The sequence below is a fragment of the Streptomyces sp. NPDC031670 genome (assembly GCF_055580545.1).
This window is the reverse complement of sequence record NZ_JBVILC010000019.1, coordinates 53,384-111,054: the sequence shown is the minus strand read 5'-3', so window position 1 is coordinate 111,054 and position 57,671 is coordinate 53,384. Positions and strand designations below refer to the sequence as shown.

Genomic DNA, 57,671 nt, shown 5'->3' with positions numbered 1-57,671 from the left:
GGAAGTCGGAGGGGGTGCGTCCGCCCGCGCCCGGCTCGGCGCAGTGCTCCACCAGCGCTCGCAGCTCCTGCGCCAGCTCGCCGGCGAGCCGTTCGACGGTCTCACGGCGGTGCAGGGCCCGTGAGTACGACCACGTGAACTCCAGCCTGCCCTCGCTCACCCACCCCAGCACGTCCAGGAGGCCCGGGCGGCCGGCCGAGCGGTCCATGCCGCCCGTGAGCCCGCCGCGGGGGGCGCGGAGCAGTCCGCCGGACGGCATCCGCCCGTCCTGGCGGCCCAGGTAGTTGAAGGTGACGTCCGGCAGGTCCGGCAGGCCGCGGCCGGCCGTCGGGTGCAGGTGGCGCAGGGCACCGTAGCCGATCCCGCCCCTCGGCACGGCCCGCAGGCTCTCCTTGACGGCCTTGAGCGCGCTGCCGGTGTCGGCACCCTGGGGCACGTCCAGGACGACCGGGTACAGGCTGGTGAACCAGCCGACGGTACGGGAGAGGTCGGCGTCGGCGAAGAGGTCCTCGCGTCCGTGCCCCTCCACGGCCACGGCCACCCGGTCGCGCCCGCTCCAGCGGGCCAGCACCCGCCCCAGGGCGTACAGGAGCACGTCGTTGACGCGGGTGCGGTAGGCGTCCGGGACGTCCTGGAGCAACCGCCGAGTGTCCTCGGCGTCGAGGCCCGCGGTCACGGTCTCCTCCTGCTCGGCCGTGTTGGCGCCGCCGGGATGGTCCACCGGTAGCGGGTCTGCGACGTGCTGGGAGCGCCAGTACGCCGTCTCGTCGTCGAAGCCGCCCGCCGCCGTGTGCGCGCGCAGCCGCTGCGCCCAGGCGTGGAAGGACGTGCTCTTGGGCGTGGGGTGGGGGTCTTCTCCGGCGCGCAGCGCACCGTAGGCGACGTCGAGGTCCTCCAGGAGCAGGCGCCAGGACACCGCGTCCACGACCAGGTGGTGGGCCGCGAGCAGCAGCACCGGCCGCTCCCCTGCTCCGCCCCGGTACAGCGCGGCCCGCAGGAGCGGCCCGTTGGCCAGGTCGAAGCCGTGGGCCAGACGGTCGGCGGCGCCGGGGGCGTACGGCTGATCGTGGACCTCCAGGTACGGGGCCTCGCCGGGCATGGTGCCGTACTGCCGCCACGCCCCGTCGGGGCTTTGGTCGAAGCGCAGCCGCAGCGCGTCGTGCCGTTCCAGGACGGCGGCCAGGGCGGACCGCAGCAGTGATGTGTCGACGTCGTCCGCCAGTTCGTAGGCGACGGCCTGGCTGAAGTGGGACGGGTCGCCGGAAAGGGTGTCCAGCAGCCAGTGCTGCACCGGGGTGAGCGGGCTCTCCCCCACCACCGGCCCCTGTTCGGCGACGACCGCCGGGGCGGGCACCTCCTGGGCGGCGGCCGCGAGTTCGGCGAGAGTCTGGTGGGTGAACAGGTGACGCGGGGTCAGGGCGAGTCCGGCCCGGCGGGCGGCGGAGACGATCTGGATGCCGAGGACCGAGTCGCCGCCGAGCATGAAGTAGTTGTCGTCGGCGCCGACTTCGGGCAGGCCGAGCACCTCGCACCAGATGGCCGCGAGGGTCCGCTCGGCCGCGGTCGCGGGCGGTCGGCCGGGGCTCGCGCCGGTGGTCCACTCCGGGTCGGGCAGGGCCCCACGGTCGAGCTTGCCGGTGGCCCCGAGCGGGAGCCGGTCCAGGGGCACCACCAGGGCGGGCACCAAGTGGTCGGGGAGGGTGCCGGCGAGGAAGGCACGCAGCTCCGCCGGGTCCCACGCCCCGTCTGCGGCGGGGACCACGTAGCCGATCAGACGGCGGTGGCCGTCGTGCTCGACCACGCGGGCCGCGGCGGCGGCCACGGCCGGGTGGCGGGTCAGGGCTGCTTCGACCTCGCCGAGTTCGATACGGAAGCCGCGCACCTTGACCTGGTCGTCAGCCCGGCCCAGGTAGACGATGTCGCCGTCGGCGGTCCAGCGGGCCCGGTCGCCGGTGCGGTACATGCGGCCTCCGGGCGCCCCGAAGGGGTCGGCGAGGAAGCGGGAGGCGGTCAGTCCGGGACGGCGCAGGTAGCCGCGGGCCACACCTGTCCCGGAGAGGTAGAGCTCACCGGGCACGCCGACGGGCACCGGCCGCATCCGTTCGTCCAGCACGTAGGCGCGAGCGCCACCGAGCGGCCGCCCGATCGGCGGGTCCCGGTCGGGGTCCGCTGGGTCGCAGGTGAAGGCGGTGGCGTAGACGGTGGCCTCGGTGGGCCCGTAGATGTTGCGCACCTCGCAGCCGGGGACGGCGGCCCGTACCTGCCGTACGGTGCGGGCGGGCAACCCCTCCCCCGCGAGCACCACGGTGTCGGCTCCGACGTGCACAGTGTCCTCCGCCAGCAGACGGCCCAGGGCGGAGGGCACCGCGCTGAGCAGTCCGGCCCGCCACGGCTCCGGCCGCTCTGCCAGGGCCAGAAGGTCGCGGACGATCTCGACGCAGCCGCCGGACATCAGGGGCGAGAAGATCTCGAAGACCGACACGTCGAAGTTGAGCGAGGTGGACGCCACGACGTGCCCCAGGCCCCGGCCGGTGAACTCGGCCGCTGCCCAGTCGGTCAGGGCGAGCACCGAGGCGTGCGCGACGACGACGCCCTTGGGGCGGCCGGTCGAGCCGGAGGTGTGGATGACATAGGCGGGGTGCTCGGGCAGCAGGGGGGCACGCCGATCGCCGTCGCCGACCGGCAGGGCGGAGGCGGCGGCGAGCCGTTCGGCGCACCGCGGGTCGTCCAGGACGATCCGGGCGGCCGCCTCCCGTGGCAGGCGGTCCTGCGTCGTGGTGGCGGTGACGACCGCGAGGGGGGTGACGTCGTCGAAGAGGAACGCTATGCGCTCGGCCGGGTACCCGGGGTCCACCGGCAGATAGGCCGCCCCGCTCTTCAGGACGGCGAGGAGGGCCACGACGAGGTCGGCGGTGCGGGGCAGGGCGAGCGCGACGTACTGCTCGGGACCCGCGCCCGCGTCGATGAGCAGCCGGGCCAGCCGGTTGGAGCGCTCGTCGAGCTCGCGGTAGGTGAGCAGGTCCGCGCCGTGGCGGACGGCCGGCGCCCCGGGCGTGCGGGCCGCCTGGCGGGCGAACGCCCCGGGCAGGGTGTCCCGGGGGGCGGCGGTGCCGGCGCCGCCGAAGCGGTCGAGCAGTTCGCGGCCCCGCTCGGCCGCGGTGAGCGACAGGTCCGCCAGCGTGGCCCCTCCGGGTGCGGTGGCCATCGCGGTGAGCAGGGTACGCAGGCTCTCCCCCAGGCCCTCGACGGTGGAGGGGTCGAAGGCCGCCGGATCGTAGTCGAGGCTGACGTCAAGGGCGTCCCCGGGGGCGACGACCACACTGAGCGGGTAGTTGGTGGGCTCCAGGTCCCGTTCCGTCTCCATGGCCAGGCCGTGCCGGGCGAGGGCGGCCTCGTCGAACGGGTAGTTCTCGAACACGACGATGGACTCGAACAGCTGGGTGCCGCCCGGCACGTCGCTCCAGGTGCCCAACTGCGCCAAGGAGACGAAGTCGTGGCGCCGGGACTCGGACTGGGCGGACTGGAGCTCGCGCAGCCAGTCCAGCAGGGGGCGCTGCCCCTCGACGCGGGCACGGGTGGGCAGGGTGTTGATGAACAGGCCCACCATGGCGGTCACGCCCGGCAGTTCGGCCGGACGGCCCGAGACCGTGGTGCCGAACACCACGTCGTCGCCACCGCCGTAGCGGGACAGCAGCAGCGCCCACGCGCCCTGGAGCATCGTGTTGACCGTGAGCCCGGCTTGCTGGGCCGTCTCGCGCAGTTGCGCGGACACCTTGCCGTCGAGCGTCATCCGCACCGTGCCGGAGGAGCTGGCGCGGTGCGCCTCGGTGACGCGGCGGTCGCACGGCAGCTCGGTCGGGGCACGGAACCCGGCGAGGGCGGCCCGCCAGTACTGTTCCGCCCCGGAGGTGTCCTGCCCGGCGAGCCAGGCCAGGTAATCGGCGAAGGGCCGCCGCGCGGGCACCTGGGCGGAACGCCCGGCGGTGAGCGCCGCGTACCGCTCGCACACCTCGTCGAAGACCTGGGCGGCGCTCCAGCCGTCCAGCAGAATGTGGTGGAAGGTCCACACCAGCCGTACGCGGTCGGGAGCCAGCCGGATCAGGGTGATCCGCATCAGCGGCGCACCGGAGAGGTCGAGGCCGGCCTGGCGGTCCTCCTCGACCAGCCGGTCGAGGTCGGCCGCGCACTGGTCCGCGGGCCTGCCGGTCCAGTCGTGCTGGGCAACCGGCAGGCCCGCCCGGCACCGGATCACCTGGACGGGTTCGGCGCTGTCCTGCCAGGCCGGGTGCGAGCGCAGCACCGGGTTGGCGTCCACGGTCCGCTGCCATGCCTCGGCGAGGGCGTCGCTGTCGGTCACGCCGGTCAGCACCAGCTGCACCTGGTTGACGTAAGTGCGCCCGTCCGGCTCCAGCAAGCTGTGGAACAGCATCCCGGACTGCATCGGGCTCAGCGGCAGGATGTCCTCGACCGTGCGTCCGGCACCGGCCAGCCGGTCGACCGCGCTCTGGTCGAGGCGGACGAGCGGGAAGTCGGACGGCGTACGGCCGCCCGCGTCCGGCCGGGCGCAGTGGGCGATGACCTCCTCCAGGGCGCGCAGCATGGCGTCGGCGAGCGCGGTGACGGTGCTCTCGTGGTGCCGGGCGCGGCTGTAGTACCAGCTGATCCGCAGGTGCTCGTCCTCCACCCGGGCGATCACGTCCAGCAGGTGGGGGCGTTCGGCCCCGGGCGCGTCGGCGCCGCCGAGGCCGCCGGGAACGGCGCGCACCAGGGCGGCGTCGTCGGCCGACCAGTCGAACCGGCCCAGGTAGTTGAAGCTGATACCGGGCATCGGCGCGGCCGCCAGGCGCGGGTCACGGGCGAGATGGCGCAGGGCGCCGTAGCCGATGCCGCGTCCGGGCACGGCCCGAAGCTGCTCCTTGACCGCCTTCAGGGCATTGCCCCAGTCCCCCGTGGGAACGTCCAGGGCGACGGGGAAGAGCGTGGTGAACCAGCCGACGGTGCGGGACAGGTCGACGTCCTCGAACAGCTGGTCCTCGCGGCCGTGTCCCTCCAGCCCCACGGCGACGGTGTCGTGCCCGGTCCAGTCGGCCAGGACCCGGCCCAGCGCGGTGAGCAGGACGTCGTCGATGCGAGTGCGGTAGACGGCCGGAACGCGGCGCAGCAGTTCATCGGTGCGCCGCCGGTCCAGTCCTACGGTGACCTCGCGGACATCGGCCGTGGTGTTGCCGCCGTCGGCGTCCTGGGGCAGCGGTCGCGCGCAATGGCCGGCAGCGCGGGTCCAGTGGGCGAGCTGGTCCGCGAATCCGCCGCCGGCGGTGTGGTCGGCCAGGCGGCGCGCCCACTCCCGTACGGAGGTGGTGCGGCCGGGCAGCCGCACCGGCTCGCCGGCCAGGGCCTGCCGGTAGGCGGTCTCCAGGTCCTCCAGGAGTATCCGCCAGGAGACGCCGTCGATGACCAGGTGGTGGACGACGAGCAGCAGGCGGGCGGGTCCGGCGCCGTCGGTGAACAGGCGGGCGGTGAGCAGCGGACCCGTCCCGTCGCCGAGAGACGCGTGCGCCTCGGCGGCGGCGTCCGCCTCCGCCCGTCGTGCCGCCTCGGGGTCCAGGCCGTCCAGCGGGCACACCGTCAGCAGGCCGGGGGCGGGCACGTCGGCGGCGATGACCTCCTGATGCCAGGCGTCGCCGGTGCGGGTGAAACGGGAGCGCAGGGCGTCGTGGTGGGTCCACAGCCCGTCCAGCGCGCGGCGCACGGCATCCGGGTCGGCGCCCGGCGCGGTGTCCACCCAGACGGACTGGTCGAACACGCCGGGCCGGTCGCGCAACGGGTCGAGGAACCAGTGCTGGATCGGGGTCAGGGGGACCTCGCCCCGGACCGGTTCGGTGCCACGCACGGGTGCGGCGCTGCCGGTGGCCGCCGCGAGCCGGGCCACCGTGGGGTGCCGGAACAGGTCACGGGGGGTGAGGGCGAGGCCGGCGGCCCGGGCGCGGGAGACGACCTGGATGCTGAGGATGGAGTCGCCGCCGAGCATGAAGAAGTTGTCGTCGACGCCGACGCGTTCGCTGCCCAGCAGCTCGGCCCAGATCCCGGCGAGGACGCGCTCGGTGTCGGTGGCGGGGGCCCGGTAGGCGCTGTCGCCACTTGCCGACCAGTCGGGCTCCGGCAGCCGCCGGCGGTCCACTTTGCCGTTGGTGGTCAGCGGCAGCCGGGGTACTGCTACGAAGGCGGCGGGCAGCATGTAGTCGGGGAGGTCGGCGGCGAGATGGGCGCGCAGCTCCGCCGCGTCGGGCAGGGCGGCGCCGTCGGCCGGGACGAGGTGGGCGGCGAGCCGCTTGCGTCCGTCGGCGGGGCCCACGTACGGCGTGACGACCGCTTCGGCGACGGCGGGGTGCGCGGTGAGCAGCGCCTCGATCTCGGCGGGTTCGACGCGGAAGCCGCGGATCTTGATCTGATCGTCGGCGCGCCCCACGAAGTGCAGTTCGCCGTCCGCGCTCCAGCGCACGATGTCCCCGGTGCGGTACATCCGCGATCCGGCGGGGCCGAAGGGGTCGGCGAGGTAGCGGGCGGCGGTGGCTCCGGGCCGGCCGGCATAGCCGCGGGCCAGACCGGCACCCGCGAGGTACAGCTCGCCGGGGATGCCGGGCGGCTGCGGCTGGAGGGCGTCGTCCAGGACGTAGGCGCGGGTGTTGTCGAGGGGGCGGCCGATAGGCAGCACGGCGGGCAGCGGGTCCCCGGCGCGGAAGGGCCGCCGGGTGGCGAAGGTGGTGGTCTCGGTCGGGCCGTAGCCGTCGACGACGGTGAGACCGGGGCACACCTCCAGCACACGCCGGACGACGGCGCCGGGGACGGCCTCGCCGCCCGTCCACACCTCGCGGGCACCGCGCAGACAGGTGGGGTCCTCCTGGGCGAGCAGCCGGAACAGTCCGGCCGTCAGCCACAGGTGGGTGACGCCTCGTTCGGTGAGCGCGTGGCGGACCGCGGCGGCGTCCAGGTCGGTCGGTGGGGCAAGGACCGCGGTGCCGCCGCGCAGCAGCGGCACCCACACCTCGTAGGTGGCGGCGTCGAAGGCGTGCGGGGAGTGCACGAGGACCCGCTCATGTCCGGCGAAGGCCCGGTCGCGGACGAGGGAGACGACATCGCGCTGGCGGACCGCGACGCCCTTGGGGACGCCGGTGGAACCGGAGGTGAACATGAGGTACTGGACGTGGTCGGGGTGGAGGCGGGCGTCGGCGAACGTGCCGCTCCCCCACGTCGCCGCCCCGTCGTCCACACGGCGCACGCCATCGCCGGGCAGCAGCGCGCGGGCGGTCTCCTCCCACGCGGCGTCGGTGAGCAGCAGCCCGGCACCGGCTTCGGCGAGCATGCGGCGCAGCCGTTCGTGGGGCGCCCTGCCGTCCAGCGGTACGTACACCCCGCCGACGCGCACCAGCGCCAGCTGGGCGACGATCAGGGCCGCGGACCGGTCCATGAGCACGGCGACGGGCCGTTCGCCGCCCACCCCCAGGTCCGCGAGGTGCCCGGCCAGGTGGGCGGCCCGGGCGTCCAGTTCGCGATAGGTCAGTGCGGCGTCACCGGTGTCCAGGGCGATGGCGTCGGGGGTGCGCGCGACCTGCGCGGCGAAGAGGCCGGCGACGGTGGCCTCCGTAAGATCGGTGGCTGTGCCGTTCCAGGTGTGCAGTACTTGGGCGCGGCGGTCGGCCGTCAGCAGCGGTATCCGGACGGGAGCCCGATCCGGGTCGGCAGCCATCTCGGTGAGCAGGACGGTCAGATACTCGCCCAGCCGCCCTACGGTCCCCGCGTCGAACAGCGCGGGGTCGTAGCCGAGCCGCAGCGTCAGCTCGCTGCCCGGGTAGGCGACGAGTGCGAGCGGGTAGTTGGTGGTCTCGATGCCGTCCAGGTCGCTCAGGGCGAGGCCGTGGGCAGCGGCCAGAGTCTCGTCCACCGGGTAGTTCTCGAAGACGACGATACTGTCGAACAGGGAGGAGCGCTCGGGGAGTTCGGTGAACGTCTTCAGCCGGTTGAGCGGCAGGTGGTCGTGCCGGCGGTCCTCGCTCTGGTCGCGCTGGAGCGAGCGCAGCCACTCTCGCAGGGTGCCTTCGGCCGGGACGGTGACCCGGGTGGGCAGCGTCGTGATGAACAGCCCGGTCATCGACTCCGCGCCGGGCAGCTCGGCGGGACGGCCCGACACGGTGGTGCCGAACACAACCTCTGAGCGCCCGGACTGACGCGCCATCAGAATGGCCCAGGCGCCCTGCACGAGGGTGTTCAGGGTCAGTCCCGAGGCCCGCGCCAGCTCCTCCAGGGCCCGGGTGGCGGCCTCGGGCACGCAGACCCTTACGGCGGCTGTGGACTCGGCGCGATGGTTCTCGCGGGGCTCCCGGTCGTAGGGCAGCGGCGTCGTCTCGTCGAGTCCGGCGAGCCGTTCACGCCAGTACGTCTCGGCCTCCTCGCGGTCGCGGTCGCCCAGCCACGCCACGTAGTCCCGCCAGGGACGCCGGTCGGGCAGGGGCCGCGCACCGGGCCTCCCGGCGAGCGCGCCGTGCCGGGCGAAGACGTCCGAAAGGACCTGGAACAGGCTCCAGCCGTCGAGCAGCAGGTGGTGGAAGGACCACACGACGCGAACGGCGCTGTCGGAGACCCGTACGAGCAGCAGGCGCTGGAGCGGGCCGTCGGCCAGGTCGAACCCCCGCGCGCGGTCCTCGCGCAACAGCGCGTCCAGGCGCTCACGGACCTCCTCGTCGTCCGCACCGCGCCAGTCCAGCCCGGTCACCGGCACGAGCGTGCCCCGCCGGACGACCAGCAACGGCTCGGGCACGTCCTGCCAGACCACCCGGCCGCGCAGGACCGCAGTGGCATCAGTGACCTCCTGCCAGGCCGCAGCCAAAAGGTCCGGCCGGTCCACGCCTTCCAGGACGAACGTCAGCTGCTGGAAGTAGACCGCGCGGTCGTCCTGGGAGAGGCCGTGGAAGAGCATCCCGGCCTGGGTCGGCGTCAGCGGCAGGATGTCCTCGACCGCGCCCGGGGCATCGCCGACGATGCGGTCGACGGTCCTCTGGTCGAGGGGCACCAGCGGGAAGTCGCCGGGAGTGCGCCCGGCCGCGTCCGGCCGGGCGGCGTAGCGAGCGAGGTCGGCCAGCGCGTCGGCGTAGCCGCGGGCGAGGGCGGTGACCGTGGCCTCGTGGTGCACCTGGTCGGAGTAGAACCAGGTGAACTCCAGTGCCTCGCCGTCGAGTCGGCCCACGACCTCCAAGGCGTGGGGGCGCCGGGCCGCCGGGTCGGCATCCAGCTCCAGCGGCCGGAAGGAGCCCCGATACAGGCCCGTGCCGTCATCCTCGACCTGCATCCGGCCCAGGTAGTTGAAGCTCAGCTGGGCGGCCGGGGCGGCTTGGTCGCCGTCCCGGGGAGCCAGGTGGCGCAGGGCGTCGTGGCCGACGCCGTGCCGGGGAACGGCCCGCAGCTGCTCCTTGACCTGCTTGAGCACGGTGTCCCAGGGGGCCCTGTCCGGGGGGGTGAGGGCGACGGGGTGGCGGGTGGTGAACCAGCCGACGGTGCGGGAGAGATCGAGGTCGGCGAAGAGCTCCTCGCGTCCGTGGCCCTCGACATCGACCACGACCCGTTCCCGCCCGCTCCAGGCGCACAGGGTGCGGCCGAGCGCGCCGAGCAGGACGTCATTGGGGCGGGTGCGGTAGGTCTCGGGCAGCCTGCGCAGCAGGACGGCGGTGTCCTCGGTGCTCAGCCGTACCGTGACGGCACGAGTGGAGGCGTAGGTGTCGGGGCCGGGCAGGTCCACGGGCAGGGCGGTGGCGTCCGGCGGAATCGCCTGAGCCCAGTACTCGCGTTCGTCATCGAAGCCGCCGGCGGCGGTGTGCGCGGCCAGCCGCCGCGCCCACTGGCGCACCGGCGACGACTTCGGCGGCAGAGACGCCGCGCCGTCCGCGCCGCCCCGGCGGACGCGGTAGGCGCGGTCCAGGTCCTCCAGCAGCACCCGCCAGGACACGCCGTCCACGACCAGGTGGTGGACCGCCAGGTGCAGGACTGGGGCGCGGCCGGTACCCCGGTCGTGCAGGACGGCCCGCAGCAGCGGTCCCCGCGCGAGGTCGAAGGGACCGAAGTGCGGGCTGTCGGTGTCGGGGCCGGTGTGCCGGGTCAGCGTGATCCGCTGCCCCGCGTCGGGCACGTACCAGGAGGGCGTGACGCCGGGCCCGGTCTCGAACCGGGAGCGAAGGGCGTCGTGGTGGGCGACGAGGTCATTGAGCGCACGTTCGAGGGCGACCGGGTCGAGGTCGTCGGGCAGCAGCACCGACATGGCCTGCGCGAAGTGGCCGGCCCGGCCGGGATCCGCGGTGAACAGCCAGTGCTGGATCGGGGTCAGGGGCGCGGGTCCGGTGGGCTCCACCGGCGCGGCCCCTGCGCTCCGGGGGCCGGCCGCGCTGTCGGCGCAGCGGGCCAGAGCGGCGACGGTCTGGTGGCGGTAGACGTCCCGGGAGGTGACGGTCAGCCCCTCCTGCCGCGCCCGCGCCACCACTTGGATACTGAGGATCGAGTCGCCGCCGAGTTCGAAGAAGTTGTCGTCGACACCGACACGCTCGGCACGCAGAACCTCAGCCCAGACGTCGGCCAGCAACCGCTCGGTGGGGGTGCGCGGCGCGACGTGGCGTACGGCGCGGGCGGCCGGGCCGGGCTGGGGCAGCCGCGCACGGTCGAGTTTGCCGTTGGGGTTGAGCGGCAGCGCCTCCAGGAGCAGCACGGTGGCGGGGACCATGTAGTCGGGCAGCGTCCGCCCGAGCACACGGCGGGCGGACTCCGGGTCCACCCGCTGTCCGGGCAGAGGGACGACATAGCCGGTCAGGCGCCGGGAGCCGTCGGTGTCGGTGACGGCAACCGCGGCCTCGGCAACTCCGGGGCAGCGGCGCAACGCCTCCTCCACCTCGCCGAGTTCGATGCGGAAGCCGCGCACCTTGACCTGCTGGTCGGTGCGGCCGACGTACTCCAGTTCGCCGTCGGCGCTCCAGCGCACGAGGTCCCCGGTGCGGTACATGCGCGCGCCCGGCGCGCCGAACGGGTCGGCGACGAACCGCTGGGCGGTGAGCCCGGGGCGGCGCAGGTAGCCTCGGGCCAGTCCGCCGCCGCCGAGGTACAGCTCGCCCGTGACGCCCGGCGGCTGGGGGCGCAGTCTCTCGTCCAGGACGTAGGCGCGGGTGCGGGCCACCGGTCGTCCGATGGGCGGCGCCTGGTCGGGTAACCGGTCCCCGGCGAACCAGGCGGTGGCGTACACGGTGGCCTCGGTGGGGCCGTAGATGTTGGCGATCTCGCAGGAGGGCAAGGCAGCCCGCAGGTCGCGCACGGTCTGCGCGGACAGCGCCTCACCGGCCAGCACGACCGTGTCGGCCGCCACCGGCGCCGCACCCGCCGCGAACAGCCGGGACACCACGGACGGCACCCCGCTGATCAGTCCGGCGCGGCGCACCCCGGCGTCGGCGAGGGCGGTCGCGTCGGCCACCACCTCCACCCGCGCACCGGCCAGCAGGGGACACAGCAGCTCGAAGACGGAGACGTCGAAGTTGAGGGAGGTGGAAGCCATGACCGGAGCCGCGCCGCGGCCGGTGAACCGTCCGCACGCCCAGGCCGCCAGGGCGGCCACCGTCCGGTGAGTGACCACGACGCCCTTGGGGCGGCCCGTCGAGCCGGAGGTGTAGATGACGTACACCGGGTGGTCGGGCAGCAGCGGGCGGATCCGGTCGGCGTCGGTGACGGGCGCCGACGCGTCCGGCGCGGCGCCCTTGTCCCCGTCGGCGTCGCCGATGATGAGCGGCTCGCAGTCGACGGGCAGGGCCGCCGCGGTCTCGGCGGTGGCGAGCACGAGGGCGGGCCTGGCGTCGGACAGCATGAACCGGATGCGTTCGGCCGGGTAGTTCGGGTCGACGGGCAGGTACCCGGCACCGGACTTCAGCACCGCCCACAGCACGACCACCAGGTCGGCCGTGCGCGGCAGGCAGAGCGCCACCAGCGTCTCCGGGCCCGCGCCCCGCGCGATGAGCCGTCGTGCCAGACGATTCGCGCGGTGCTCGACCTCGGCATAGGTCAGCCGTTCGGCGCCGTGGGTGACGGCGACCCGGTCGGGGGTGCGCTCGACCTGGGCCCGGAACAGCTCGGGCAGGGCGGGGACGTCACGCTCGCGGTCCGCGTCCACCGGCGGATTCCAGGCGTCGACGAGGGTGCGCTGCTCGTCCGGGGAGAGCATGGGCAGTTCGGCCAGGTTCCGCCCCGGGCCGTCGGCCATCGCCTCCAGCAGCCGGTGCAGGTGGCGGGAGATGCGAGCCGCGGTCCGCGCCTCGAACAGGTCGGTGTTGTACTCGGCGGTCAGCACGCAGCCGCCGTCCGCGTCCGGGGTGAACTCCAGCACCAGGTCGAAGCGGGCGGCGGGCCTGGGCAGCGGGTGGTCGTCGAAGAGCACCCCGCCCGCCCGGGTGGCCGGGGCGGTCGCGGTCTGCTGGACGACGAGGACCTGCGCCAGCGGGTTGCGGCTCGGGTCACGAGGCGGCGCCAGTTCCTCGACCACCCGGTCGAAAGGCACCGCGTTGTGGGCGAACGCGTCCAGCAGGGTGGTACGCATGCCCTCCACGAAGCGGTCGACGCTGGCTCGTTCGTCCACCTCGGTGCGCAGCACCACGGTGTTGGCGAAGAAGCCGACCACGTCCTCAAGGTCGCGGCGTCCGCGCCCGTTCGTGATCGTCCCGAAGGCGACGTCGCGCTGTCCCGAGTAGCGCGAGAACAGCAGCGCGCACGCTCCGGCCAGCACGGTGAACACGGTGGTGCCCCGGCCGGTGGCGAGGGTGCGCAGCCGGGCCATCAGCGCGGGCGGCAGGTGGTGACGGTGGCCGGCACCGGCGGTGGTGCGCACGGCGGGGCGGGGCCGGTCGGTGGGCAGCTCCAACTGCTGGAGGCCGTCCAGGTGCCTGCGCCAGTAGCGCAGGTGCTCCGCGTCCTCATCACCCCCGCGCTGCTCCCAGACCGCGAAGTCCGGGTACTGCACGGCTGGTTGGCCGAGGGAGTCCGCCTCGCCGGTGGTCTCGGCGTGGTACAGCGCGGCAAGTTCCCGGCTGAGGATGCCCACCGACCAGCCGTCGGTCACGATGTGGTGCTGGGCGAGCAGCAGCAGGTGCTCAGCGTCGGCGAGCCGCACCAGCAGGGCGCGGGTGAGCGGCCCGGCGCCCAGGTCGTAAGGCCGGCCCAGCTCCTCGGTGACCAGGCGCTCGGCCGCCTCCTCGCGGCGAGCGGCGGGGACCTCGGTGAGGTCGGCGGTGCGCAGCGGGACGTCCGGCTCCGCCGCGACGAGCTGGGCACCCTGGCCATCGACGGTGCGGAAGGTGGTGCGCAGCGCGTCGTGCCGGGCGGCCAGGCGGTGCAGGGCACGGTGCAGAGCCCCGGAGTCCAGCGGGCCGCGCAGGCGCAGCGTGAAGCCGGTGTTGTACTCGCCGCCGCCGGCGGCGAGGTCATCGAGGAACCAGAGTCTGCGCTGGGCGCTGGACAGCGGCAGGGGGCCGGTGCGCGGGGCAGCCGGGATGGCGTCGGCGGGCGCGGCTGCGGAGGGGTCGCCCAGCAGCGGGGCGAGCGCCTCGACGGTACGGGCGGTGAAGACGTCCCGGACGGACAGCCGCACGCCCAGCTCTTCGCGGATGCGGGCAAGGGCGCGCGCGGCCAGGACGGAGTCACCGCCCAGGTCGAGGAAGTCGTCGGTGACGCCGATCGCGTCGGTGCCCAGGACGTCCGCCCAGATCGCCACGAGAGCCTCCTCCCGCGGGGTGCGCGGGGCCACCCGGCCCGCGCGGGGGGACTGTTCGGGCGCGGGCAGCGCGGCGTGGTCGGTCTTGTTCTGGGCGGTGAGCGGCATCCGGTCCAGGACGACCACGGCGGACGGCACCAGGTGAGCGGGGAGCACGGCGGCGAGGGCGGCGCGCAGGGACGTCGCGTCGGGACGCGCGCCGGGCCCCGCGGGGGTGGCGTAGCCGACCAGGCGGGGGCGGCCCGGCTCGTCCTCGCGGACCATGACGACGGCCTCGCCGACCAGGGGGTGCCGGGCGAGCGCCGCCTCGATCTCGCCCGGCTCGACGCGGAACCCGCGGATCTTGACCTGCCGGTCGAGGCGTCCAAGGTAGTCGAGTTCGCCGTCCGGACGCAGCCGTACCCGGTCGCCGGTCCGGTAGAGGCGGGCGCCGGGCGGCCCGGCGGGGTCGGCGACGAACCGGGCGGCCGTCAGGCCCGGGCGGCGCAGGTAGCCACGGGCCACCGCGTCGCCGCCGATGTACAGCTCGCCGTCCGCGCCGGGCGGGACGGGCCGCATCGCGGGGTCGAGCACCAGGGCGCGGGTGTGCGGCAGGGGTGTGCCGATCGTCGGGATACCCCGCCCGGCCGTGAGCGCTCCGGTCCAGGTGGCGACGATGGTGGCCTCGGTGGGGCCATAGGAGTTGATCATGCGGCGGCCTGGGGCCCAGCGGTCCACGAGGCCCGCCGGGCACGCCTCGGCGCCCACGATCAGGGTGCGCAGATGACGGCCGGTGCCCCGTTCGGGGGCCGGCAGCGTCGCCAGCGCGGCGGGCGGGATGAGGGTGTGGGTGATGCGGTGCTCGTCCAGGACCGCGGCGAGCTCGTCGCCGAGCCAGGGACCGTCCGGCGGGACGACGAGGGTGGCGCCGGTGAGGAGAGAGACGAACAGCTCCAGCACAGAGGCGTCGAAGCTGGGGGAAGAGAACTGGAGCACCCGGTCGCCGGGCCCTACGGCGTACCGTTCGACCGCAGCGGCGGTGAACCCGCCGATGCCGCGGTGGGTGACCGTCACACCCTTCGGGATGCCGGTCGATCCCGAGGTATAGATCACGTAGGCGGCGCGGTCGGGCCCGGCCCCGCGCGCGGCGTCGGGGCCCGCGGGAGCGCCGTCCCCGTGCTCCAGCAGAGCGGCGACCGCCCCAGGGTCGTCGAGTGTCACCACGGGGGCGGCGTCAGTGAGCATCAGTGCCCGCCGCTCGGCGGGATAGCCCGGGTCCACCGGCAGGAAGGCGGCGCCCGCACGGGCGACGGCCAGTTCGGCCGCGATCAGTTCCATGGAGCGGGGCAGGACGAGGGCGACCACCTGGTCCGGGCCCGCTCCCCGACGTAGCAGGTGTCCGGCCAACCGGTCGACCCGCTGGGCGAGTTCGCGGTAGGTCCAGGTGCGGCGGCCGTCGGTCAGAGCCGGGGCCTGGGCGCGGCGGGCCACCTGGTCCGCGAAGAGGTCTTCCAGCGCCGGGTGTGAGGGAGCCGGGGCCGCGGTGACCGCCGGCCGTGCCGCGTCGCTGCCCTGGGCTCGCGGGGCGGTCGAGGGCGTGTCGTGCGGGTCCGTCATGGGTCCAGTCCTTTGGCGGTCAAGGTACGGAGCGGGTGTCCAGCGGAGAGCGGGGCACAGGCGCCCCTCCTGCGAGGGGCGCGACAGGACGGGCGGCGGGGCGGGGGCGCCGGCGACCGCACCGCAGCACGACGGGCCGACGCCGCCGCACGGCGACCGGGGTGGACCCTGCGTACCGGGCCACCACGCGTGCGGACCAGGGGCAGTCCCGGCGACCGGGTGGTGGCCGGGTCCCGGGGCCGTCAGCAGTCGTCGATGCGGCGCGCCATACGGCCGGACACCTGCAGGCGTTCGATGCGGCCGCGGTCCGGGTCCCGGTGGAAGCGGCCGCCGGGCTCCGGGCGGCCGGTGGCGGGATCGAGCAGGTCGAACGTCAGGTCGGAGTAGCAGACCAGCGGCAGGGACAGATCGCCGTCGACAGACAGCACCGGTGAGCCGTCGGGCCCGGCGGTGACGCGGTAGACGGCCCCACCGTTGCGGTAGGTTCCCAGGCCCTCGGTCAGGGCAACCGGACGGCCCCGGTCGGCGGCGGGGCCGACCGTGGCTGGCACGCGGATACCGGCCACGCGCTCCAGCTCCCGGGTGAGGTCGCGCCAGAGGCCGGTGGCTCCGCCCGCGTTGCCCGTGAACGCCACCACCATGCCGCTCTCGGCGTCGGCCCGCAGATGGCAAGAGGTCCCCTGGGCGTTGCCGTCGTGGCCGCACCAGAGGCGCTCGCCCTGCCGGAACAGGGCGAGGCCCGGTCCCCAGCCGTCGGCAAGCGCGCCGGGCCGGGCCCCGCTCTCCCCGCGCCGCATCTCCTTGGCGACGGCAGGCGGCAGCGCTGGGGAACGGCCCACCAGGGCGGAGCCCAGTGCGGCCAAGTCGGCGGCGCCGCCCAGCAACGCACCGGCGGGAGCCTCCAGCGGTGCCAGGTTCTGCCGTACCGGGCGCACTTGCCCGGTGGCCGTGTTGACGGCGTGCCCGGCGGCCGTGGGGCGGGCAGCGGCGGTGTCGCCGATGAACGCGGGGCGGGTCCCCAGCGAGTCGAGCAGGAGCGCGCGGACGGCCTCGTGCCAGGACATACCGGTGATCGTCTCGACGAGCCGCCCCGCGGCGACGTATCCGGCGTTGGAGTAGGAGAAGTCGGTGCCGGGCGGGAACAGCGCCTGCTCGGGAGTGCACAGCGCGGCCAGGTACCGCGAGCTGTTGGTCGCGGACGCCGTATCGGAGTCGGGCCCGGTGGGCAGTCCGCCAGTGTGGCTCAGCAGGTGGCGGACGGTGACACCGGGCAGACCGGACAGCTCCGGGAGGTGGGCGGCGACGGGCTCGTCGAGGTCGAGGTCACCGTCGTCGGCGAGCAGCAACACGAGCGCCGCGGTATAGGGCTTGGTGAGCGAGCCGAGGGGCACGGCCGTGTCCGCGGTGAACGGGACGCCCGTGGCCGCATCAGCGGTGCCGGTGTACAACGAGACGGTCTCCGTGCCGTTGTCCAGGACCAGTTGGGCACCCGGCACACGATGGATGTCGGCAAGGGCCTCTAATCGGCTCTGTATTTCCTGACGGAGTCGGGTTGGCGCGCCGGCGGCGGCCCGGGCGGCGGGGACGGTGTACGGCATGGAAGTGTGCTCCAGTGACGTGGGCTTGTCGTGCGCGGGTGGGTGCCTGCGGCCCGGGAGCGTAAGACCGGGCCGGTCCGGCGCGCGGCCGGGGTGAGCGGAGCGGCTAGGGCCTGTCGACCTCGACCGGAAGATGGCGCACGCCGATGATGACTGCCGGGTTCTGCGTGACGATGTCGTCATACGACGGGATCGCGACGGAGCAAAATCGTTCATGCAACATGCGCAGGGCGATCCGGGCCTCCAATCGGGCCAGCGGGGCACCGAAGCAGAAGTGGATTCCGTGCCCGAAGGTCAGGTGCGGGTTGGGCCTGCGGCTCACGTCGAACACGTCCGGCCGGTCAAACCGCGCGGGGTCGCGGTTGGCTGCGCCCAGGTGGGCCATCAGCAGCGTGTCGGCGGGCAGTTCGTGGCCTCCCAGGACCACAGCCCGGGTGAGGCGTCGTCCCAGTTCGGGGAAGGGGGGCAGCCAACGCAGCACTTCCTCGACGGCAGCGGGGATGCGGTCCGGGTTGTCCCGCAGCGCGGCGTCCGTGCCGGGGTGGCTGTCGAAGGCGATCACGGCGTTGCCCAACAGGGCCGTGGTGGTGATGTGTCCGGCGACCAGCAGCAGGGCCACGAAGCCGACCATCTCCTGGTCGGTGAGCCGGACGCCGTCCACTTCGGCTTTGATAAGTCTGCTGGTGAGATCGTCACCCGGGTTCGCCCGGCGGTCGCGTATGTAATCCAGCATGTAGCTGTTCATCTCCCGGATGGTGGGCGCGATGACCTCCAGCGCCCGCTCCAGGTCCGCCATGTCGGGCGCTTCGCCCAACTGGTCGCCGCCGAACAGCACGCTCGCCCAGTCCTGGAAGGTGCGGTGCTGATCGGCAGGGATACCGAGCAGTTCCGCGATGACGATGATGGGCAGCGGGTAGGTCAGAGTGTCTACGAGGTCGAAGCGGTCCTGGTCATCGACGGCGTCCAGCAGGCGGGCGCATACCGCTTCGATGCGGGGCTCGAGTCCCTGTACGACACGGGGGGTGAATGCCTGACTCACCAGCTGGCGGAGCTTGCGGTGCTCGGGCGGGTCCATACCGACGAAGTTGCCTTGGGTGAAGGCTGCGAAGTCCTCCTGGGTGGGGGCCAGGGAGGAGAGGTCGGAGGAGTAGGTCGCCGAGTCGGCGAGAACGGCGGAGACGGTCTCGTGGTCGACGACCTGCCAGACTCCCTGGCGCTCGTCGCGACTGACCGGCCCGGCCGCGCGCAGTTCGCGCCAGCGATCTGGTAACGCGTCCAGCAGGAAGGTTTCGCTCTTCGTCTGGTCGATGGGCACGGTGTCTCCTCGGCTGACGGCACACGAATGCGGCTAGGCCGATCACGGGCGGCCGGAAACGGCGGAAGTGAGCAGTTCGGAGGGCGGCTCCGGGCGGCGGCTGCGAAGGGATCTGCCGACGCGCAGCGGGGCGCGGCTTGGCACACACAGACGTGGCAGCGGCTTACTCGCGTACACACGCCGCTGCAGGAGAGTCAGCCGTGTGCGCTCGCGGTCAGACCACTTTGTCCGGGCCTCAACACGCTCGGCACGACGTGAGGATCGATTTCCGGCCCACCGGGCAAACCGTCACTATCGCACGCCAATCCGACACGACAATCCCCCCTCGGCGAAGCCGCCGCGTGACGGTCACACGGCGCGCCCTGCCGGCCTTTAGCCGGACAGCAATGAGACCCGGGCACTCGGAAATGGATCGCGAGTACCCATCAGTCACCCTGCGATTGCGCAGGAACGACATGACGCAGGGCCCTGAACAGCTACATTTGTGCGGCAACGCGACCATAGTCTTCACACTCGGTCACCACAAAGCAACCCCCCGAAGTCTAGCGGAAAACTCCTTGACGGTGTGTTTACTTCACCCTCAGGCGGTGCCGGCAGGGTGCTGCAGCGCACACAACACTATGGCCGGATCGCCGACTTGCGGGTGCCCTGCCGCCAAGAAGCCAAACGACCTTGTAAGCGCCTGTGCGTGAAAGCGACATATACAAGCCATTCCAAGCGCCGCTTCGATCAAGGAACGTGACGGAGCAGCACACGCCCGACCTGTTCTTCAGCACATCCGGTACAACGAACGTTCGAATATGGCGAAAGGCTGAGAATGAATGCTCGGCAGACTCGTGAATGCGGCGGTCGACACTCAGCCTCTCTGGACTACGCGCCCACGGAAGCTGCCAGTTGTGCGTCGGTCGCACATCGGGCACCGCGCAACTTCGGCCATACGCCCAGCCACGAAGCCGCGCCTCGATCGTCTGGTGAAGCTCGTCGGCCCGCCAATGACGCCTCGCTCCAGCGGGCTACGGTGGCGCGTTCGTCGGGGTTCATCAGGGAATGCACGGGACTGAGCTCTTTCCATCCTCAGTTTGAGCTGGCCAGATGCAGGCAGAGGACGGCCTGAACAAGACTCGTGATGCGGGTGGTCGAGCAGCGGAGTTTGCGGAGGAGGCGCCAGGACTTGAGGGTGGCGATGGCCTGCTCGACGAGGGCCCGGATCTTGGCGTGGGAACGGTTGACGGCCTGCTGGCCGGTGGAGAGGCTGTCCCATCGGCCGCGGTAAGGGAGACTTACCGTGTCGCCTGCACCCTGGTAGCCCTTGTCTGCCCAGCCGGTGATGCCAGCCTCGGCGAGTGCCTCGATGATGCCGTGCTCGCGCGCGGCCCGGACGTCGTGGACGGCGCCGGCCAAGGCTGGTGAAGCCCACAGCAGACGCCCCTTCGGATCGGCTATGACCTGCACGTTCATGCCGTGCTTCTTGTGTTTGCCCGAGTAGAACGGGCGGTCGGCGGCGATTCGGTCGATGGGCAGGAGCGTCCCGTCGAGGATCACGTACGCCTTCGTCGACGCCGCTCGTACGGCTTCGGTGAGGGTGGGGGCGAGGGCAGCGAGGAGGTTGACGGCCTCGGTGATGTATCGGTAGGCGGTGGTGGTGCCGATCCCGAATCCGGCCGCGAGCTGGGCGTAGGGCTGGCCGTTGCGCAGGTGGGCGAGGGTGAGCAGGGCCTGTCGGCCCGCGTTCAGGCGCCGCCATCGGGTTCCGAGAGTGCGGCGGTGTTCTTTCAGACGGGCGGCGAGGAAGCGCAGGGCCGTGCTGGACACGTCGACGCCGGACGGGTAGACAAGCATGCGAAGCCTCTGGTGGAGACGGTTGTCTTGGTCGAAAACCCATCTACCAGGGGCTTTACCTGCCTGTCAGCTTAACTGCCAAGCCTGTCCGCCAGGCTGGAAGGACCAGGCGTGTGGGCCACAGTGAGGAGTCGAGTTGTTACGTTGTGAGGCGGTCGGTAAACGGTACGGCGGAGGACGATGGATCCTCAGTGACGTGGACATGGAAGTTGTGACCGGTGACGTCCTCGCGGTGGTCGGCAGCAATGGTTCGGGGAAGTCGACCTTGCTGAGGATCCTCGTCGGGCTGTCGCAACCCACCACCGGGAGCGTGTCGGGCCGACCACCGCGCATCGGTTACGTACCGGACCGCTTCACCGGCCATGACCGCATCTCGGCGATCTCATATCTCACTCACATGGGGCGTATCCGTGGCCTGTCGGGCTCCGCCGCCCGTGCCCGAGGCCATCAACTGCTGGAGCGGCTGTCCCTGGTGGGCGGGGGGAACGCGCCGCTGCGCACGCTGTCGAAGGGCAACGCGCAGAAGGTGGCGCTCGCCCAGGCCCTCCTTGTCCAGCCCGACCTGCTGGTCCTCGACGAACCCTGGTCAGGTCTGGATGCGTCGGCCCACGGTGTCCTCGCCGAGTTCATCGACGAAGTGGCCGCACAGGGCGGAGCAGTGGTCTTCACCGACCACCGCGAGGCGATCACCCAGACGCACGCCCGCGGCGCCTACACCATCAGCGACGGCCGGGTCACCTCGCACGGCGGCCGGCACGCCGGGAGCCGCACCTCGATGGTCGAGCTGGTCCTGACCGTGCCGCCCACCGGCGTCATGCCGATCGAAGTGGACTGGTCCGCGCTGCCGGGTGTGACGGACACCGCCCAGCGCGGCGGGGAGGTCGTCCTGCGGGTGGCGCCGGAGCACTCGGACGCCGTGCTGCTGACGGCACTGCAGCACCGGTGGTCGGTGGCCAGCCTGGCCGGGGCCGCGTACGAAGCCAGTTGCTGGGCCGATGCGCGGCGGACCGCCCTGTGATCGCGCTGGTCCGCTATATGTCCACGGTGTTGCTGCTCTCCCAGCGCTACCTCGCGCCGCTGTTGCTGTTCCTCGGCCTGGTGGCCGTGCTGACCAGCAGTGACACCGGCCCGCTCACCGCGACCTACGCCGCGGTGGCCGGGGCCATGCTGCCGTGCTCGGTCTGGCTGACCATGACACTGATCGGTCTCGAGGACCAGGCGCACCGCTCGATCGTCGTCGTCAGCGCCGGCGGCCCTCTACGCGTCCTGCTCGCGACGGTCGGGACGGCCGCCACAGGGTGCCTGCTGCTGACGTCTGCCGGCCTGGTGCTGCCGCTGTTGTTCGCAACCCACACACCCGGCCTCGCGGATCTGGCGCTGGGGACCGCGGCCCAACTCACCTGCGCCTTCACCGGCATCGCCATCGGAGTGGTCTGCTCGCGGCTGGTATTCCGACGGCAGGGCTACGCGCTCGTCCTCGCCCTGGTGCTCCTCCTGGCCGTGCTGCTGGGCAAGGGCGTTTCCCCGGTCAACATCATGCTTACCCACCTGCAGAACGCGTCGGACTCGGCGGACGCCCTGGCACCCACGGGTGCCCTGCTCACCGTCACCGCGGGCTTCTTGGCGGCCGCAGTTGCTATGACACAGGCGATCACCCGCAGAAAGGCATGAACTCTGCGGCGGTGTGCCCGCACCGGCGCAGGCTGCGCAGCGCCGTCCGGTAGAACGCATGCCCCGCCGTCCTGGCCGCTTCGGTGAGTGTGGGGGAGCGAAAACGCCCAGGAGCTCGACGCCTCGGTGATGTAGCGGTCGGCAATGGGCGAGTGCCGAAACCGGCCGCGAATTGCGCGTGGGAGTACCCATTGCGCAAGTGGGCGAGGGTGAGCAGGGCCTGCCGGCCTGCGCTCAGGCGCCTCCAACGGCTGCCGATCGACCGTCAGTGCGCGCGCAAACGGGTCCCATTGAACTGCCATAAGGCAGGTTGGAAAAGGCTCACTGTGAAGGAGCCAGTCCGGTCACGGGCACGTGACGGAGTCCGGAGGTGATGCCGGCATGGGCGTCCGGCCTCAGGGTGCCGATCGCAAGGTTGCCCAAAGCGGCCGTGACCGCATCTCCCACGAGGTGATCTACCAGGCTCTCTACGCGCAAGGAAGCGGAGCGCTCAACACGAGCCGGTCGCCTGCCCACGCGCTGAACCCCGCACTCCACATCATCACGGTCTGCCAGATCCGCAGTCCCGGCCGCAGCCAGGGCTACGGGCTGCGCAAGATCGCTGGGTGAGTGCGTCGTCGAGGACGGTGATCTGATCCGCTGCGGTGTTCGTGCCGACGTCGCCCGGCCGCAACTGTGCGACCAGGACCTGGCCGGTGCCGGCCGGAACCACAGAGCGGGTGAAAGCCAACCCCCTTGGAGGCCGGGCGGCATCCGTGGGCCACGCCCCGGCCCGGATCGTGCCCGGTCCCGCTTGGTCGCAGCGACCAACGCACACTGGAGAACGCGGCCGTCAGTCCGGTCACGTCGGCAAGGTCGGCCGGCAGACGTGTACCGGCATGCCCGACTACTCGCGAACTGACCGTGCTGACATGGAACTTGGGACGCGAAGTGATAGTCTGCCCGCAGAAAGTACCTTCCTGCGGGGACAGCAGAGACGCTGGACAAGTCTCACCGTCCCAGGCAAGGAGGTATTTTCGCTCTCTCGGCAGCATCTGGACTGACCTCGACTGAAACACCGAGATCCATCCTTCCACTTCTGCTACGCGCATATCGCCAGCAGATGGGCACAAAAGCGAGAGGCAGCATCTCCGTGCGCTCAAGGAGTGAGGCGACGGACACCCCCGAAGCCGTTGGCCTATTCACCATCGCCGGGACCCCACACGGCCCCTATCCCGGCATAGCCGCTGATGAGACCGACCCCCACGGAGCCGTGACCGTCAGTTACGTCACCGCTCGCCAGCTTGTGGACGACATCAACCGCGATTCTGGTGCGTATTCCGGTATCTGGCACCACTCCGTGCTGCAGATCATCGGGAATCGTGCCGACCAGGAACAGCCTGCGAGCATGCATTTCACGCCCGATGCACATAAGCGCTACGCAATCGGAGGGGTGTGGCGCTGGGACGACTGGAATGGCTGGGGTGAGACCGGATTCCCGCGCACCCGCACCCAGGCATTTGCCCTGGGTGTCGTAGAATACTGCTATACGCGCGGCACTGCGCTCCCCGCTCACCTCCGCGAACCCTATGCCCAGGGGCGCGCAGCAGCCCATGAAGTCACCCGCTATCGGTACGCCTGCTGAGTGCGGCCTAAGGGCTGTCCCGTAAATGATCTCTGGTAGGCCGGGTGACCTGTCAGTTCTGCGTCACGCGGCGAGGACGAGGTTGTGCAGGCGGGCGATCCCGAGCATGGGGTGGTGGACGCCGTCGCCTTTCAGAGGCAGTCGCGGAGGATCTTCCAGCCCTTCATCCGGGCGAAGACGTGCTCGACGCGGGCACGGACCTTGCGGTGGGAGGCGTTGTGCTCCTCCTTCCAGTCCGGGAGTTCGCTCTGGCCCTTCTCGCGGCGGTGCGGGATGACCAGGCCGGTGCCGCGGTAGCCGCCGTCGGCGATGACTGTGGTCGTGCCGACGGCGTCTTTCGCGCCGGAAAGCTCCCAAGCCGTGCAGTCGTTGCGGTTGCCGGGCAGCGGCCGGCCAACGGCGACGACGAGCCGGGTGTCGGCGTCGATGACGACCTGGTGGTTGGTGGAGTACCGGTAGTTCTTGGACTGCTCGGCGACGGTGTGGTCGCGGGTGGGAACGAGGGTGCCGTCCACGATCAGCACGGTGTCCTTGCGGAACCGCTTTCGCTGCTGGAGCGCGAGCTCAGGGCCGAGGTGGTCGATGATGCGGTCGGCGGCCGACTTGGACACCCCGAACAGCGGCGCGAGTTGGCGCAGGGTCAGGTTGGTCCGCCAGTAGGCCGCGACCAGCAGGACCCGGTCTTCCAGCGGCAGGCTCCAGGGCCGGCCCTTGCGGATCGGGTCGGCACCCTCGCGTCGCAACGCGGTGATCAGCTTGTCGAACTGCCGCGGGCTCAGCCCGGTGAATGGGGCTATCCAGGACGGCTCCGACGCCGTGATCACACCAGACACAGCAAGATCATCTCACCCGTGACCAGCACTTACGGGACAGCCCTTAGGCGCCGCCAGCGGAGGGTGGGAGTTGCCTGGGCCGCCTGGGCCGCCGCGGAGGTACCGGTCCCAGACAGTCAGGGCCGGCCGAGTCCCCGTAGAGCCACCCGGCACCGCACCAGTCGCCGTAGTCAAGGGTGCCGCAGGCGGCACCAGACGATGATCCGCTTGCCCGGCACATCGCCGTTGCACTCTTGGCACACCTGCCGGAGGAATTCGCCCTGATCCTGCTCAACCCGCTGCCAAGCGCCGAGCCACTGCCACCCGAGCGGTTCGTGCGAGCGACCGCGGTCGGCATCCCGACTTTCGCAGAGCCGCACAGTCCCTTCTTCACCCTGACGGCGACCCGACTAGTGACTTCGGCCCGCCGTCAGCAGCCCTGACCTGCGTCTGCCTGCAAGGCAATCGCAGTTGACGCGTCATGGCGCGCCCCGGTTGGCTGGGCCGATGACCGACCTGCGCATCCAAGCGGTAGCCGACGACGCCTCGATCCACGATTGGCAGTACGTCCACAATTTGATCATCCCTGGTGACCCGCTGTCCTTCGACGACGTACGTGACCGCACCGGCCGCAATCGTATGGAGGTCGCCTTTCTCGGCGACGTCCTGGTCGGCTGTACGACCGTGCGCCCACCCACCAAGGACAACAACGCCACCGCCACGGTCATTGCCCGCGTACTGCCCGGGTATCGCCGCCGCGGCCTCGGCACCCGACTCTACGAGCGCGCCCTGGGCCAAGCCCGCGCATTGGGTGCTCAGACCGTCGAGACGGTCGTGCTGGCCAGCAACCCGGACGGACTGCACTTCGCCAAACAGCAAGGCTTCGTCGAGCTCGAACGCTATCTGCTGCGCGAGGGCGACACCGTGCCCTGGATCGACCTGCGCCTGGCTTGATTGACCCGCCAAGCCCTGCAAATCCGCCCACGAGTGACGCCTACCGTGGATGGCCAGAATGGAATCGTTGTGTCAGGGCGCATGGGGCCGACGAGCCACCTCGACGGCTATGAGCGGGGCTCGAATTGTGCGTACCGCGCGAGCAGGCTCTCCTCTGCTCGGAAGCCGGTCTACGGCCGTGGCATAGTCACTTTTTATGCATCTTGCTGGACAGAGACAGGCGTTGTATTGGGCGACCGAGGGTTTCCATACCTCAGGATGATCCCTCGGCGCGTCGGCAAATCGGGACAGGGGACCAGGACAGGCCGGTGATCCGACCTCGTCCTCCCGCTCTCGGCGGACCTCGTCGTGCAGGTCGTCAACGGCCGCACGCGTGGGCCCCTCCCGGATGCGCCGGCGATAGTCGGCCTCCCACGCGCCACGCCGTCGGCAACGTGACCGGGGCGCGGGCTGCCGGGCGGGGAAGACGACTCCCCCCAGCCGTCGCGCCGCGGGTCCTCGTCTCCGTCCTGGCAACTTCAGGATCCGGTCGGGTCGCAGGGTGGCCAGGGCGCCCTCGTCGTGGGCGATCAGCTCGATGGGGCCCCGGGTGACCGTCCAGGGCGCCCGGTACCTCGTCGCGGGACGCGGGGTGTCCCGGCCGTCCGGGTCCCGTCGGTGCTCCAGTCGGCCCGGCCAGTGTGAACGCTCACCCCGATTACCGTCTTCTCACGCCTCTTGTTCGAATCTCCTCAGGGCGGCAGCGGCTCGGGCCTGGTAGGTGCGGTACCGGCGCAGATAGGACCGGGCCATCGGGCCGGGAGGCACGCCCCGGGCGAAGGCACGCATATTGCGTTCGCCCGCGTTGTAACCGAGGGCGAGGAGCTCGTCGCGGGTATAGCGGCGCACGTGCCGCGCGGGCAGGCGCGCATCGAGGTCGCTCAGGTGCAGGGCAGCCGCGCGGATGGCGAAGGCGGGGTCGTCGCGCAGATCCTGCCATCGCTGGGCGAGGCCATGCGCGCGGCGCACCGCCTCGAAGGTGGCGTTGTGCATGTTGGCCACCCCGAAGGACGCGCCCGGCTTCCACCACTGCCACAGCCGTTCCCACAGCGGGTGGTGCGGCTTGTACGCCTCGTTGTACAGCACTGTCATGACCAGCAGGGGCGACACCCGCGCCTCGGCGGCGCCGCGCACCACGCATTCCACGTAGTCGGCGGGATCGTAGGCCGTGGGCCGCAGCGGGGGCGTGGGCGCGGCCTCGGACGGGGCGGACGGCTCCGGCGCTCCGCCGGACCGGCGTGATACGGGCGCGTCGCCGGATCGGGGTGAGGTCGCGGGCACGCGACCGCCTCCCGCCGGTCGTGACCGTGGCTCCGGCGACGCCAACTCGGCCATCGCGGCCCTCCTTTCCCTGCGGCCGCCCGCAGGACAGATCATCCACCGCTTCGCAGCCCGCATGCCCCGGCACAACGACCCCAGTCGCGGCCGAACGGCGCAACGGCCCCGCCCGTCCGGGCACGGCGGATGCAGCCGTTTCTCCTGCCCGTAGACCCCTCCTATGCTCAGGGAAAGTCGTAGCCGCCCGCGCGGACCCAGGCGTACGCGCGACAGTGGGCGAGAAGCGAGGGGCAGCCCGTCACGACCAGCCGCCCCCCTTCTCTTCGCCCTACCTCACCACGTCACCGCGTGAGATTGACGGTGAACTCGTTGGTCGGTTCGTCGCAGTGTGCTACCTTGCCCGGCTGGTTCCCCGGGCCGTCGCCGACGATGGAGGCCGGGAGGTTGACCGCCCATGGGTTGCCGCCGTTGTCGCGGCCGCCCGGCGAGCAGAGACCGTAGGCGTTGCCGTTGGAGGCGCTCACGGGGAGGTTGGAGAAGCTCACGCCCGGCCGTGATGTGCTCATCGCGGAGGCCGACCCGCCTGGCGTCAAGGCTGGCAGTGCCTCCGGGCGGGGCAGGTCGGGCAGCAGACCGGTCATTGCCGCAGGAGGGGCGGTCGTGGCAGAGAGGTAGGCGGGGACTTCACCACTCCCCCGCCTGGGTGAGAAGCTGCGCCCCCAGGTTCTTCCCGATACGGCGACACGCCACTCCTCGCAGGCGCCCGGGGGGCAGGCTCCATCCACAGCGGCAGCCCCTGAACCCGCGCGTCAGCGGCGGACCAGCACCGCGTGCGTGACGGTCGGCGAGCCGACCAGCTCAGAGACCCGGTAGCCGTCGATTCCGTCCCCCAGATCGTCGAGCAGCCGCTCTCCACGCCCGATGAGCATCGGCGCGATTACCAGGTGGAGCTGGTCGATCAGCCTGGCGCGCAGATACTGCTGGATGACCGCTGCGCCGCCGCCGATCCGGACGTCTTTGCCGCCCGCGGCGTCGAAGGCGCGCTGCAGCACCGTCTCCAGCGGCTCGTCGGTGAAGTGGAAGGTCGTTCCGCCGGCCATCTCCAGCGCCGGGCGCAGATGGTGGGTGTGCACGAAAACGTCGTGGTGGTAGGGCGGGTTGTCGCCCCACCAGCCCTTCCAGGACTCGTCCTCCCACGGCCCGCGCTGCGGTCCGAACATATTTCGCCCCATGATCGTGGCGCCGATATTCTGCTCGCCCCGGACGAAGTAGTCGACGTCGATTCCGGTCCTGCCCGCGGCCGAATCCTCCGACGCGGACACAAACCAGCTGTGCAGGTCCTCACCCCAGCCGACGCCGTCGCCGAACGGGGCGTTCAGTCGCTGGTTCACGCCGGCCGCGAAGCCGTCGAGGGAGATCGTCACGTTGTGTACGCGGACCTTCGGCATGGCCTTACCTTTCGTGTGGTTGCTCTTCTCTCACTCCTACGTCGAACAGAGCGCGCCGGAATCGACACCGCCGCCCACATTCGTTCGGCGGCCCACACCGGTGCCCAGCACCGCGCCCCGGCGCCGAATGCGCGGCCCGGGCGGAGCGCCGCGACAGGCAGCATGCCGGCGCCGCCCAGACGGCGCTGTCTACTCCTCCGGATGAAACGGTCGTCGCATACCAGGGCTGTCCCGCAGAGTGCCGATCGGCTCGGCACCAACCTCATGCGCCAGCACGTCCAGGGGGTCGACCAACCGTGAGCCTCCCCGAGCCGACGGCAGGGGACGTACTACGCTGAGGCGAGGTCGCCAGCCCCCGAGCTCCGCGCGGACTTCCCGCCCACCCGCCCCCGCCGACGCCCCGGGCAGGGGTCCGGCACAGCACACGCGAGTGACGCGGAGGGTCCCCGTCGTCGGACCGGGGTCTGCTCGGCTTCCCTTCGTAGGGTATGGGCAAGCAAGGGGCCCCGCCTGCTCTCAGCGGGGCTCCTTCCCGCTCCCAGGCCCGAGTGGCGGCTCCCCCAGCTGGGCGTAGCGGACCGGCCGCACGTCGCAGGACATCTCCGTGTGACCGGCAGGCTCACTCTCCTTCCTCCGGCACGGACTGGCCCACCGAGGGGTAGAAACGGGCGGGCAGAACCGTCTCCTTACTTACGTGCGCGGCCAAGACGTGTTCCATCCTCAGGCCGCACGCCTCCGCGAGGGTCGCACCCACAAGGTCGGTCTCCTCCAGCGTCAAACCCCGCAGGTCGGCCCCCGTCAACGTCGCAGCCGCCAGGTTGGTCGCCATCAGCTTCGCACCCCGCAGGTCGGCCCCTGTAAGCGTCGCATCAACAAGGATGGCTCCCGTCAGCTTCGCTCCCCGCAGGTCGGCTCCCGTCAACGTCGCACCCAGAAGAAGGGCGTCGGTCAGCGTGGTCACCATCAGATGCGCCTTGGTCAGGGTGGTCCCTGCCAGGTTGGCACGAGTGAGGTCGGCGAATCGAAGGTCAGCTCCGGCGAGGTGCAGACCTTCGAGGTCGAGCTGTTCGCGGGCATCGACATGGGTACGGGACTCGGGCCGGGTCAAAGCCGTGAGCGCGGCCTGGACGTCCCCAGCAGGCCTATCGGGCAACGGCTCCTGCGCCGGCCCAACAGAACCGGCCGGGCCCCCGGTGATGCCGGGGGCGTTGGGTGCAGGGCGGGCTTTGGGGGCCTGGGCGCGGATGAAGTGCCCCAGCACCCGGGCCGCGTCCGTGGCCGCCTGCTCGGGAGCGTCCTGCACGATCTGCTCCAGCGCGAGAACCCCGCCGATGCGTACGTAGACCTCGGGTGAGCCGAGGCGTTCCAGGGCTTTGGTGAAGCGGTCCGTGATCTGCCCGCGCCGGGCCAGGCGATAGGTGCGGGCGGTGTACAGCAGTGCGATACCAGCTCCGAGTGCGGCCACCAGTGCGACCAGCGATGTCCGTAGGCCCGTGACCAGGGCGGCGGAGCCCTTGCGGAGTTCGGTGTCGTCCAGGTACTTGCCGTCGAACCAGTGCGGCCCCTGCCATAGCAGCACAGGCAGGCCCACCACCAGCGCAAGCGCCCCGAGCACCAGACCGGCAGCCGAACCCCGGCGCCGCCGAACAACGGCCCGCCGCGCCCGCACCCGCCGCTGCTCCAGAGCCGTCAACCCCGCGAAAGCGGCCCGCCGCCGCCGTATCGCACGCACCGGATGCCACACCCAGACGGCACAAGAACGCAGACTCATCCCCCGACCATGCCCCAACGCCCCGGCTGCGGGGGCGACTTCACCAACATCACCCAGCTCGGGCATAGCGGAGACGGTTCACTCACCGGGGCACCAGCCACAGCAAGGTCATTCCGCTGTGGCTGCGGCTTCCCGCCGGTGTGGGAGGGCTCCAGAGGTGAAGGCAAGGATGTCGCCGACCGCTTCACGCAAGGAGGCGAAGTGGCGATGCACGCCGTCGGCCGCTGTGGAGGTGTTGACTCCCCACACGGTCATCCCGGCGCGCAGCCCGGCCTGCACTCCCGAGGGGGCGTCCTCGATGACCAGGCAGTCCTTCGGGTGGGCTCCAAGACGCGCGGCCGCCTACAGATATGGCACCGGTGACGGCTTGCCTTCTTCCACACAGGCCGCGTCCACCACGACCTCCGGCAGCGGCAAGAGAGTCCGTGCGAAACGGCCACGTACCCGGTGCTCATAGTTCGACGTCACCAGCGCCCAGGTCCCGGGCCGCAAAGCGTGGAGCAGTTCTGAGGCACCGTCGAAAGCCGCGTAGATGCCGGTGCGGACGTCCTCGTCCTCGAGCTCGTGCAATGCGTCAAGACACTCGTGAGGATCCTGGTCCGGAGCGATCTGCGCGAAGGTCTCCATCGGCCGGGTCCGCAGCGCCACCCGGTAGACCTCATCAGCGTCCAGCCCATATCGGTCTGCTCACGTCCGCCAGACCCGCCGCTGATTGTCCAGGGCATCGATCAACGTGCCATCGACGTCAAACAGGACATACTTCACAGCGCCAGACGGCCAGGATTCACTGATCATCCGCCGATCATGCCACCAGTCCCTGAACAGGCAAGGTGCAGGAAAGACCTTGAGGTCTAGGGTGCAAGTGCTGGTCACAGCTGGGCGTTGGTCGGCAACTGGGTGCGGGATTCGTGCATCGCGGAGTCCTGCCACTTGACGAGGCCGTCGGTGTGTAACAACAAGGTGTCTCCCGACCGCCGTTGCACCTCGTCCTCCTCGTAGCGACCTCCGCGACTGGTACACCGCTGCTCCCTGCCATCCGGGCTCAGCAATGACGCCCTTCCCTGCGCGCAGCGGGGGCTGCGAAGGGCGTGGGTGACCCGGCGGCACGGGGAGGCGTTGAATGACACATGACGGCCTCGGCGGCCAGGCTCCAGTCCGTCATGGGCGCCCAGGGCAATAGCGAGGCGGTTCCCGCGGCCGCACTGGAGCCGATCTTCACCGCGCTTGCCCGCCGCTGGGAAAACACCGGCCGTCTCGTCCCGGGCCGCTACGACGAGGAATAGTATGGGCCGGGGCCTGGCGGTCTGGCCGGGCGCCTGCAGCCGCGTGCACGATCTGTGCAAGACGGGCAACTGAGGGGGCGCCCGCGCCGTCCAGCTCCACGAAGGCGTGTCCATCGACCGGTTCGCTGCCGCGTACCGACGGCAGGATGATCCCCACCCTCGCCAGCGCCTCGCGCAGTCCGGCCGCAGCAGCCAGGCCCGCCGCCGTCGCCTTCAGCTCCCGCGCGACCCGCTCCTGGCGGTCAGTGGAGGTGACCGGTGGGGGCTCATCATCCGCTGTTCCTTTACCTCCAGGGGAATGCGGCCGACGGCCCCGCTTCCCCTGCCCGACCCGGCCGACGTGCGACACGAGGCGGCCAGCAGCCGGCTTTGTTATGTCGGCTCCCGCTGTCCCATGCCAGCGGGGGGTCTTCCCGATACAGCGACACCCCACTCCTCGTGAGCCCCAGGGGGGGCAGGCGTCGCCAGCGCGAGGCGGTTGTGGTCAGGCGTTCAGGGCGGGGTAGTCGGTGTAGCCGTGGTCGTCACCGCCGTAGAAGGTGGCCGGGTCGGGGGTGTTGAAGGGACCTCCCTGGGCCAGGCGGCGGGGCAGGTCGGGGTTGGCCAGGAACATCGCCCCGAAGGAGACGAGGTCGGCGGTGCCGTCCTCGATCAGGGTGAGCGCGTCGGGGCCGGTGGCCGCCGGGTGTGTGAAGGGGTTGAGGATGAAGGCGCTCGGCCAGTCCTTGCGCAGGCGGCGGGTCAGATCCCGGTCGGGGCGTTCCATCAGGTGCAGGTAGGCGAGCCCCAGGGGCGCCAGGCGGCTGGTGAGAGCTCCGTAGGTCTCTTCCAGGTCACGCTCGGCGATGTCGTTGAAGGGGTTTCCAGGTGAGATGCGGATGCCGGTGCGGTGGCCTCCGATCGCGTCGGCGACCGCCGTGGCCACCTCGACGGCGAAGCGGATGCGGCCCTCGACAGTGCCGCCCCAGGCGTCGGTGCGCCGGTTGCTGTTGGGGGCGAGGAACTGGTGGATGAGGTAGCCGTTGGCTCCATGGATCTCCACCCCGTCGAAGCCGGCGGCGACCGCGTTGCGCGCAGCGGCGGCGAAGTCGGCGATGGTCCGCCGGATCTCGGGTTGCGTGAGCTCCTTGGGGGCCACCATGTCCTTCGGGCCCTGGTGGGTGAACACCTGCCCCCTGGCGGCCACGGGCGAAGGACCGACCGGAAGCATGCCGTCAGGCAGAAGGCTCGGATGACCGATACGGCCGGTGTGCATCAGCTGCGCGAAGATCACACCGCCCCGGCGGTGCACGGCATCGGTGACGGCGCGCCATGCACTGACCTGCTCGGCCGAGTGCAGGCCCGGTGTGTCGGGGTAGCCCTGGCCGACGGCCGAGGGCTGCACGCCTTCGGTGACGATCAGCCCGGCGCTCGCCCGCTGCGCGTAATAGGTGGCCGTAGAGGCGGTGGGGGTGGCGCCCTCGCCGAAGGCGCGGCTGCGGGTCATCGGAGCCATGGCTATGCGGTTGGACAGGCGGTAGCCGCCCAGGGTGAAGGGTTCGAATGCGGTGGTCACTGTGCGCTCCTTGTAGAGGCGTGGAACGGGGCTGCGCCCGGGAAAGGCAGCAGTTACCTGTCCGAACAAGTAAAAGCCGAAGAACATTCCGCATGACCTGTGACCTGGGTCACGCAGCGTCTCCCGGCCCGCTGATAGCGGCGTTTCGCTGAGGAAAAGGCACATCGTGGTGTAGCTGGATATGCTGTTTCCTGTCCGGGCAGACAGGGGGTTTCGCGTGCAGAACGGGGATGCGGTGGACGAAGCAGGGCCACAGGACAGCGAGGGCGCCGGGGCCGCGACGGTCTCGGTGCCGGCTTCCGCCGGGAATGGTCCCATCAGTCATGCGATCTTCCGCGTCGCCCGCCTGCACCGCATGCTCGCCGGGCAGCTGCTGCGCCGCGTCGGGCTGCACCCCGGCCAGGAACTGGTGATGATGCAGCTGTGGGAGCTGGGACCGCAGCGGCAGACCGACCTCGTGCGCCTCCTGGACTCCGACGCCGCCACCATGACCCGTACCGTCCAGCGCCTGGAACGCGCCGGATTCGTCCGCCGGCACCCGAGCGAGACGGACAGGCGTGCCGTCATCATCGAGCCCACCACCGCCAGCCAGGCACTCCGGCGGGAGGTGGAACAGCTCTGGGAACAGCTCGAAGAGCTCACGGCCGCGGGCCTGACATCCGAGGAACGCGGCAATGTGCTGCAGACACTGGAAGGTCTCGAGGAACGGTTGTCCGCGGCAGCAGCCTCCTCGACCCCGAAGGGGGCCGTTTCCCCTCGGTGACCCGTCCGCAACGTGCCTTCGTCGGTGGCGTCGGGGTTGAGGGATGCGATGCCGATGATGCTCCGCACCCCGTGCTCGAGGGATCGACAGGAAGTCGTACGACACCCACGACACCGGCGTACGGACGGCGGCGCAGTCGTCAACAACGGTGAGTCCTTCGTCGGCGTGCTGCGGGATGAGCCTGGGCACGTACGGCTGCCGAAGAACGACGACCAGCATGGAAAGCGAAATGAGCCGCTACCGCGATGTGCATAGTGGTGCAGGGCGGCCCTACGCTGACCTGGTCATTCGCGGGTGAACCTCACCGCGGGAGCGCGACCAGGCCCGTCTCGTAGGCGAGGATGACGAGGTGGACCCGGTCGCGTGCGTCGAGTTTGGTGAAGAGCCGCGCAAGGTGGGCCTTGGCGGTGGCCACGCTGATGGTGAGCTCTTCGGCGATCTCGGTGTTGGACAGGCCGCGGCCGACGAGTGTCAGGACCTCGCGTTCCCGGTCGGTGATGCCGTCGAGCACCGTCCTGCAGGCGGTGGCGGGGTCGGGCCGTGCCGCGAATTCCTCGATGAGACGGCGGGTGACGCTCGGAGCTATGAGGGCATCTCCGGCGGCGACGACCCTGACCCCGTCGAGGATGGTCTTCAGCGGCATGTCCTTGACGAGGAAGCCGCTCGCTCCGGCACGAAGCGCGCCATAGACGTACTCGTCGTCGTCGAAGGTGGTGAGGACGAGTACGCGGGTCTTCGACTCCGGATCCGCGTTGATCCGGCGGGTGGCCTCGATGCCGTCCATGCCGGGCATCCGGATGTCCATGATGGCGACTTCCGGCCGTAGCCGTTGGACCAGCTCCACCGCCTCGGCACCGTTCCCGGCCTCCCCCGCTGCCTCCAGGTCGGGAGTGTCGGCGATCAGGACGCGTAGACCGGAACGGATCAGGGGCTGGTCGTCGACCAGAACGACACGGATCATCGTCCCGCCTCCCCTGGCACCGGCAGCCGGGCGGCCACGCGGAAACCGCCTTCCGGACGCGGCCCGGCGCTGAACTCACCGTGCAGCAGACTGACCCGTTCGCGCATTCCGGCGATACCGTATCCGGAGCCTGCGACGGTGCCGCCCGAGCCGAGGTCGACGATATCGACGGCCAGCTCGTCGGGGCGGTAGTCGACCGTGACGCTGCAGTCGCGGGTGCCGGAATGCCGCACGACATTGGTGACCGCCTCCTGGATGATACGGAAGGCCGCCAGGTCGACGTCGGAGGGCAGGTCGCGTCGTTCCCCCCGCCACCGGACGTCGACCCGGACCCCGGCGGCCGTGGTCGTCCCGACCAGCTGACCGATGGCGGCCAGACCAGGGAGCGGATCCAGCGGCGCGGACTCCGGGCCACTCCGGCGCAGCGCGCCGAGCATCCGCCGCAGGCCGGCGAGAGTCTCCCTGCTGGTGGCCTCGATGGCCTCCAGCGCGTTGCGCGTCTCGGCGGGCTGGGTGTCCATGACCAGGCTGCCCACACCGGCCTGGATGGCAATAATGCCGATGTTGTGGGCGACCATGTCGTGCAGTTCCCGGGCGATCCGCAGCCGCTCGGCGGTTACCGCCTGCTGCGTGGCCTGGGCGCGTACCGTGTCCGCGTGCGCCCGGTTCTGACGGATCGTGTTGCCGATCAGCCAGGCGATGACGACGGTCGACGCTAGGGCTGCCGGCACCGAGAGGTTGAAGAAGTACCCGCGTCCCAGCCGCCAGGCCGTGTACGCGGCCAGCACACCGACCGGGAGCACGGCCGCGAGGACCGAAACACGCCGCGAGCGGGTCGCAGCGGTGTAACCCACGCCCGCGTCGGCCAGGAGGAAGAGAACGAACGGTGTCTCCCGCACCGCCATCCCGAACGAGAACGAGGCGCCCGCGAGCGCCATGGCCACAGCCGCCAGCGGGGCGCGGAACAGCAGCAACGCGCCCAGAGTTGTGACGACGGCGGTGACCAGCAGCGGTGCGTCCTCGGTATTGCCGTCGTACCGGAGCAGATGCTGCAGTTCGTCCGGCCGCTGGAACGTGCGTACCAGAATGAGAGCCGACCAGAAGGCCGCCACCCACACACCCGGTGGCACGCGTTTGAGCAGGGGCGGATGAGGAGTGGCGATCATCAGCCGATCCTATCGAGGCGCTCCCCACCGGGGCATTGGCCTACAGGCGTAATCCCCCGGGCTACCAGCAGGGCTCACCAGTGTGAACCGCAGGCCGATGCCGACTCCACGCCCTCCCCGGCAGCTTGGACCCGTGATCGAATCCATCCGACTGACCAAGCGGTACGGCGACAGCGTTGCCGTCGACAACCTGACCTTCACAGTGGAACCGGGTAAGGTCACCGGCTTCCTCGGCCCGAACGGCGCCGGAAAATCCACCACACTGCGGATGATCCTGGGCCTTACGACCCCCACCAGCGGGTCCGTCACCGTGGACGGCATTCCCTTCTCGCACCGCCCACGCGGACTGCGCCACGTCGGCGCACTGTTGGATGCCCAGGACGTCCACGGCGGACGCAGCGCGAGGGCGCACCTGGCCGCCCTGGCCCGCAGCAACCGCATCCCGCCGGCCCGCGTGGACGAGGTCCTCCAGGAGGTCGGGCTGGCCAAGGCGGCGCGGCGCCGGATCGGAGGGTTCTCCCTCGGGATGAAGCAGCGTCTTGGCATCGCGGGCGCCCTGCTCGGCGATCCGCCGGTGCTGCTCTTCGACGAGCCCCTGAACGGTCTGGACCCCGAGGGCGTGCTGTGGGTGCGCGGCCTGTTCCGCCGTCTGGCGTCCGAGGGCCGCACCGTGTTCGTCTCCAGCCACATGATGGCCGAGATGGAGCACACCGCCGACCGGCTCATCGTCGTCGGGCGGGGCCGCCTGATCGCCGACGAGAGCCTGGAGGACTTCTCAGCCCACAACGCCTCCCTGGGCGTGACCGTGCACGCGCCCGACCTGGTGGCCCTGGAGGCCGTGCTGACCGCCGAAGGTGCGTCGGTGCGCCACACGAGCGACCAGGTGGGCCAGGTCACGGGCCTGACCGCAGCCCGGATCGGCGAACTGGCCCACCGACACCACATCATGCTGCACGAACTCGCCACCCACACCTCGTCCCTGGAATCGGCGTTCATGTCCCTCACCGCCGACAGCGTCGAATACCTCGCAGGAGAAGCCCGATGAGCACCCTGACGTTCTCCGCCACCCAGCCGCCCGAGCGCCCTGCCGAACCGGTGGCCACGTTCACCGACCTGCTCGCCGCTGAATGGATCAAGATGCGGTCTCTCCGGTCGACCTACTGGGTGCTCGCCCTGAGCGCCGTCGTCGCCATCGCGATCAACGTCAACGCCGTCCACTCCGACCTGCCCTACATAGACCAGCCACATCCCACTCCCCCCGGTATCCCTCCCTTCCACTACGACCCGCTGTTCCACGGCCTGGGCAGCATCGCCCTCGACGTCATGGCACTGGCCGCGGCCAGCTTCGGCGCCATCACGATCTTCGGCGAGTACGCCACCGGAATGATCCGCACCACGCTCGCCGCCGTCCCCGACCGGCGTGCGGTGATCTCGGCGAAGGTGGCCCTCGTCACGGCGATCACGCTCGTCCTTGGTGTGATCGTCTCCGTGACGTCGTTCTTCACCACCAACGCGATGCTCGCCTCCCGCCACGTCGGACTCTCCCTTCACGACCCCGGCTGCCTGCGGGCCGTCACGGCATACGCGCTCGTGATCCCGGTCTGCGCGCAGATCGGCCTGGCGGTCGGCGCTGTCCTGCGACATGCCACGGCCTCGATCGTCACTGTCGTGGGGATGCTTTTCATCCTGCCCATGCTCTTCGGGGGCGAGAGGTACCGGCTCTTGAAGGAGATAGGCAACCACCTACCGCTGGCCGCACAGGCCCGGCTGGCACTGAACCCCGAGGGCCACGCCAGCCTGGGCAGATATCCGGCCACGATCACGGGCTCCTGGATCGCACTCGGGGCCTGGGCACTCGTCTCGGTGACCGTCGCCGTGCTCGCCGTACGGCGCCGGGATGCCTGAGACCGGCTCAGCAGGTAGCCTTCCGCCCCGTCTTTGCCGAGCTGACCCGCCCAGACCGGATGTGCTTGTTCAGCCCTTGCCGGGCCCCGGACGGGGACGTTCTCCTGCGTGGCCTGCACGCTCAACCGCTCCCCCTCTACACCGGCCCACACGGATCCGATGCGCCGCAAAACGCCGCTTCAGCGCGGGCGGGAGAGCACAACGAACCGGCCCTGCCAGTTGCGTGGCCCAGCTTTCCTCCGCCTCCCTGAAGGACGCCGCGGGAGTTCCAGCGCAGTTGTGCGGCAGCCCGTACGGCTACGGAATGCGCGTCAGTTCCTGATCAGGTTGAACTGTTCGCCGCAGCCGCGAGGCGCGCACACCTGGACCCTGATCCGATCGACGCCGCCGGGCAGATCGGGGTCGCCGATGTAGAAGTTGTAGGGGACCACAGGGCCGCTGGAGGTCCTGGAATCGCTGTCGACCTTGGTCGAACCGGCGAAGGCGTCGAAGTAGACGGTTGCGGTGCCGTTGTATGCCTCCACCCAACCTTGAAGCTTCGAGGTCCGGTTGCCCCAGACGACCCCGCCCTGCGTAGCGCCGTCGCAGTAGTCGGCACATACGTAGTACGTGTCATTGGGCCAGGAGGCCGCGCGGATGTCTGCTGAGGCCGGCCCGGCCGTCAGCATTCCCATCGCCAGGGCTGCGGCCGCACTCAAGCTACAGATCGTGCTCAGTTTCCTCATCGCAGACATCATTTCCTCCCCTAACCCGACCGGCGCTTGCTCATCAGGCATTTCGGCCCCCTTCACCAGGGATATACCTCCAGCCTGGACCCGCTCCCCACCCCCGAACGGTGAGCTCGCAGCAATGGTCAGCGATCCGACTCGGACAATGGCTCTCTTACCACTATGGACATGCGGCAGTGCCGCGCCAACGGTCATGACGTCGCACCAACGCGCACATAGATCGCATTCATGCACATACAGGTCGCAATCGCCATGGGAAACATGACGCCCGACGCAAGGTCCGTCCCGCCCCCTCCGCCGTCGGCACCCAGCTTTACCCCGTTCCCCTTCGCGGGAGGCGGCACACCACAGCGGGCGGCGGCGTCCCGCGCCAAGAAGCTCGACCGCTCTCCTCATGCTCTGCACACTTGCGCGCCGATTGCCTTATACATCCAACCAAGCGCGGCGGTAGCCATCGCTGGTCCGGACCCGGGGAGGAGAGCCAGGCGCGGAGCGCCGGTCTCGACGCCCCCGGTAGGCCGGCGTGACGTGTGCTGCTGTGTGCGGGAACGCTGGGGACGAGCCTGTGACCGTGCGGGAATCGTTTCGCTACTCGACGGGCCTACGCTCCCACTTGACTGATTTACAGATCAGTTGAGTCGTTTCCTGAGCGCAGCACGTCCGTCGCTCGACTGGCGAAGCGGACGGGCGCGCATCGGGGGAAGTACACGTCGGGGAGAAGTTATGCGAAAGAATCGTTCCGTCCGGGCCGCTGGCTGCCTTGCCGCCGCTGTCGGGGTACTGGCTGTGGGCTCCACTCTCGCTCCCGCCCAGGCCGCGCCGGCACGGGCCCAGGCCAAGGTGTATCTGACCACCTCGGTGACCCAGTGGTCTCACTACCAGCCCAACCTGCACAGTCACGCGGGCACGCTGTACGCGGGCCGCAACTACTTCTACTGCTGGACCGCGGGAGACTGGTACTCCAACAACGGACACATCTCCGGTGCCTGGCTGCGCACCGACGACGACAGCGGCCACCGCAACGTCTACGTCAACATGGTCAACCTCAGCGACACCGACTTCTGGCGCGCGCAGGACATGCTCCCGCAGTGCTGAATTCCTGAGCAGAGGGCCCCGCAGCAGCGGCTCCCGCACGGCGGCCTTCACCACACGAAGGCACGCCAACGGCAGCCGGGGCCCCTCTGCAGGCTCCCGACCCACCTGGCGCAAAGCGGCTCTTGCGCCGGGTGCGCGCCGTCGACCGCGCCACCGCCCGCCAGGCCCTGGCCGAGGGCGTCGAGGCGTGCGGCTTCTGCCGGCCCGACACCGCACTCGGCATGATCGACTGACGTGAACACCGCACCGGCCAGCCGACGGCCGAAGCGGGTGAGGTGCCCGTGGTGACCAGCTCGACCCGACGGGCAACTCCTCCGCGGTAAAGACCGGACCGGAGGTAGAGGCCAAGGGACCACAACCCGTGACTGCCCTGTCGCCTTCCTCAGAGGCGGCTTTGGCGGCGGACAGCTGGACTGCCCGGCTCGTCACCACCGCACATAAGGACGCTCCTGTGGACTATTGGTCAGGCTTATCCCGGCGGCGAAATCGCACAGCGGCTATGCCTGAGCCAACAGCGAGGAGAACAGGAAGCGAGGCCCCCCACGCCTTACTAGCGGATGCTCCCGTCAGCGTCATGATGACGCCTCCCAGCACATAGATGGCCAGAAAAGCGAAAATCAGGTTGGCTACGGGATGGCCGCGGGTACGCTCTTCGAAATTTTCCAAGCGTCCCATCATTACCTCCCTGTAATGCACCCGGGTGGGGACCCGCGCTGCCACAGGTCCCCACGTACAGGTCCTGCCCAACGTCGTAGAGCGACTTCGCGTCGCCGATGTGGCTGACCACTCCATCTAGAGAGGACAGGGAAGACAGCCCCTGCGGATCAATGCGGTTGACGGGGTCGCCTTCGGCGTAGAGGTAGGGGTTCTTCTCCTGACCGGATGGGTCGGGCTGGGTGAAGGGCCCAGGTTGGGGTCGTAGTAGCGGGCGCCGAGGTGGTAGAGGCCGGTGGGGTCTTTGTAGCCGGCGGCGAAGCGGTAGGGCTGTGGGGTCTTCTCCGTCGTTGTGCGGTCGGCGCCGCAGGGGGTGTAGGTGTAGCTGTGGACCTTCGTGCCCGTGTCGTCGGTGAGCGCGATGACGGACCCGAGCGCGTCGGTGAGGTAGTACAGCGAACTGGCCCCGGTCGTCATGGAGTTGAGGGTGCCCTGGGGTTCACGATTGAATCCCGTGTCCACTCCGCCGGTGCTGGTACCGACCAGACCCAGAGGGCCGTTGTGGAAGTAGGTGTCGCCCAGGCGGATGCGTTCGCTCTGGCCGGTGGAGGCGTACTGCCCGGTGAAGGTCCTGCCGCCCGTGGTGAGTGAGGTGAGCTGGGAGTAGTCGCTCCAGGTTTCGCCGGCGCGGGTGGTCTTGGGGGTCGGGGCGCCGGCGGTCTCGTTGCCGGTGGCGTCGTAGGGCCAGTCCAGTCCCGAACGCTCCGCATCGACCGGCTGCTCGATGAGGCACACGAAACTGCCGCCCCATGCGCCTGATGCGCGTCTTCGGAAACTCCGACACGACCGCACTGAAGTACGTCAGAGCAACCCACCCACACCGATTTGGGCCAGAGCCTACCCAAGCCTGATCGGCAATCCCCGGTCCGACGACCTCCTTGCCTTGCCCGCCTTTCACCACTCCACTTCGACCACAGCAACTTCCTCGGCCGCTACGCGTCCTTCCGCCCTCAGGAGGCCGGCCGCAGGCCGCTGCGCGACCCCTCGACCCACGAGGAGCACAACGGCCAACGGTAGAAGCGCCGATCACGCGACGGAAGGTCTACGCGCGGTGGCAGCAGGGAGATGACGGGGCGGACATCTACCGCGCCGCCACTGACACGCCCACCGGAGCGTCGTCTCGGCGGATCCCGCGACGGCCAGGCCGAGGCCGGTGGGAAAACCCCTCGGGGCCGCGGGTGGTCTCCAGAGCCGGCCGAAGATGCCGCGATCTTGACCCGATGAGGAATTCCGGGTCGGGTCTGATGGCGTCCGCGCAGAGCAGCGCCAGCAGCCCGCCGAGAAGCGTTTCACGGCGAGATACGCGCCCTTCGGGGCGGGCCCAGGCTGCGAAGGCATTCCGTCACCCCTGCAACCCAATGTGTTGGCCGTGGACAGGGCGCTTCTGCCAGCGCTGTTGCCAGGTTTCTCCGGACGAGTGGCCCAAGCAGGGAAGATGCCTACGCCTGCGTGATGCTCGAGTGGGTGATCAGCGCCATCGTGTTCGGTGAGCCGGTACCAGTCCTCCGCTCCAAGCCGGCGGAGTTGACGCGCCGGAAGTCGCCTTCTACTGATGCTCCGGCCACCATGCTTCGGCAGGGTTGTTGTCCGCGCATCCCTCGGCTGCTTCCACACCAGGGGCGACCCGGTCTCGCCCGTGTCACTGGTTCCAGTAGTCGCGCTGGGGCAACTGAGCCCATAGGTCGCACGGGCCGGTGACCGGACGTGTATCGGTGAGGCGCAGTCCTGCGAAGGCACAGGCGTAGGCCACGGCGTGGTGCTGGTAGAGGTAGGCGGCCAGGACTTCTTCTGTGGTGCTGCTCTGGTCGGGGGCGCCGCCGGGGTGCAGGCCCCGGCCTTCGATGGCGCTATTGCGGGCGATGCTGCCCTGGTTGCCGCTCTTGGGGTTGGCGAACACGCCGTAGCAGAGGGTGTCGGCGGACAGCCGGGTCAGCACGCCCGGAGTGCTCGGCGCGGAGCCCCAGGGTTGGGTGACCACGCAGCCGCCCGGCACGGTCGTGAGGCCGATGATCTGCACGGTCTCATCCGTGACGTACGCGTACCGGTCTTCCAGCAGTTCCTCGACCAGGTTGCGGTCCGCTGGTGTGGCCTGCAGACGGTTCACTGCTTCGGCCGCGTCGATGCCGGCCACACAGGCCAGCCCCGTGCCGTCATAGTGGAAGGTCCCCAGTGCGCCCACGAGCCGCGCACCTTCCGCGGCCGTGGTGCGCTCGGCTCCGCTCAGGCCGCGCTCACCGGCTGGCAGCGCGAACAGGTCCGCGTCGGGCCGGCCAGACTCAGCCGGCCCGGCGACCAGCCGCCTATCAACTCCCGCCACGGGTCGGCCCCGGCAGCGGCGAGGGCCAGCGCGTTGTCGGGCTTTCTGGACATGATCGCCTCCCACAGCGCCGTCACCCCCATCTCCAGCGCGTCCACGTCCGCGACCCGCCGGGCCAGCTCCGCGACCACTTGTGCTGAGCCGTGCACGGCGGCCCAGTGGAGAGGCCGACCCGCTCTCCAAGCCTCCGGATCGGCTCCCTGCTCAAGACGCCGCCGGACGGTGTCGTGATCCGTCCAGTCCCAGCCCATCCCGCTCCAGCCGTCACCTTGCACCGCCACAGCGCCCCTCCTGCACCACACCGAACGACTCCACCCCTACACTCGCACACCGCTCGGACAACGCCCCGCGGCCCATATCCCGGTTCCGCCGGGGGCCCGCGCTCCGGTAGGTCCAGGCGTGTGAGGGTGGTCGGCGTGACAGACCGGGAACGGTGGGATGGCCGCCGGACTCTCGCCGGCCACGGGTGCGACAGCCCACGCCCCGCCCTACGCGCCCTATAGAGGGCGGTGTTCCGTTCGCAGGGCGAAGGAACGGTATGTGGGACGAGGCTCGGTCCGGCGGTTGCCGGATTCCGGCGACGTCAGCTGAGGACGCCGAGAACGACGGTCACGACGTTCGTGCCGTAGGTCTTCCAACGGTGGGCCGTGCGGCAGTATCGTCGGGGACGCTTCCGCCCGTGATGTGGAATGAGTACATCGCACCACTTGCACGGCAGGTCGCCGTAATACCTGCCGTCCTCCCCCAGCCGAGCCCGCTCCATACGGCCTACCCTAGCGGGCCGACGGTGGGCGAGCCCAGCTCTAGCTGAGTGGAGCTCGGCCCGCTGCCATTGGCGCTCCTCCGAGATCCGCAACGGGCCGATCCGGGCGGATCTGACTCTCCATCCTGCCGGTGGAGAACATGCCGAGCCTGGCGCCCAGTGGGCGAGCCACGGTTCGCCTCGTGCCTCTCACGCCGGAGCGTCTGCTGGATGACCGACATGCGTAATCCTGAAATCAATGTCGAGTTCAACACCCAGTTCTCGGTTCCCCTGATCACCGTCGAGGACGTCCAAGGTTCCGGTACGGCCATGGCCGTCCCCGTGGACCTACCGGACGGCTGGGTCCAAGAGCAGCGCGAGCGCCTGGAGCGTGTCCGTCAGCTGCCGTCGACGTAGCGGGTCGGCGTCGTGTCGCCCGGTCACGGACAGCTCCGACCGGGCTGAACCATGCAGCGCCAGCCGATCAGCGCACATCCGAGAGTCAGGAAGGCTTCGAAGATGTCGTCGCGGCTCCCAGCGGATTCGCAGGCGGCGGCGGAACCAGCGCTGATGAGTCTCTGGCCCTGCGCGGTGGGGACGTAGGTCCGCCGCCGGAGCGTTGTGGTTGGTCCTACTAGCCAAGTAGCGGACTCAGTGCTCGCCGACGGCGACGGCCTCGGGGCGGATCGCGGGGAGGCCCCAGGGTTCAAGGGCTCCGGAGATCAGATCGGCCGTGAACTGGACCGCGCCAGCGGTGTAGGTCCACCAGTCTCCGTTGTGGGAAGCGACGGTCACGATCCACTCGTCCGGGCCGGCGCCCGCCGTGGTCCAGAGGAAAGTGTCGCCGTGGAGTGAACTACCCCAGATCATGAGACCGACGGGGGTCGGATACACGGGCAGGACGCCGCTGAGGCCGTCGATACCAATGAGGTCCGCCATGTCCTCCCTCCCTTCGAGAACAGCCTTGGCCCACCCCTCTTCCGCGCCGGGCGCCGGCGTATGGAAGGACATGCAGTCACCGAAAAGCAGAGGCGGGTACAGCTCCGCGAGCAGTTTGAAATCCGCGGGTAGCGCCGTTCCCAGGTGGTTCTCGGCCGTCGCCCAGTTGATGCGGACCGGTTCGACCGGACGCAGTACAGCAAGCCCGGGCACCGCTGCCTCCAGGGCCGAGAGCACCTCGTACCGGTCAGTCAGCCTCAGCGGCGCCGCTTGTTCACCTATCACGCCACCGTTCACACAGGCAGCATCACACAAGCCATTCGTCTTCCCGGTCCCCGCCTGACGCCTCTTACGGCGCCTTTTCCGCATCGCTCACCACGACAGTCTTCGGTTAACGCAGCATGAGGCGGTTTGAAGCCTCCCCCTGTCCGCGGACACCGAATCCGGCCCAAGGCGAGCCACTGACCTGCGTCGGCTGGATTGAGGGGCAAGGTCGCCGTCCAGCAGGGGGATCCGGCCTCGGGTCGCTGACCTGCGACGACAAGATTGGTTGGCAAGGAACGGCGCTCGGCTGAGTTCAGTGACAGCGGACACCGGTTTGGGAGGCACCCGGCCCGGCGAGCGAATCGGAATGTTCACGACTTTCGGGTTCTGGCACAGATCTTGGGGAGTGGTCGCGAAGGGTGACGGTGTCGTTCGATTGAGGGCGCGGGACCGGGGCCCCTCAGCGTTCTCGCATTCTGGTCCACCACCAGCCGGATGCCGCCAACTCGATGTTGTTGGGGTCGGGCAGGGTGCGGTGCTCGAATTCCTCATCGATGCGTGTGATCAGTCGGCCCAAGTCCCGTTTGGCTCCGGGAGGAAGGTGCCGCATCGCCCACTCGAGGTCATCACGGGTATCTCCCACCCCGGGCGATTCGAACTCGGAGGCGTCCAGGTAGCGTCCCGGCTGGTTAAAGGCTCGCGCGAAACACGAGAGCGCATTGGCAACCGCGTTGAGCCACATCTCCTGGTCTTCGACCCGGCGGATCGCTGCACGAGTCCGCGCGGAGACACCGCGGACTCTCAGGACCGAACACTGCCATCGTGGCTGCCACCGCTCTGCGTGGACGGCCTTGGGGCGCCTACGCGGCATCGCCCTTTCGGATCAACATGAGGCCATCCTGCCACGGCTGGGCGGCTGCTCGCGCAGTGTTACTGGAGCAGGATCATCTTGCGGGGGAGTTCAAATCCGGCTCGGCCGTAGAGCTGGCGCTTGATCTTCTTGATGCGGTTAACGGCGCCCTCGATGCTGCCGGAGCTCCAGTCGAGAGTGAGCCCAGCTATCACGGCGTCAAGGTCCCGCAGAAGGTGGAGCGCGAAGCCGGTGAGACCGGGGGGCTGGCTGTCATCGACTGCGTCGATCCAGATGGGGAGTGTGGAGCCGAGGCGGTCGGTGAGTATCTTGCCGAGGTCGCGGACGTGTCCGGCGGCTGTGTCCAGTTCAGGGCACCGTGCGAGGACATCCTTCAGGCAGGCCCGGTCTTCCTCGCTCAGCGCAGTGGGGTGTCGGGTGAGCCAGCCGGCCACCTGACGCACCGTCGGAGGTCGGGGTGGCGTGACGGCGGGAGTCCCGCGGATGGTGGCGATGTGGGCGCGGATCATCTGGTAGGTGACGGGCGCGTTGTCGGCGACGAGTTCGCTGTGGAGCCGCTGGTGCCTCCCGCGGCGAAGCGTCGCTCCAGATAGAGCTTGTAGGGGTCCAGTCTGCTGGGGCGGGGCCGGTTTTCGCGGATGGTGTCCTGCCAGTTCGCGGCGTTCGCGTATCTGAGCACGGTGTTGAGGCCCCAGCCCAGGTGCCGGGCGATCGCCCGGCGGTGAGTGACCTTGAGCAGGAAGCTCGTGGATCAGGGCATGTGCTGCCCTCTTCCGCTCGGCCCTCCGGCCGACGGGCACCGAGTCCTCCTGCGGCAGACCGGAGGCCAGCCGGGTGGCCTCCGACAGGATGCCACCGGGCGAAGGATTGCGCAGGCAGTCGCCCGGAGGGCGCCCCCCGGCCCCGGGCGGCTCAGGCGGCGACGCAGGTCTCCACGGCGCGGCCGAGGCCCTGCCAGAGATGGAACCGGTCAGCGACGTGCAGAGCATCAGGGGCACCGCGGCGGGCACCCTCGGCATAGGCGCCCCGCCCGGTCCCGGCAGATGATCTCCACGTCGGGGTGACGGACAAGCCACGCGGCCAGCGGTCCGGCTTCACACGTCGGGAGCACTTCGACCACGCGACGCTGGTCAAGACCGTGGAGTACGTCTGGCCACGACGGATCGCGAAGTCGTCCACGCCCAGCACACGCGGCGTGCTGAACGCGGGATCGGGCAATGCCATGACCCTGCGCAACAAGGTCATCCGGCCAGCTCCGAAGCCCAGCTGGGCAGCCAGCCGGGCGCCGGGCCCGCCCGGCCGGCGCGAGCCCCACCCGCTCCAGGGCACGGTTGAGCCGAGTGGTGAACCGTGCCTGCGGGGCGGCCAGCCGGGAGAACGGCTCGGCGAACGTCCGGCGCGGGCAGTCGCCCTCACCGCAGATGACGCGCCGGACCGTCAGCCCGATCACGAAGCCCAGCTCAGCGAGTGGAAGGTCCCTCAGCCTGCGCTGGCATCGCCGGGCCATGACCGGTCCGGCGGCCTGCCGCACGGCAGCGAGGATGCGCTGGTAGTCCGGCGGGAGGATGTTCTCCTCCACGTCCGGCGTGCGGTGCGGGATCAGCATCACCGCACGGCCGCCCACCTGTCCGGGCGCTGGCGCGGCCGAGGCCGCGCTCGTCGGCGAGCTGCTCGCTCACTCGTTCAAGGACACGTTCGGCGACGGCGAGTTCGTCCCGCCCGGCCCGCACCTCCGCCAGCCGCTTGACCAGCTGTTCTTCGAGTTCGTCCAGTTCAGCGCGGCGCGCGGTGATCCGCTCCAGTAACTTGGGATCCAGCATGCATACATCGCAGAAGGCTGTTCGTGGGTCTGCGGTCAGAGCCAACAGGATCTGACCACGGTGGTGTGAAAGCTGGAGCCGACCGCCTGCCCGACGTGTCGCCTGCAGGCTCTTGTAATGTGGTGTTGTCCAGGGCGGCTCGGCATCCATGGAGCGGATCATTACTACCGACAATGCCTCGCAATCCCAGCCCGAGACCACGACGCCTGCTGCTGGCAAGCGCACACTGGCTCTGACCGCTCTGCTGACGGCGGCCGTTCTCACCTATGCCTTGGATCTCGGCAGCAAGCTTGTGGCTGTCTCGCGGTTGGAAGGCCAGGAGCCCGTTGCCATGGCGGGCCACGTGCTTACGCTGCAAGTGTTCCGTAACTCGGGTGCGGCTTTCAGCAGGGGCCAGGCCTTCACTGCTGTGTTCACGGCGATTGCGATCACGGTCGTCGTGGTCATCACGCGTGCCGCGCGTAGGCTTCAGAGCCTTCCCTGGGCTGTCGCCCTGGGCCTGCTGCTTGGGGGCGCGCTCGGCAATCTGACTGACCGGATCTTCCGGGCGCCCGCGGTCTTTCGCGGGCGCGTCGTCGATTTCATCTCCGTCGAGCACTTCGCGGTGTTCAACCTCGCCGATTCAGCCATTGTCTGCGGCGGTGCCCTGATGGTCCTCATGTCGATCCGGGGCACTTCCCTGGACGGCTCAGTCCCGCAAGATCGGCAGGGCCGGAGCGTTCTCTCCCCGCGGTGAGATGCTCCAGGACCGAGAGCTCTACCGCCGCGCCGCGCAGGGCTCGGTATCGCCTGCGTCTGCACGCACGTCGAGCTCGGGCAAGCGAGACGATCCTCGATCGTCTCGCTTGCCCGAGCTGGAGGCACTCTGACGAAACAATCTCCCATCCCCACCGTCGCCTTCTGGATACACGGGCACCGCGGACAGTGCAGTTCTCACAGAGCGCCATCACCGTCCGGCCACAGGTAGCAGGATCCAGCGAGCCAGTCTCTGACAAACGATCTGCTCGAAGACTGCCGCCGCCGACCAGCGTGAGTATCCCGGGAGCCGGTCACACCAGCCCTTCGACCTGCGGTTTCAAGTTGTCGAAGGCTCACTGATCGGTCTGGTTGGCCAGGGTGGGAACAGTGGATGGCTCAGCTCGGGGCAGATGCATCGAGGCGGTCATGTGCGATGGAATGCTCACGTGACCGCACCCGATGTAGCCCTGGCTCTGCCAGCCATTGATGACCTTCGCGACCACTGCCGCGGCCCGGCGATGCTGGACGCTGTGCTCAGCCCGGAGAGGGATGGCCGGTTCTACTCATTCGACGCCCATTGGGGCGAGGGTGAACAGGTGGCGTCGATGCGCGACGGGATGGGTGGTGAGTTCGCGATCGTGTTCTCGGCCGCCGGGGCCTACGTCCGGGGGTTCGACCATGAGTCCCTCATGAGCCCGTGGGCCCGCATGGACGCCCCCAGGGTGTGGCCAGGCGTCCTGGACGGGGTGCCAGACGTCTTCCGCCCGTACGTCAGCGAGCCCGCGTTCTGCGCCCTCGGCCAGCGGCCACAGCTCGGGCAGAATGCCGTCCCACCAGCCCTGTTCGGCTGAGGCACGGGCCCGTAGCGGGCGGAGGATCCACGTGGGCTGGCGGACCCCAGAGGCCAGTTCACACGCCGGCGGTTCGCCAGCAGCACCCGCGGTCGCCAATTCCTCGTCCGCGAGGGACGTCCAGTGGCAGGCATGGTTTCACGGTGAGCGGCAGGGACGGAAGCACCCTTCAGCGTTCGCCATAGCCGGTGTTCGCCGTGCCGCTGCGCGGGGAGCGGGAGGCAATCAGGGCAGAAGGATCTGTGAATCGTCGCGTGTGCGGCAACCTTTCGGCCTCCTGCGACCACTCAGCGTTGTCCGGCCAGACGGTCCGGCCAGATGCAACCGCCGAAAGAGAGCACAGACATGCCCCTTGCCCACCCACATCGCCGGCGGCGTACCGCCTCGGCGGCCTCCGAGCCGCGCGGCCACGCCCGCGGTAGTCACCGCTCGTCGCGCTCAGCCGTCGCGGGGAGACGAAAAGTGATGCACCGAGCCCGTCGGCTGTTCGCGCGGCGGAGTGTCTGGGCGGCCATCGTCATGGCTGTCCTGGCCGGCTCCGCTGTTGTGGTCAACACGGCCTCAGCGGGAACTGTGGATCTGAAGACGTGGTACGTGCTGGTCAACCACAACAGCGGCAAGGTGCTGGACGGCCGCGGCTTCGCCAAGAACGACGGCGCGGCGGTGGTGCAGTGGGGCCGTCACGGCGGAGCCAACCAGCAGTGGCGGTTCATCGACGCGGGTGACGGGTACTACCGGCTGCAGAACCGGAACTCCGGCAAGGTGCTGGACGACAGCAACTGGTCGAAAACCGCCGGTTCCGGCATCGTGCAGTGGAGTGACCGCAACGGCACCAACCAGCAGTTCAAGCCGGCGGACTCGCCGGACGGCCACGTCCGTCTGATCAACCGCTTCAGCGGCATGGCCCTCGAGGTCCGCAACGCCTCCAAGTCCGACGGGGGCGACGTCGTCCAGAACCGCGACACGGGCAGTACCCATCAGCAATGGCAGCTTGTCCCGGTCGGCAGCATCGACAGCGCCGGCACACCGACCTCGACAGGCGGCACGCGCCCCTCTCCGGCGTCGTCTCCCGCGGCCGGTGGCGGCAGCTCCACGACACGTTTCATGGACAGCAGCACGGTGCTCATCGGCGGCTCGATGTCCGACGCGTCGGCGACGGCCGCGCCGTTCGACGCGCGATACGCCTATGTGCACAGCCAGCCCGCGCCCTCGTCGAACTACTACACGGCAACGAAATGCAAGGATGCGTGGAAGAGCTGGTGGGGCTGCTGGCAAGGCAGCACCACGCCGCCCGGCAATTACGTGACCTGGTGGGACAGCCAGGTGGCCAAGGCGACGTACCAGGGCAGCCCGCGCCCGCAGAAGATGTTCTGGACCTGGTACTCGCTGCGCGACCTCGGGGACCTGGCAGGCCAGGGTGACGGTCCGGGCGAGGTCCAGGCCATCAACAGAGCCGACCTGCTCACCCGGTACATGAACGACTACCGCTTCTTCCTCCAGAAGATCGGCAACTCGCAGGACATGATCGACCTCGAGCCCGACTTCTGGGGCTATGTACGGTCGCTCGGTGATCCGCACCAGGTTGCCGCGAAGGTCTCGGGCGCGAATCCGACGGACTGCGGATCGCAGGAGAACAGCGCCGCCGGCCTCTCCCGCTGCCTGATCTCGATGGCGCACAAGTACGCGCCGAAGACCACCGTCGGGTTCCACCTCTCCTGCTGGGACTGGCAGAGCAACATACAAAAGTGCGCCAAGGACTACACGAACCTCGGTGCGCAGAACGCCGACTTCCTGGTCGCCGACGTGTCCGACCGGGACGCGGGCTGGTACGCGAAGCCGGAGCACGGCGGCTACAACAACTTCTGGACCGACCAGAAGGCCACCGCCCAGATGGGGTTCTACAAGACGATGGCCGAGTCGGTGGGCAAGCCGGTGGTCCTGTGGCAGATTCCCGTAGGCAACATGGCGCAGAACAACACCCTCAACCACTACAAGGACGACAAGGTCGACTGGTTCTTCGCGCACATGGACCAGGTGGCGAAAGCGCATATCGCCGGCCTGCTGTTCGGCGCGGGACACGGGGAGCAGACGTCGGTCGAGACCGACGGCGGGAACCTAATCAGAAAGGCGATCGCCTACCACAACTCCGGTGGTGCGGCCCTCAGGTAAGCGGAGATGCGAACCCGGCCATGTCCACTTCGATGGGGCCGGGTTCGTCCTCTTCACCGGGCTGAGGACTGCACGCAAGCTCGCGTTGGTCCCATAAGCCGCGTCGCCAAACACGACTCGGGGTGGCAGCCCCCAGGCGGCGAGGTCGTCGAGGATGTTCAGGGCGAGCAGCCACTTCTCGCGGTGCCCCAGGCCGGCCGGCACCTTGCATGCTGTCCGGCGTACGGCGTCGTCGGCCCACTCCTTCGGCAGGAACAGGTGCCCCTGCAAGGATGACCGCCAAGCGCGCCCTGACCGAGCAGGCCGCCGACACCGCCGTCGAAGCCTCGTACCGGATGCTGCGACTGCACGCCATCCGCGGCCAGTACCCCGAGCAGGCCGCGTCCGCGGTGCGGGACCAGATGACCTAATCCGTAGTTGGAGCGGCCTGGTTGGGCGCTCAAGTGGTGATGGCCTACGGACAGACTGGGCACGTCTTGGCGCCCCTGGGCCATCACCACGGCCTGCATGTCGGCGCTCGTCGGCGCTGGACGTACGCCTTCAGATGACTGGGCTGAGAAGGCCTGGCGGTAGACCGGCGCCGTTCAAGCGCTGTCGAGCATCAACACAAGGACTTGCTCGTTCGTTGACGTTGGTGGGACGAGCCCACCTCATGGTGACCTCTTGATACGCCGTGGCCGTCTCAGCTCCCGCATAGCGGGCGCGGGCAGCACGTCGGCGGCGTCCGCGAACCGGTCCAGGGCCTGGGACGGCAAGGCGGACAACGCCTCGCGCTGCTGCAATATCCGGCCCCGGAGCTGCACTTCGCGAACGGCCGTTGGTACCTGTACTACACGGCGGGCGAGGACAGCACCGAGTGGCCAGCGCCTGGCAGGGCAACAACCAGAACTTGCTGGATCGCCCCGATGTCCAACCCCTACACGGTCAGTGGCGCGTTCAAAGCCATCTCCTCCCCCACCCACGCCTGGGAGAGGGTGGGCTCGAACGTCAACGAGTGCCCGGAGGTACTCCAGCACGCCGGCCGGACATTCGTGGTCTTCTCCGCGAGCGGCTGCGTGACCCCCGACTACAAGCTGGGCCAGCTCGAACTCACGGGCTCCGACCCGCTCGCCGCGTCCTCCTGGACCAAGAAGTCCACGCCCGTCTTCCAGCGCAACGACGCGGCGGGCGTGTACGGCCCCGGCCACAACGGCCTTTTCAAGTCACCGGACGGGACGGAGGACTGGATCGTCCACCACGCCAACGACTCCGCCTCCGACGGCTGCGACAACAACCGTACGACGCGGGCGCAGAAGTTCACCTGGAACGCGGACGGCACCTCGAATTTCGGGAAGCCCATCGCTCTCGGCACCGCCCTGCCCGGCCCCTCGGGCGAGAGCGCGGTCACCCCGACGGCGTACACCCTCACCAACCGCAGCAGCGGCAAATGCCTGGAGGTGGCAGGCGGTTCGGCCGCCGACGGCGCCAACGTCCAGCAGTGGAGCTGCGACAGCGGCGGCAATCAGAAGTGGCGGATCGAGGACCGGGCCGACGACACCAGCCGCCTGGTGAACGTGGTGACCGGCAAGGTCCTCGAAACCGCCGGCTCCTCTTTCGCCGACGGCGCCGATCTGCGTCAGTGGTCGTGGCTGAACAACACCTGCCAGCAGTACCGCCTCATCGCCACCGACGCGGGCTGGGTCCGTCTGGCCAATCAGGCCACCGGCAAGGTCGCCGACGTCGCCGACTGCTCACCGGCGGACGGTGCCGACGTACGCCAGTGGTCCTGGCTCGGCACCGCCTGCCAGCAGTGGCAGCTCAAGCCGGCCCGACCTGCCCCCGGGCCCGGTGAGTGTGCGGTCAGGGCCGGGGCGGCGGTCTGTGTGCGAGCCGCGCCCATCAACCCCGGGCCCCGGTCAGTACGCGGTGGGCCAGCCGCCCTTCCATTTCAGCAGGTTGAGGCCGAGCTTGGGAGCGCCGCCGTCCTTGCCGTCGTAGTAGTGGTAGACGAGCAGGTCCTTGCCGCTGTCGCGCATGATGTCCTGCCCGCCGGGGCCGATCACCGAACCCTGCGACGCCATGACGACGGTGCCGCCGTTGTTGTTCATCGCGACGCCGTTGCGGTCGTAGTAGGGCCCGGTGGGGCGGGTGGCCCGGCCTACCTTGATCTTGTACGTGGAAGCGGTACCGCTGCAGCAGGCGTCGTAGGAAGCGAACAGGTAGTAGTAGCCGTTTCGCTTCACGACGGTCGGGGCTTCCACCGCCCTCGTGCCCGTGGAGCGGGCGGCGAGGGAGTGGCGGGTGGTGTCGCCCGCGTACTGCTTGCCGGTCTTCGGGTCGAGGCGGATCATCTTGATCCCGCTCCAATGGGAGCCGAAGACCAGCCACCACTTGCCGTCGTCGTCGACGAAGAGGTCGGGGTCGATGGCATTGAAGTCACTGCTGGCCGAGGAGGAGTAGACGATGCCCTGGTCCTTCCAGCTGCCCGGTGTCCCGGTCGTGGAGGTGGCGAGGCCGATGGCCGAGGTTGTGGAACCGAAGCCGGAGACGGCGTAGTACATCAGGTACCGGCCGCCGTGGTAGGAGAGGTCGGGGGCCCACGGGTCGTTCCCGGAGGAATAGCGGGACCACCAACGCGGCGGTGCGGAGAAGGCGTTGCCGTTGCGGCCGAAGGCGACGCGGTCCGTGGAGGTTCGGGACTCCAGGTAGCCGTGGCTGGACTGGAGCAGGTAGCGCCCGTCGGGCGCGCGGAGCATGGTCGGGTCGTGGACGACGACATCGCCGGTTACCCTCCCGGGGGCCGGGTAGGCGGACGCGCGCGGCGCCGCCGCCGCTGCGGCCCTCGGCTGCGCATCCTCGCCGAACACCCCGAAAACTGTGCCATAGGCCATGGTCCCTGCGGCGGCCAGCGCCAGGGCGATCCCTGACAGCAGGGCCGTCTTCTTTCTACGGTGCCGGGCCCTGCCGTGGCCGTGCAGCTCAGTCATGCGTGTTCTCCCAAACTGTATGTACGTGGAGGCACCCGCCAGGAGCGGGCTACTCCGCAGTTGCCACAGAGCGGAGAAAGGTTGCCGTCGGGGCGATGCTGGCTCTGGTCACTGCGGGTGTCGGGGTCTGGGTCGACGCTGTGCGACCAAGGACCTCCGCCGGACACGTGCCGTACGCGCACCGGATCGAACGAACCCTCTCGTGGCTCTCCGGCTCCCGCGCGCCCGGCCCCCGCTATGCACGCCAACCTACGCCGACGGCCGCGCCACCGCCGCACGAAGGTCCACGGCTGCTGGGGCCAGTACACCGAAATCGCCGGCCAGAACGACCTCAACGGAGACGGGCGCACCGACTTGGTCCTGTCACGGTCGAGTTGGTGTCGTTTCCGCCAAGGGCCCACGCGTCTTGAACTGGGCGGCGGCGCAACTCCCCGTCGACCTCGTCCTCGACCCGGACCCGCCAACCCACCACCGTTGGGTAATGGCCCGCCGCAGCCTCTCCGACCCCAGCGAACTCGCCTAACGACTCGGGGTCCCCCATCTCGGCCGTCGTGGGCACTGGCCTGCGTCTGCAATGTTCCGCCGGGCCGGCGGCCGTGCAGTCGGCGTCGCGCACGCATGATCACGGTCGAGTGGGGAACTTGTGTGTCGGCAAAGCCATCGGATACGCCTGTGGTCCGCCATTCGTCGACAGGAGAAGACAGATGCTGGCATTCGCGGCGGCCGTGCTCTTCGTCATCGCCTTCGTCATCCACGCGACCGAGACGTCGACCGAGGCCGTCTTCAGCCCGACGAGTCTCATGCTCGTCGGACTTGCCCTCCTCGCCGTGCACTCGAGCGGCGTGGGGCCCGGATGGGCTCCCCGGGGACGCGGTCGCCGGCGTTGAGCCTTTCCGGGCCTCGGCTGACCCACCGATCGCGCGGCGGGGCTTCGCGCTGTCCGGCGCCGTCCTGCCACTGGCCGTCGCCTCTACCCCGCCCCGCACAGACGACCGTCGGCCACCGCGCTTCGTACCGGTCGCCAAGCGCCTTGTGACACAGCGTATATGCCCACCGACCGCCGCCTGCCCGCTGCGGAGGTCCCGCCGGGGAGAATAGGCGGCTTTCGCTCGCCTTCCGGTGCCGAATGGCCGCTACCCTGAAATGTGGACGCCTTGGAGCTCGGCGGACTCGTTGTTGCGCAACACAAGGTGGCTGCGGGAGTGGGGGGACCACGTCGTCCGGACGCCCGGTGTGGTGCGTCCTCCGGGAGGGAACCGAGCGGTCCCCAGTCCTGGTGGACGGAGTGGCACACCGGCTGTTCGACTGCCTCCTTCGAACGTATGCCTCTGCCGTAAACGTCCCGGGCGGGGCCCGGAGTCAGGCTCCGCGCCGTGGTTCTGCCTGGCGGATCTCTAGAACTGAGGCGTCATGCCCCTACCGCAGTCGAACGTCTACCGCCACGACAGAAACACCGAAGGTCCGACGCCCCTGGCCGGGGAGGTCGCTCCGGAGACGATACCGCTGTTGTGCGCGGCGCATGAGCTGTGCCTCCGGGACGGCGTGCACAACAGCGGCAGCGATTTCACCCCGGTCACCATCTCGGACTGCGGCGGCCCCGACAGCCTCATCCAGGCGTACTGGGGACGGCAGAACCCCGAAGAGATGACGCGGCCGACCGGCCACACCGTGCTCCGCGTCCCCGCACTTCCCTTCGCAGAACAGGTCATGGCGAGACCGGAGGAACTCCGGGGACCGGTCCGTCATACCTGGACCCGGTGGTCCGGGTGACAGCCGACGGTCGGTCGTCACGGATTCGCACGCTGGTCGCCGAGCAGGCGGCCCTGCGCGGTGGCGGGGTCGGCGTGGTGGACGTGTGCACCGCGGCGGTGGCCGCGCCGCCGGTCGATGGTGCCGGGCTTTCCGGAATGTCCCGGACCGCGGCGAGCCACCCGGTGTGCAGTACCGACGACATCAGCGAGCAGTTGGAAGAGCTGCAGCTCACCCTCGGTGAAGGACCATGCGTGGACGCCTTCGCGCACAGCGCGGCCGTCCTGACTCCCGACCTGCGAACCAGTGAACTGCATGAGCGCTGGCCGGTATTCGCAGACGCGGCCCTGGCCGTCGGAGCCCTCGCGGTCTTCGCGTTCCCCCTGCAGACAGGGGCGATCACTCCCGGAGTCCTGGACCTGTACTCCCAGGGCCCGGTCCGGTTGGACGCGGATCAACTGGCCGATGCCATGGCTTTGCCGATTTCGCGACGCTGGCCCTGCTGGACGCCCGGATCGGCGCCACGGGCACATCGCCGACGGACGCCGCAGCGCCGGAACATGGCCCGGACCTGGGCGGGTACCGGGCGGAGATCTCCCAGGCCACCGGCATGCTCACCGTCCAGCTCGGTGTCGGCATCGACGAGGCCTTCGTCCGGCTGCGCACCTACGCCCTATGCCCAGGGGCGCAGGCTGACCGTCGTGGCCGCTGACGTGATGGCCCGGCGACTCCGCTTTTCCCCCGGCGCGGAGCCGACCCGGATTGACGAGGCCCCGTGACGCCCTCGCTCGGTCCAGTGAACGCGTGATGCGCGGCACGCCCCGCCCGCTTCCGGCAGAGCTATTCTCGACAAAGGGTGTAGAGGATGAATGAGCAACTCCTGGCCAAGACCTTCGTCGAGTTGGCGGACAATCTGGTCGCCGACTTCGACGTGATCGACTTTCTGCGCCTGTTGACCGACCGCTGCGTCGGGATGCTCGGCGCGAGCGCCGCCGGCGTGCTGCTCGCCGACCGGGACGGTAACCTGCGGGTGATGGCCGCTTCCGACGAACAGGTACGGCTGCTGGAGCTCTTCCAGCTTCAGAGCGACGAGGGCCCCTGCCTGGACTGCTTCCGCACGGGCACGCCGGTGGCCGTCGCCGACCTGCGGACAGAGACCGCCCGCTGGCCTCGCTTCGTCGCCCGGGCCCAGCTCCACGGGTTCGGCGCGGTCCAGGCACTGCCCATGCGGTTGCGGGACGAGGTCGTCGGCGCGCTGAATCTCTTCCGCGCCGCCCCCGGCCCCTTCGACCCGGTCGGCACACCCATCGCGCAGGCCCTGGCCGACGTCGCCACCATCAGCCTCCTTCAGCAACGCTCCACCCAGCGCACCACGGTCCTCAATGAGCAACTGCAGACCGCGCTCAACAGTCGCGTACTGATCGAGCAGGCCAAGGGGAAGCTCGCTGAACGCCAGGGCCTCGACATGGAACAGGCGTTCACCGCTCTGCGCGGTTACGCCCGCTCCCACAATCGCCGCCTGTCCGATGTGGCCCGCGCGTTCATCGACGACACCGAGCCCTTGGCCGGACTGACAACCTGACCGCGTGGCGCCGTTCACAGGCGGCGCCAGCGCGCCGACGCGAAGGAGAAGGCCCCGAAGAGGATCAGGCCGATCGCCACGACGACGCGATCAGGATGAAGACGCTGGCCGCGGCGCACACCAGCCCGCGTGCCACGCCCCCTCCCACTCACAGGCCGGTGACCACCTGCCGGGTGCGGTGGCTCGTCGCGCCGAGATCCAGGTGTCGCAGGAACTTGCACATCGCCGCCCGTGCCGCGAGCACCGCACCGATCCCGATCCGGAGGCTGCCGCCCGCGCCCACCGGCACTTGGCCGTACGTCAGTTCCAGCACCGACGCCCTTGAAGCGCCGGGCGGACACCGGCCTGTTCACCACAGGCAGGGGTACTCGGCCGCCATGCGAACCCATGAACCGCGACCCGGTGCACATACGAAGTCCCTCGCGGCCGCGAAGGGCCGGACCCGCAACCGCAGCGCTCGCCGGTCCGCCTTGCGCGGCACCGGCTCGCTCGTCCTCACTTCTGCCGCCATCCGGGTCGCCGCCAGGGCCCTCGATCACCGTCGGCCGTTGCGGCACCCACCGAGCGGGACGTCGCCGTCCCACCGCACGGCCGGTGCTGCCGCCTTCGCGACGGCCGTCACCCTGGAGGCTCCCGGACTGGGGATCGCCCTCGTCCCCGTGGCAGCGGGCGTCGCCGCCGCCCGCGCCCTCTCAGGCGTGCCCTCGCCCGGCCGCGTCCTGGCCGACATCGCGCTCGGGGCGGGGGTCGCGGCGGCGACCTGCCACT

Annotated in this window: 41 protein-coding genes and 8 pseudogenes (2 of these 49 running past the window's edge); 24 read left to right on the top strand and 25 right to left on the bottom strand. The window is 70.2% G+C overall.

All coding sequences use genetic code 11. The features are described from left to right. From ACZ5ID_RS29060 to ACZ5ID_RS29045, 4 genes are all read right to left on the bottom strand, one after another. Window positions 1-15,376, bottom strand: partial view of a non-ribosomal peptide synthetase gene (locus tag ACZ5ID_RS29060; RefSeq protein ID WP_468903673.1) — the 5' portion only. Its footprint begins 3,200 nt before the window's first position; the window shows 15,376 of its 18,576 coding nt (coding positions 1-15,376); the start codon lies at window positions 15,374-15,376; its stop codon lies off the left edge, out of view. A 242-nt stretch (window positions 15,377-15,618) separates the two neighbouring features. Further along, entirely contained in the window at window positions 15,619-16,974 is a 1,356-nt protein-coding gene (locus ACZ5ID_RS29055; RefSeq protein ID WP_468903671.1) for a serine hydrolase domain-containing protein, read from the bottom strand. A gap of 106 nt (window positions 16,975-17,080) precedes the next feature. Further along, a complete protein-coding gene (locus ACZ5ID_RS29050; RefSeq protein WP_468903669.1) occupies window positions 17,081-18,289 on the bottom strand; it encodes a cytochrome P450 in 1,209 nt (402 codons plus the stop codon). Window positions 18,290-19,363: 1,074 nt separating this feature from the next. Then, window positions 19,364-20,128 carry an IS5 family transposase gene (locus tag ACZ5ID_RS29045; RefSeq protein WP_468903666.1) on the bottom strand — a complete coding sequence of 255 codons (765 nt, stop codon included), beginning with the start codon at window positions 20,126-20,128 and terminating at the stop codon, window positions 19,364-19,366. Between the two features lie 196 nt (window positions 20,129-20,324). Between ACZ5ID_RS29045 and ACZ5ID_RS29040 the strand changes: the two genes are divergently transcribed. Both ACZ5ID_RS29040 and ACZ5ID_RS29035 read left to right on the top strand, forming a co-directional pair. Next, window positions 20,325-21,146, top strand: coding sequence for an ATP-binding cassette domain-containing protein (locus tag ACZ5ID_RS29040; protein WP_468903663.1), 822 nt, complete (start codon window positions 20,325-20,327; stop codon window positions 21,144-21,146). Beyond that, entirely contained in the window at window positions 21,143-21,799 is a 657-nt protein-coding gene (locus ACZ5ID_RS29035) for a hypothetical protein (protein WP_468903661.1), read from the top strand. The genes ACZ5ID_RS29040 and ACZ5ID_RS29035 overlap by 4 nt, the downstream gene beginning before the upstream one ends. A gap of 157 nt (window positions 21,800-21,956) precedes the next feature. Here ACZ5ID_RS29035 and ACZ5ID_RS29030 read toward each other — a convergent pair. Beyond that, window positions 21,957-22,052 (bottom strand): annotated as a pseudogene (locus ACZ5ID_RS29030) (transposase family protein); the annotation flags it as partial. 128 nt (window positions 22,053-22,180) lie between these two features. Between ACZ5ID_RS29030 and ACZ5ID_RS29025 the strand changes: the two are divergent. Continuing rightward, complete coding sequence (locus ACZ5ID_RS29025; protein WP_468903705.1) at window positions 22,181-22,408, top strand: hypothetical protein; 228 nt, start codon at window positions 22,181-22,183, stop codon at window positions 22,406-22,408. 643 nt (window positions 22,409-23,051) lie between these two features. Further along, window positions 23,052-23,423 (top strand): hypothetical protein, encoded by a 372-nt coding sequence (locus ACZ5ID_RS29020; protein ID WP_468903659.1) that lies wholly within the window; start codon window positions 23,052-23,054, stop codon window positions 23,421-23,423. A 63-nt stretch (window positions 23,424-23,486) separates the two neighbouring features. Here the strand turns inward: ACZ5ID_RS29020 and ACZ5ID_RS29015 are convergent. Continuing rightward, a pseudogene (locus tag ACZ5ID_RS29015) lies at window positions 23,487-24,256 on the bottom strand (transposase). A gap of 230 nt (window positions 24,257-24,486) precedes the next feature. On the opposite strand from ACZ5ID_RS29015, the pseudogene ACZ5ID_RS29010 reads away from it, so the two are divergent. Together ACZ5ID_RS29010 and ACZ5ID_RS29005 are read left to right on the top strand one after the other, a co-directional pair. Beyond that, a pseudogene (locus tag ACZ5ID_RS29010) lies at window positions 24,487-24,594 on the top strand (DUF2267 domain-containing protein); the annotation flags it as partial. Window positions 24,595-24,742: 148 nt separating this feature from the next. After that, window positions 24,743-25,189: a GNAT family N-acetyltransferase gene (locus ACZ5ID_RS29005; protein ID WP_468903657.1), complete on the top strand. Its 447-nt coding sequence runs from the start codon at window positions 24,743-24,745 to the stop codon at window positions 25,187-25,189. A gap of 708 nt (window positions 25,190-25,897) precedes the next feature. Here ACZ5ID_RS29005 and ACZ5ID_RS29000 read toward each other — a convergent pair. From ACZ5ID_RS29000 to ACZ5ID_RS28980, 5 genes and pseudogenes are all read right to left on the bottom strand, one after another. Then, complete coding sequence (locus tag ACZ5ID_RS29000) at window positions 25,898-26,509, bottom strand: lysozyme family protein (protein ID WP_468903655.1); 612 nt, start codon at window positions 26,507-26,509, stop codon at window positions 25,898-25,900. 338 nt (window positions 26,510-26,847) lie between these two features. Beyond that, the gene (locus tag ACZ5ID_RS28995; RefSeq protein ID WP_468903652.1) at window positions 26,848-27,051 is read right to left on the bottom strand and encodes a hypothetical protein; all 204 of its coding nucleotides are present in this window, start codon (window positions 27,049-27,051) and stop codon (window positions 26,848-26,850) included. Between the two features lie 264 nt (window positions 27,052-27,315). Beyond that, window positions 27,316-27,954, bottom strand: coding sequence for a dihydrofolate reductase family protein (locus tag ACZ5ID_RS28990; RefSeq protein ID WP_468903650.1), 639 nt, complete (start codon window positions 27,952-27,954; stop codon window positions 27,316-27,318). A gap of 619 nt (window positions 27,955-28,573) precedes the next feature. Next, window positions 28,574-29,791 carry a pentapeptide repeat-containing protein gene (locus tag ACZ5ID_RS28985; RefSeq protein WP_468903648.1) on the bottom strand — a complete coding sequence of 406 codons (1,218 nt, stop codon included), beginning with the start codon at window positions 29,789-29,791 and terminating at the stop codon, window positions 28,574-28,576. 42 nt (window positions 29,792-29,833) lie between these two features. After that, window positions 29,834-30,397, bottom strand: a pseudogene (locus ACZ5ID_RS28980) (HAD family hydrolase). A 455-nt stretch (window positions 30,398-30,852) separates the two neighbouring features. On the opposite strand from ACZ5ID_RS28980, the gene ACZ5ID_RS28975 reads away from it, so the two are divergent. Next, window positions 30,853-31,008 (top strand): hypothetical protein, encoded by a 156-nt coding sequence (locus ACZ5ID_RS28975; protein WP_468903646.1) that lies wholly within the window; start codon window positions 30,853-30,855, stop codon window positions 31,006-31,008. A gap of 484 nt (window positions 31,009-31,492) precedes the next feature. Here ACZ5ID_RS28975 and ACZ5ID_RS28970 read toward each other — a convergent pair whose 3' ends face one another. Then, window positions 31,493-32,563: an alkene reductase gene (locus tag ACZ5ID_RS28970; RefSeq protein WP_468903644.1), complete on the bottom strand. Its 1,071-nt coding sequence runs from the start codon at window positions 32,561-32,563 to the stop codon at window positions 31,493-31,495. Between the two features lie 289 nt (window positions 32,564-32,852). Here ACZ5ID_RS28970 and ACZ5ID_RS28965 point away from each other — a divergent pair, with 289 nt between their 5' ends. Next, complete coding sequence (locus ACZ5ID_RS28965) at window positions 32,853-33,326, top strand: MarR family winged helix-turn-helix transcriptional regulator (RefSeq protein ID WP_468903702.1); 474 nt, start codon at window positions 32,853-32,855, stop codon at window positions 33,324-33,326. A 301-nt stretch (window positions 33,327-33,627) separates the two neighbouring features. On the opposite strand, the gene ACZ5ID_RS28960 is transcribed toward ACZ5ID_RS28965, so the two are convergent. Both ACZ5ID_RS28960 and ACZ5ID_RS28955 read right to left on the bottom strand, forming a co-directional pair. Continuing rightward, complete coding sequence (locus ACZ5ID_RS28960; protein WP_468903641.1) at window positions 33,628-34,287, bottom strand: response regulator; 660 nt, start codon at window positions 34,285-34,287, stop codon at window positions 33,628-33,630. Next, entirely contained in the window at window positions 34,284-35,453 is a 1,170-nt protein-coding gene (locus ACZ5ID_RS28955) for a sensor histidine kinase (RefSeq protein WP_468903639.1), read from the bottom strand. The genes ACZ5ID_RS28960 and ACZ5ID_RS28955 overlap by 4 nt, the downstream gene beginning before the upstream one ends. A gap of 133 nt (window positions 35,454-35,586) precedes the next feature. On the opposite strand from ACZ5ID_RS28955, the gene ACZ5ID_RS28950 reads away from it, so the two are divergent. Next, window positions 35,587-36,498, top strand: coding sequence for an ABC transporter ATP-binding protein (locus ACZ5ID_RS28950; RefSeq protein ID WP_468903636.1), 912 nt, complete (start codon window positions 35,587-35,589; stop codon window positions 36,496-36,498). Next, on the top strand, window positions 36,495-37,358 hold the full coding sequence (locus ACZ5ID_RS28945; RefSeq protein ID WP_468903634.1) for an ABC transporter permease: 864 nt from the start codon (window positions 36,495-36,497) through the stop codon (window positions 37,356-37,358). The genes ACZ5ID_RS28950 and ACZ5ID_RS28945 overlap by 4 nt, the downstream gene beginning before the upstream one ends. A 311-nt stretch (window positions 37,359-37,669) precedes the next feature. On the opposite strand, the gene ACZ5ID_RS28940 is transcribed toward ACZ5ID_RS28945, so the two are convergent. Then, window positions 37,670-38,056: a hypothetical protein gene (locus ACZ5ID_RS28940; RefSeq protein WP_468903632.1), complete on the bottom strand. Its 387-nt coding sequence runs from the start codon at window positions 38,054-38,056 to the stop codon at window positions 37,670-37,672. An 816-nt stretch (window positions 38,057-38,872) separates the two neighbouring features. Between ACZ5ID_RS28940 and ACZ5ID_RS28935 the strand changes: the two genes are divergently transcribed. Together ACZ5ID_RS28935 and ACZ5ID_RS28930 are read left to right on the top strand one after the other, a co-directional pair. Then, window positions 38,873-39,181, top strand: coding sequence for a hypothetical protein (locus ACZ5ID_RS28935; protein WP_468903630.1), 309 nt, complete (start codon window positions 38,873-38,875; stop codon window positions 39,179-39,181). 131 nt (window positions 39,182-39,312) lie between these two features. Beyond that, a complete protein-coding gene (locus ACZ5ID_RS28930) occupies window positions 39,313-39,414 on the top strand; it encodes a DUF6233 domain-containing protein (protein ID WP_468903628.1) in 102 nt (33 codons plus the stop codon). Between the two features lie 317 nt (window positions 39,415-39,731). Here the strand turns inward: ACZ5ID_RS28930 and ACZ5ID_RS28925 are convergent. The 3 genes and pseudogenes from ACZ5ID_RS28925 to ACZ5ID_RS28915 all read right to left on the bottom strand — a co-directional run. After that, a pseudogene (locus ACZ5ID_RS28925) lies at window positions 39,732-40,582 on the bottom strand (RHS repeat-associated core domain-containing protein); the annotation flags it as partial. A 952-nt stretch (window positions 40,583-41,534) separates the two neighbouring features. Then, window positions 41,535-42,074 carry a hypothetical protein gene (locus ACZ5ID_RS28920; protein WP_468903626.1) on the bottom strand — a complete coding sequence of 180 codons (540 nt, stop codon included), beginning with the start codon at window positions 42,072-42,074 and terminating at the stop codon, window positions 41,535-41,537. 41 nt (window positions 42,075-42,115) lie between these two features. Continuing rightward, on the bottom strand, window positions 42,116-42,463 hold the full coding sequence (locus tag ACZ5ID_RS28915) for an ankyrin repeat domain-containing protein (RefSeq protein WP_468903700.1): 348 nt from the start codon (window positions 42,461-42,463) through the stop codon (window positions 42,116-42,118). A 731-nt stretch (window positions 42,464-43,194) separates the two neighbouring features. On the opposite strand from ACZ5ID_RS28915, the gene ACZ5ID_RS28910 reads away from it, so the two are divergent. Next, window positions 43,195-43,371 carry a DUF5959 family protein gene (locus ACZ5ID_RS28910; RefSeq protein ID WP_468903624.1) on the top strand — a complete coding sequence of 59 codons (177 nt, stop codon included), beginning with the start codon at window positions 43,195-43,197 and terminating at the stop codon, window positions 43,369-43,371. Between the two features lie 234 nt (window positions 43,372-43,605). Here the strand turns inward: ACZ5ID_RS28910 and ACZ5ID_RS28905 are convergent, their stop codons facing one another. From ACZ5ID_RS28905 to ACZ5ID_RS28895, 3 genes are all read right to left on the bottom strand, one after another. After that, the gene (locus tag ACZ5ID_RS28905) at window positions 43,606-44,190 is read right to left on the bottom strand and encodes an SMI1/KNR4 family protein (protein WP_468903622.1); all 585 of its coding nucleotides are present in this window, start codon (window positions 44,188-44,190) and stop codon (window positions 43,606-43,608) included. A gap of 427 nt (window positions 44,191-44,617) precedes the next feature. Then, window positions 44,618-44,899 carry a hypothetical protein gene (locus tag ACZ5ID_RS28900; protein WP_468903620.1) on the bottom strand — a complete coding sequence of 94 codons (282 nt, stop codon included), beginning with the start codon at window positions 44,897-44,899 and terminating at the stop codon, window positions 44,618-44,620. A 188-nt stretch (window positions 44,900-45,087) separates the two neighbouring features. After that, window positions 45,088-45,462 (bottom strand): transposase, encoded by a 375-nt coding sequence (locus tag ACZ5ID_RS28895; RefSeq protein ID WP_468903618.1) that lies wholly within the window; start codon window positions 45,460-45,462, stop codon window positions 45,088-45,090. A 1,131-nt stretch (window positions 45,463-46,593) separates the two neighbouring features. On the opposite strand from ACZ5ID_RS28895, the gene ACZ5ID_RS28890 reads away from it, so the two are divergent. From ACZ5ID_RS28890 to ACZ5ID_RS28875, 4 genes are all read left to right on the top strand, one after another. Then, window positions 46,594-46,833 carry a hypothetical protein gene (locus ACZ5ID_RS28890; protein WP_468903616.1) on the top strand — a complete coding sequence of 80 codons (240 nt, stop codon included), beginning with the start codon at window positions 46,594-46,596 and terminating at the stop codon, window positions 46,831-46,833. 163 nt (window positions 46,834-46,996) lie between these two features. Continuing rightward, window positions 46,997-47,584, top strand: coding sequence for a signal peptidase II (gene lspA / locus ACZ5ID_RS28885; RefSeq protein ID WP_468903614.1), 588 nt, complete (start codon window positions 46,997-46,999; stop codon window positions 47,582-47,584). A 448-nt stretch (window positions 47,585-48,032) separates the two neighbouring features. Continuing rightward, entirely contained in the window at window positions 48,033-48,437 is a 405-nt protein-coding gene (locus ACZ5ID_RS28880; RefSeq protein WP_468903612.1) for a hypothetical protein, read from the top strand. A 573-nt stretch (window positions 48,438-49,010) separates the two neighbouring features. After that, window positions 49,011-50,606: an RICIN domain-containing protein gene (locus ACZ5ID_RS28875; protein WP_468903609.1), complete on the top strand. Its 1,596-nt coding sequence runs from the start codon at window positions 49,011-49,013 to the stop codon at window positions 50,604-50,606. A gap of 60 nt (window positions 50,607-50,666) precedes the next feature. Here ACZ5ID_RS28875 and ACZ5ID_RS28870 read toward each other — a convergent pair. Then, window positions 50,667-50,876, bottom strand: a pseudogene (locus ACZ5ID_RS28870) (transposase); the annotation flags it as partial. Between the two features lie 2 nt (window positions 50,877-50,878). On the opposite strand from ACZ5ID_RS28870, the gene ACZ5ID_RS28865 reads away from it, so the two are divergent. Both ACZ5ID_RS28865 and ACZ5ID_RS28860 read left to right on the top strand, forming a co-directional pair. Further along, on the top strand, window positions 50,879-51,016 hold the full coding sequence (locus ACZ5ID_RS28865; RefSeq protein WP_468903607.1) for a hypothetical protein: 138 nt from the start codon (window positions 50,879-50,881) through the stop codon (window positions 51,014-51,016). Window positions 51,017-51,394: 378 nt separating this feature from the next. Next, window positions 51,395-52,411, top strand: a pseudogene (locus tag ACZ5ID_RS28860) (family 43 glycosylhydrolase); the annotation flags it as partial. A gap of 90 nt (window positions 52,412-52,501) precedes the next feature. On the opposite strand, the gene ACZ5ID_RS28855 reads toward ACZ5ID_RS28860, so the two are convergent. Beyond that, window positions 52,502-53,476, bottom strand: coding sequence for an arabinan endo-1,5-alpha-L-arabinosidase (locus ACZ5ID_RS28855; protein ID WP_468903698.1), 975 nt, complete (start codon window positions 53,474-53,476; stop codon window positions 52,502-52,504). A gap of 484 nt (window positions 53,477-53,960) precedes the next feature. On the opposite strand from ACZ5ID_RS28855, the pseudogene ACZ5ID_RS28850 reads away from it, so the two are divergent. The 3 genes and pseudogenes from ACZ5ID_RS28850 to ACZ5ID_RS28840 form a co-directional block, all read left to right on the top strand. Next, a pseudogene (locus tag ACZ5ID_RS28850) lies at window positions 53,961-54,092 on the top strand (IS701 family transposase); the annotation flags it as partial. A 184-nt stretch (window positions 54,093-54,276) separates the two neighbouring features. After that, window positions 54,277-54,459, top strand: a complete 183-nt coding sequence (locus ACZ5ID_RS28845; protein ID WP_468903605.1) for a hypothetical protein — start codon at window positions 54,277-54,279, stop codon at window positions 54,457-54,459. A 523-nt stretch (window positions 54,460-54,982) separates the two neighbouring features. Next, entirely contained in the window at window positions 54,983-55,342 is a 360-nt protein-coding gene (locus ACZ5ID_RS28840) for a hypothetical protein (protein WP_468903603.1), read from the top strand. A gap of 17 nt (window positions 55,343-55,359) precedes the next feature. On the opposite strand, the gene ACZ5ID_RS28835 is transcribed toward ACZ5ID_RS28840, so the two are convergent. Continuing rightward, window positions 55,360-55,593: a hypothetical protein gene (locus ACZ5ID_RS28835; RefSeq protein ID WP_468903601.1), complete on the bottom strand. Its 234-nt coding sequence runs from the start codon at window positions 55,591-55,593 to the stop codon at window positions 55,360-55,362. A gap of 593 nt (window positions 55,594-56,186) precedes the next feature. On the opposite strand from ACZ5ID_RS28835, the gene ACZ5ID_RS28830 reads away from it, so the two are divergent. After that, window positions 56,187-56,903: an ANTAR domain-containing protein gene (locus tag ACZ5ID_RS28830; protein WP_468903599.1), complete on the top strand. Its 717-nt coding sequence runs from the start codon at window positions 56,187-56,189 to the stop codon at window positions 56,901-56,903. A gap of 148 nt (window positions 56,904-57,051) precedes the next feature. On the opposite strand, the gene ACZ5ID_RS28825 is transcribed toward ACZ5ID_RS28830, so the two are convergent. Continuing rightward, the gene (locus ACZ5ID_RS28825; protein ID WP_468903597.1) at window positions 57,052-57,216 is read right to left on the bottom strand and encodes a hypothetical protein; all 165 of its coding nucleotides are present in this window, start codon (window positions 57,214-57,216) and stop codon (window positions 57,052-57,054) included. 64 nt (window positions 57,217-57,280) lie between these two features. Between ACZ5ID_RS28825 and ACZ5ID_RS28820 the strand changes: the two genes are divergently transcribed. Beyond that, a protein-coding gene (locus ACZ5ID_RS28820) for a diacylglycerol/lipid kinase family protein (protein ID WP_468903595.1) crosses the window boundary here: on the top strand, window positions 57,281-57,671 show its beginning. The gene runs 947 nt beyond the window's last position; the window shows 391 of its 1,338 coding nt (coding positions 1-391); it begins with the start codon at window positions 57,281-57,283; the stop codon falls past the right edge of the window.

What these genes read in the sequence shown, in the direction of transcription:
- ACZ5ID_RS28890 (WP_468903616.1), top strand. Translation starts at nt 46,594, where the DNA reads ATGTTCTCCTCCACGTCCGGCGTGCGGTGCGGGATCAGCATCACCGCA.
- ACZ5ID_RS28865 (WP_468903607.1), top strand. Translation starts at nt 50,879, where the DNA reads ATGACCGCCAAGCGCGCCCTGACCGAGCAGGCCGCCGACACCGCCGTC.
- ACZ5ID_RS28900 (WP_468903620.1), bottom strand. Translation starts at nt 44,899, where the DNA reads ATGTGGCTCAACGCGGTTGCCAATGCGCTCTCGTGTTTCGCGCGAGCC.
- ACZ5ID_RS28910 (WP_468903624.1), top strand. Translation starts at nt 43,195, where the DNA reads ATGCGTAATCCTGAAATCAATGTCGAGTTCAACACCCAGTTCTCGGTT.
- ACZ5ID_RS28855 (WP_468903698.1), bottom strand. Translation starts at nt 53,476, where the DNA reads ATGGCCTATGGCACAGTTTTCGGGGTGTTCGGCGAGGATGCGCAGCCG.
- ACZ5ID_RS29005 (WP_468903657.1), top strand. Translation starts at nt 24,743, where the DNA reads ATGACCGACCTGCGCATCCAAGCGGTAGCCGACGACGCCTCGATCCAC.
- ACZ5ID_RS28985 (WP_468903648.1), bottom strand. Translation starts at nt 29,791, where the DNA reads ATGCCCGAGCTGGGTGATGTTGGTGAAGTCGCCCCCGCAGCCGGGGCG.
- ACZ5ID_RS28915 (WP_468903700.1), bottom strand. Translation starts at nt 42,463, where the DNA reads ATGGGCTGGGACTGGACGGATCACGACACCGTCCGGCGGCGTCTTGAG.
- ACZ5ID_RS28960 (WP_468903641.1), bottom strand. Translation starts at nt 34,287, where the DNA reads ATGATCCGTGTCGTTCTGGTCGACGACCAGCCCCTGATCCGTTCCGGT.
- ACZ5ID_RS28975 (WP_468903646.1), top strand. Translation starts at nt 30,853, where the DNA reads ATGACGGCCTCGGCGGCCAGGCTCCAGTCCGTCATGGGCGCCCAGGGC.
- ACZ5ID_RS29055 (WP_468903671.1), bottom strand. Translation starts at nt 16,974, where the DNA reads ATGCCGTACACCGTCCCCGCCGCCCGGGCCGCCGCCGGCGCGCCAACC.
- ACZ5ID_RS28990 (WP_468903650.1), bottom strand. Translation starts at nt 27,954, where the DNA reads ATGCCGAAGGTCCGCGTACACAACGTGACGATCTCCCTCGACGGCTTC.
- ACZ5ID_RS28845 (WP_468903605.1), top strand. Translation starts at nt 54,277, where the DNA reads ATGCTGGCATTCGCGGCGGCCGTGCTCTTCGTCATCGCCTTCGTCATC.
- ACZ5ID_RS28955 (WP_468903639.1), bottom strand. Translation starts at nt 35,453, where the DNA reads ATGATCGCCACTCCTCATCCGCCCCTGCTCAAACGCGTGCCACCGGGT.
- ACZ5ID_RS28840 (WP_468903603.1), top strand. Translation starts at nt 54,983, where the DNA reads ATGCCCCTACCGCAGTCGAACGTCTACCGCCACGACAGAAACACCGAA.
- ACZ5ID_RS29045 (WP_468903666.1), bottom strand. Translation starts at nt 20,128, where the DNA reads ATGCTTGTCTACCCGTCCGGCGTCGACGTGTCCAGCACGGCCCTGCGC.
- ACZ5ID_RS29025 (WP_468903705.1), top strand. Translation starts at nt 22,181, where the DNA reads ATGGGCGTCCGGCCTCAGGGTGCCGATCGCAAGGTTGCCCAAAGCGGC.
- lspA (WP_468903614.1), top strand. Translation starts at nt 46,997, where the DNA reads ATGGAGCGGATCATTACTACCGACAATGCCTCGCAATCCCAGCCCGAG.
- ACZ5ID_RS28830 (WP_468903599.1), top strand. Translation starts at nt 56,187, where the DNA reads ATGAATGAGCAACTCCTGGCCAAGACCTTCGTCGAGTTGGCGGACAAT.
- ACZ5ID_RS28945 (WP_468903634.1), top strand. Translation starts at nt 36,495, where the DNA reads ATGAGCACCCTGACGTTCTCCGCCACCCAGCCGCCCGAGCGCCCTGCC.